The sequence below is a fragment of the Ochrobactrum sp. 19YEA23 genome, from assembly GCF_029909865.1.
GTDB classification, from domain to species: domain Bacteria; phylum Pseudomonadota; class Alphaproteobacteria; order Rhizobiales; family Rhizobiaceae; genus Brucella; species Brucella gambitense.
Genome location: NZ_JASAMQ010000002.1, coordinates 401,859 through 458,695, shown reverse-complemented (window position 1 = coordinate 458,695; position 56,837 = coordinate 401,859). Strand labels below are relative to the sequence as shown.

Genomic DNA, 56,837 nt, shown 5'->3' with positions numbered 1-56,837 from the left:
TTTCAGCATTGCCGGAGCATTCCTGACAAAGGCCGCGTGGCGCGCATCTTCCTTGTCGCCCCAGTCGGCGGGCTGGACGGCACGCAGGTAGGCCAGCGCTTCTTCCTGACTGTCCGCCACACCTTCAGCCGCCGCTATGTGGTTCGCCGGAATCCACACGCCAGAACCGGACATGGCTGACGTACCGCCAAGTTTGGGGGTCTTTTCTATCGCCAGGACTTTAAGACCACCCTTGGCGGCTCGCAAAGCGGCGGAACAGGCCGCCGATCCCGTGCCAATGACAATGACATCGTAGTTCTTCATAGCAATCCCCTGCTTTCGTATGTCAGTTATAAACCAAGAAAATTTTATCTGTCTACTATTGTGTCTACACTTTTTGCAGATTACCATTTGTTCCTATAATACCCAGGCAAACCAATCGGGAATTGAGTGATGGAAGACAGTATCCAATCTGCATCGGCACCCATCGGGGTCTATGTTTCAAATCCGCAGGATCGCGAAAGCTATTGGCAACCGGTACCGGCGAACGGGTATGTCAGCGTCGCGCTGGCTCCCCACCTTGTAGACATGGAAAACCCTTTTGGAATGGGCACTCAATCCCTTGCACCGGGTGGGTATGTTCGGGAACACACGCACGAAGAGCATGAGGAAGCCGTTTTCGTTATCGAGGGCAAAGGACGCACGGTCATCGCCGGCAAGGAATACGAACTGGGGCCGGACAGCGCCGTCTTCATTCCAAAATCAACACGACATATGTTTATCAACGATGGCGAAGCGCCCATGCGTTGGGTCTGGCTGATTGTTCCAAACGGTCTGGAACATTTCTTCCGCATGATCGGTAAACCGCGCAAGCCCGGTGATCTCGTCCCGTCCAATTTCCCACGTCCTGAAAACGTGCTGGAAATCGAGCGCCAGACCGTGTTCGGCGCAGATCTTGACGACAAGTTCGATCCGGTAAACCAAAGCAAGTCATAAAGACATGGCACAGCAGTTTCAGTCAGGGCCGATTTCATCGGAATTCTCGCAATCGTTTACAATCGGCCTTATCGGATTCGGAGCGATTGCACGCGAACTTCTAGTCAATTTTGCACATGAAGGGGTGGCATGGGTCGTCTATACCCGCGCATCGAGCCGCGTTCACGATGCCGCCCAGAACATTACATTTGTTCACCACCTCCATGAACTCATCAATTCCAAACCCTGTGTCGTGATTGAAGCTGCTGGCCAAACCGCTCTGACCGATTATGTGCCCGTAATTTTCGAAGCGGGCATTCCCGTCATTGCGGCCTCGGTCGGCGCCCTTGCCGATGAAAAATTTCTCCTCACGCTCACGCAAGCCCACCGCAACACCGCAGCGTCGCTGATATTTCCGTCAGGCGCTGTCGGCGGACTGGATTACCTGTCGGCAATTGCACCGCTTGAGGACGCCCGCATCCGCTATACGTCCAGAAAGCCGCCAGCGGCATGGAAGGCCGAGCTGCAGGAAAGAGAACTTGTTTGCGAGACCGATCCGGTGGTACTCTTCGAGGGCTCTCCGGCGGAAGCGGCGCGTCTTTATCCGCAAAACCTCAATGCAGCCCTCGCCCTTTCTCTGGCGATACGACCACGTGCACTGGCCGTTCGCGTTCTGGCCGATCCGAAGGCAAAGGGCAATACGCATGAAATCGAAGCGGAGAGCGCCGCAGGCACCGCGTTCATGCGTTTTGAAAACGTACCATCGCCGTTCAATCCAAAAACATCGGCGATAACCGCGCTAAGCCTCGCATCTACATTGCGTAAGTTCCTGCACCTGGATGGAATGAGCTGATGCCATATTACATCGCCCAAGACGGATGTCGCATTCACTACCGGTTGTTCGGTCAAAATGGCCCTTCCATTGTCCTTATCCCTGGTTTGGGCGGCGATGGCCGGTTCTGGAATGGCGTCGTTAAGCGACTGGAAGACAATTTTCAGTTGATCGTACCGGACCACCGGGGCGCCGGGCAAAGCGACCGGCCAGATAAACCATACTCAATACCGCTTATTGCAAGTGACATCGCCGGTATCCTACGTGAACTCGACCGGCCCGTTCACATCGTCGGTCACTCGACAGGTGGCGCAGTTACGCAGGTCATTGCGCTTGATCACCCTGAGGTGGGCCTAAGCTATACGATCAGCAGCTCTTGGGCTCAATCAGACGAACGATTTCAAATGCTCTTTAATGCCCGTGCGGAATTATTGGATGCGGGTCTGGCAGAGACATACCAGCGCTTGACCTGTATATTTGGGTACACCACCGAGTGGATTGCCCAAAACCGAGATATATGCAGCACGGGAATCGCCGAGGCCCGACAAAGTCTTGCACCTTTTCCGGTAACAGCAGCGCGTATTCGCATGCTGCTCGACCATGATCGGCTGGCGGACCTACCCAATATCCGGCGGCCCGTGCAGGTCATATCCTCGACGGACGATATTCTGACGCCTCCGGCCCTTTCGGAAAAGATTGCAACTGCCATACCGGATGCGACCTTGATTTGCGTGCCAGGAGCGCATTTTCATCCGCTCGCTAATCCAGATAAATTTGCGTCTGTCATTCGACAGTTCATATCCCGAACGGTTAGATAAAATGAACAATCCCGAACCGATCATCAATCTGACGGATACGCGTTTGACGCCAGGCGCCGATCTGCTCGCGAATGGCCGTGCCATGGCGCGTGACTGGCGCGTCGGCCCGTGTCTTTTCCTTTCCGAAAAGAACGTTTCCTCGGAACTGGCATGGAAGCGAAAATCAATTGCCGAAAATCGTGTGATGCAACACGCGCATATCGGCTTTCGTGACGTCAACCGGACGATTGAAGCCATCGCCGAAGTTCACGGCACATGTCTGAAGAGCGGCATAACCGTCGACCGTTTCGGCATAACGCTCGACTGGTCGATGGGGTACCCGGAAGCCATGCGCGCGAAAGCATCGCGCGGCACTGGCATTGTCCTGTCGGGACCGGAAGATTTCGCCCGGATCACAAATGCGGCGCCAGCGGCAGCACATTTCGGCGACTTCATGCTCGGCCTGCCCGGCGCTGTTGAGAATACCCGCGCGGCCCTGGCCGCCGGTGCGACCGCCGTTGGAAATCTCGGTCAGTATTTCACCTTTCGTCTTCCTTACTGGGACGACGATGTCGCGACAACCGAAGCAACTGTCACTGCGTTGGGACTGATCGCAGCGCAGGATGCCGAGGTTCTGGTCCACTCCAATCTGGATGATGGTTTCGCCGGGCTTTTCATCGACATGGCCTGCGCACTCGGTATGGTACTGATTGAAAAATACATCATTGAGGATCTGATCGACGCAAAACTTGCGCATTGCTACGGTCATCATTTCAGCGATCCCTTGTCGCGGACAGCGTTCCATGCCGCCTTGACGCGGATCAGCGATACGCCGGGCACCATGATCTTCGGCAATACGGTTGCCTATCAGTCGACCCCCGCCGGGAACTATGCGAGCCTGTCCAGCTATCTTCTCGCAGACATACTGGCCCTTGGCCGCTGGCCGAGCGGACACGCGGTCAACCCGGTTCCCGTGACCGAAAACCAACGCATACCGGATGTCGACGAAATCATAGATGCGCAAACCTTTGCGCATCGTCTGACCTTGCATGCTCCCTATTACAATCCGGTCTATGATTGGTCCAAACCCGAGGCCATGGCCGACACCCTCGTCGATGGGGGCAGACAGTTCGCCGATTCCGTGCTCAAGGGTATGGAGGAGCGGGGCGTCGACGTGAAGGATCCGGCCGCGCTTTTGTTGGCGATACGCCGCATGGGGCCAAAGCGTATGGAAGCTCTTTTCGGTCCCGGTATCGAAACGGCACGCGGTCGTAAACCACTCATCCATGCCGAATGGGCCCGTGAACTCAACGAGAAAGCTGATCATTGGGTGGCGACGCAGAGCCCATTTGTCGAGGCGCGGTCGGTTACCTTGTGTATCGGAACCACCGACGTCCACGAGCACGGTAAATATCTCGTCGAGCAGGCACTGGAAGGAATGGAAATCAATATCGTCGACGCCGGCGTTGCTGTCGATCCTGAAGTGCTTGTGACCGCTGCCATTGCAAGTGGTGCAAATGTCATCGCGATCAGCACCTATAACGGTGTTGCATTGACCTATGCGAAGGCCGTCAAGGCCGTACTGGACGAACGCAATCTTGACCTTCCAGTTTTGATGGGCGGTCGGCTGAACGAAGTCCCGAAAGATTCAAACTCCGGTCTGCCCGTTGAAGTGTCGCAGGAGATTTCAGAACTCGGCTATTTTCCTTGCGGCGATCTTGACGATATGCTTGCAACCCTCAGACGGATGGCCGCGTCAGCCTGAGGGTTGTGGATGTTACCAGGCCGTCATCCCACCGTCGACGGTGAGAATGGACCCGGTCGCATAAGATGAGTCGTCCGAGGCAAGCCATAGAATGGCATGTGCTATTTCTCTTGGCTGGGCCATGCGGTTCATCGGAGCGCGAGCATTGAGGGCGGCGACAAAGCCGTCCGGATCATCGTGCTTGGCAACGATCTCGTCAAAGTAACTGGACCAGGTCGTGCCCGGCGCAACCGCATTGACCCGAATATTCTGGGCCACGTGATCCAGCGCCATCGCGCGCGTCAGGGCGGCAACACCGCCCTTAGACGCAACATAGGCCGCGCGGTCTGCAATGCCGACCTGCGCAATGTTTGAAGCCGTGTTCACAATGGCACCACCACCCGATGCTGCCATCAGCGGGATGATGTGTTTCGCGCAGAGAAATACGCCCTTGAGATTGACCGCCATCAAGGCATCCCAATCATTCGCTTGCGTTGTCACCACCGAACCGCGAATCCCGTAGCCGGCATTGTTGACCAGAATATCCACGCGGCCGAAAAGCCGCTGCGCGGCTTCCGTCATGGCTGCAACCTGCGTCTCATCCGATATGTCGGCGCCAAAACTTTCTGCGCCCACACGTTGCGCCGTCTCGCGTGCCTGATCGGCATTGCGATCGACGGCCAGCACCTGCGCGCCTTCCTCGACAAAAAGTTCGACCGCTGCCGCCCCGATGCCGGCACCACCCCCGGTGATCACTGCAACCTTGTCTCGCAAACGCATCGGCTTCTCCTTTGTTGAATGTGTTCCTAATCTTGCACACCCTCTTGCAAAGTGTCGACACTTTTGTATTTAATATGGCAACTCAATTGGAGGCATTCGTGAAAAACACTCCCTCGACCGAGGAACACCTCGAAATTTATCGGAAGATGCTGCTTGTCCGGCATCTCGAAGAAGGCTTGGGCGCCTTGCATAAGGAAGGTCGCACGCGCGGCCCGATTCATCGCTGCGATGGTCAGGAAGCCGTTGGCGTTGCAGCAACGGCAACACTCGAAATCAGCGACAAGGTCGCCACAACCCATCGCGGGCATTCGGTCTATCTCGGCAAGGGAATGGAGCCTCACCCTGTCATCGCCGAGATTCTCGGACGTGCAACAGGTGCATGTGCCGGTCGCGCGGGTCACATGCTCATTGCCGATGCAGACAAGGGCGTCATCGGTGGCAATGCGATTGTCGGTGCCGGTATTCCGGCAGCAACCGGCATGGCGCTTTCAATGCAGGTACTCGGTCAAAAGGGCGTCGCCATGTGCGTCTTCGGCGATGGCGCGGCCCAAACCGGTATCTGCCATGAAGCGATGAACATGGCGGGTCTCTGGAAACTCCCGGTGGTCTTCGTGCTCGAACATAATCAGTTCGGCCTGACGGTCCCAACGGAAGTTCAATCGCCGGTGCAGGATCTCTCCATCCGCGCCGCCGGTTACGACATTCCGGCAGAGATCGTTGACGGCAACGATGCTGTCGCGGTTTACCGCGCCGTTTCGACCATGGTCGAGCGCGCCCGCCGGGGTGAAGGTCCAGGCATGGTCGAATGCAAAACCTATCGCATTGAAGGTTTCTCGACCTCGGATATGGGCGGCTATCAAAAGCCCGAGGACATCGCGCATTGGAAAGAACGCGATCCGCTGATCGTCTCCCGAAAAGCCTTGTTGTCTGAAGTCGATGAAATAAGGCTGGTGGAAATCGAAACGGCTGCACGCGCTCAAATCGACACCGCATTTGCAGCTGCGCTGGCAGACCCGCTGCCCGAATTCAGCATCGATGACAAATGCAATCCTTATAGTGAGGCGCACTGAACATGGCCCTTATGCGTTATGCCGAAGCCCTGAATGCTGCTCTTCGGGAAGAAATGCTCGCAGACCCTTCAGTCTTTTTGTTTGGTGAAGATATCGGCCGCTATGGCGGTGTCTTTAAAGTGAGCAAAGGCTTGATGGACGAGTTTGGCGAAAGCCGGGTTCGCGACACGCCCATTTCCGAGCAGGCACTGACCGCCATGGCCGTCACCGCCGCAATGACCGGAACCCGCCCTATCCTGGAAATCATGTATGCGGATTTCATACCGCTTACATTGGATGCGCTCGTTAACCAGGCCTCCATCTATAATTACATCTGGAATGATCAGGTCAAAATGCCGTTCGTGCTACGTACGCAGGGTGGCGGCGGGGCTGGAGCCGGCGCGCAGCATTCCAAGGCGCTCGATTCCATGCTCGCACATATTCCCGGTATCAAGGTCGTGGCCCCATCCACCCCGGCAGACGCGAAAGGCCTGTTGAAGGCAGCAATTCGTGATGACCAGCCGGTCGTATTCCTCGAACACAAGCTTCTCTACAACATTCGTGGCGATGTTCCCGACGGCGATATCGTCGTACCGCTGGGCAAGGCTGCCATTACCCGTGACGGCAATGATATTTCGATCTTTGCCACGTCCAAAATGGTCATAGAAGCGAACAAGGCCGCAGAACTGCTTGCCAAAGACGGCGTATCGGTGGAAGTCATCGATTTGCGTTCCCTGCGTCCGCTCGATCTCGACACGATCAAGGCAACCATTGCCAAGACGCATCATGCCGTGGTGGTGAACGAGGGCTGGCGTTTCTGTGGCTATGCGGCAGAGTTGTCCGCGACGATCATGGATCACGCATTTGACGATCTCGATGCGCCCGTCGCTCGCGTCACCCTGCCGGATATGCCCATTCCATATTCAGAACCGCTGGAAATTGCGATGTTGCCCAATGCGGAAAAAATCCGCTCCGCTGCTCTCGCAACGCTGAAATAATCGGGGGCTTTGATGGCGAACCACCCAATCAGTATTGAAAGCGCTGGCGGCGAATATATGGAAACCGTCGTGATCCTGAGCTGGTCTGTCCAGCCCGGTGACGCGGTCAAGTCCGGCCAGCTCATTGTCACCGTCGAAACAGCCAAGGCAGCGACCGAGATCGAAGCCGACCGCGATGGCTGGCTTGCCGAGATTTTCTTCGCTGAAGGACAAGAAGCCCCCCTTGGTGTCGTCCTTGGCACCATCTCGGATACAGAGCCGTCTGTGAAAGCCGCAGTGGAACATGCCGTCGCAACTGCTGCGACGGAGACAAAACAGGCTCAATCATCCGGAGAGCCAGCTCCGGCACAGGCCGGTCGCCGGATTATCGCCAGCCCGCTTGCTCGACGTGTAGCGCGCAACGCTGGACTTGATCTCTCCGGCATCGAAGGATCGGGGCCCCGCGGGCGGGTCAAGCAACGCGATGTTCTGGCTGCTTTAACTGCCCGGTCCAATGCGACAATACCGGCTCCTGCCGTTCCAGCACAGGCGCGACAGTCCGCAGTGGCAGCAGCCGTTCCCAAAGGCAATTCCGACCCCATTGTCTTCCTGCACGGTTTCGGTGCCGACCGGGCATCCTGGCGGCAGGTCACGGCGCTGCTGCCTTCTGGATTTGATGTCGTTGCGCTGGATCTGCCTGGACATGGCGCAGAAACAAACCGGATTGTGTCCTGCCTGGACGATATGGTCTTCGACGTTTCTGACCGGCTTGAAACAATGGGAATCGATCGTGCCCACATCGTTGGTCATTCCCTTGGGGGTGCGGTTGCACTGGGGCTGGTCTCGCTTGGCAAAGTTTCAGTTCGCTCCGCGACCTTGCTCGCACCGGGCGGGCTGGGACCGGAGATCAATATTGGTTTCATCAACGGTCTGGCCCGCTCCACGACCGAACAGGCGCTCGAACGTTGGCTGAACGTTATGGTGGGCGATGCTGCAAGCCTGCCAAAGGGATATGCGCGTGCTGCATTGCGGCAGATGCAGGCCTCGGGCATGCAGACCGGGCTCGGCACGCTGGCACAACATCTATTCCCGGACGAGACGCAGGCTTTCGATCAGCTGCAAATCTTGCGGGACCTGCAGGTTCCGGCGCGTATCATCTGGGGACGTGCCGACCGGGTAATTCCCCCATCCCATGTCCACCGTGTGCCGGGACATATAGCGACGCATCTTCTGGAGAACATCGGCCATGTACCGCAGCTTGAAGCGTCGGAGCTGACAGCGCGTCTGATAGTGCAAACAGTGAACAGCACGCGTTAGCCTGCCCGGCTGGCGCATAGCCTGCTTCCAACCATCATTTCAACCAGTACATCCGTCATCTTGGAGCAAGACATATGATTTTCGATCATCGCACCTATACCGCGCGTCCCAATATGCTACCTAAGTTTCTCAAGCTTTACGAAGATATCGGCTTGCCAATGCAGCGCCATTATCTCGGGGAGCCGTTCGGCTTCTTTCAGACCCATATCGGCGACCTTTCGAGAACGGTTCATCTCTGGAAATATGATAGCCTGGCTGATCGCGAGGCACGTCGCGACCAGATGGAAGCAGACCCCGAATGGCAGGAATATCGCCGCAAGGTGATTGAAACCGATTACCTCATGGATATGCGGAACCAAATTCTCAAGCCGGTTTCATTCTTCAATACAGAGAAATAAAATGAACCTCATTTTTTCCGCACAGGGCCAGAGCTGGCCTGTGCGACTGAATAATAAAGCCGAGCGCACACAAAAAGCTCTTCTGGAGGCGCTTCCCATGCCTCTGCAATTGCATACGCCAAAGATCGCCGGGAGCCATATTTACTGGCATGCGCCCTTTGTCGAAGATGTTGAAGGCGCGATGCATGTGCTAGATGCGAAACCGGGAGCCTTTATCTATTGGCCGGTGCGGCAGTTCCTCGAGATTACCTTTGCACCACTACAGGCAGAAACAGCCCACATTACCGTTCTCGGCCATCTCGATGCCTCGATTGAAGGCATTGCCGCTCTGGCACAGTCCCTCAAACTGGAACAGGGCAAGAAAATCTTCGATGGCTCGCTCCGGCACGCCGGCGAGGAAGTCGCCTCTCCGGAGGCCCGACCCTCACTGCCCGACGATCTTGTCAGTGCGCGCAAAGCATTGTGGTTGTCCTGTCCTGCCGAAATAACCCAATTGGCAGAGTCACGCGCAATCATGCATCCGGCTGGCCCCGTTTTTGCCGCTGAATCCGAAGCCCGTGTCCTACACGAGCTTCTATGGTGGGTTCGTTCCGAGATCGGGCGGACGGACCAAACGACCCTGCGCAAAACCGCAGCACTGGTCATCAACAAAACAGCCACGCGTTTGCGGGATTTCTGCCACCTGAATGAAACCTCAGCGACACTGTTCCGGGTGGAACAGGCAATGGCGGAAGATCTGCCCTTCAATGCGTTGATTGATGAAGCAATTCTGATTGCCGGTCGCGTTGGCGCGTGGCTGGATCTGCTCATTCCCTGGAACACCGTCAACGAAGCATTCCGCTCGGCAAGCCCCGAAAGGTCAATCAATCATGTCTAAACTGACTATCGGCGTTATCGGCTTCGGCGTTATCGGCCAGCGCTGGGCTGCGGCTTTCGCCCATGCAGGACACGACGTGCGCGTTTACGATCCTATCGATAGCGGCAATCTTTACCACAACGATATCCTGCCGCCTCTGTTGGACGATCTGGACAGGCTCAAGGGACAACAACCGGAACCCGGCACGATCAAACTCTTCCCGACCTTGGCAGATGCACTGTCAGGCGTGCATTTCGTTCAGGAGAACGGTCCGGAAAAGATCGACCTCAAACGGGAGCTTCTCGCCGAAATTGAACGCCATGTCGCAGACGATATCATTATTGCATCTTCTTCGTCGGCGTTGCTGGTCACCGAAATGCAGCGCGATTGCCGCAGGCCGGATCGAGTGGTCTTGGGACACCCGTTCAACCCCGTGCACCTGATGCCTTTGGTGGAGGTCGTCGGCGGCAAGGAGACCGTCGCAGAAAGTCTGAACAAGGCCAAGACGATCTATGAGAACATAGGCAAAAAAGTCGTTATTCTCAATCAAGAAGTGACGGGTCACCTGGCGCTGCGCCTGATGGGCGCTATGTGGCGCGAAGCGATCGCACTGGTGCGTGAGGGAGTGGCTTCCGTGGAAGATGTCGACCGCGCCTTTATTTATGGTCCCGGACCAAAATGGACCTTGCAGGGATCGTTCATTTCGAACGGCCTCAACGCCAACAATATCGAGGATTTTCTGGTCAAATACGGCCCAACCTATCAAGCCATATGGGATACGTTGCTTGACGCCAGACTGGATGACGAGACGATCAGGATCGTTGCTTCATCCACCGATGACGCAGTGAAAGCACGCACACCGGCCCAACTCAAGGAACAGCGCGATGCCGGTCTGATCGATATACTGAAGACAGTCGCCAATAGCGGTGCCCTATAATCCAGCCGGAGGTTCACCATGCATTATAGAACTGCTCTCGTTACTGGCGCCTCAAAAGGTATTGGCGCTGCAATCACTGCTAAGCTGATTGAGGAGGGGCTGACTGTCTACGGATTGGCGCGCAATCTATCAGCTCTCGACAAGCAGGCCAGCGAATTTGGCGAATGTTTCAAGCCCGTCGTCGCTGATGTGCGCGACCACGCAACCATTGCCGCAGCGCTCGGCGAAACGCAGATCGATATACTGGTAAACAACGCAGGCGGACTGGCAACCGTCCGCCCCCTGCATGAACAAAGTGCTGAAGAAACTGTTGAAACAGTTGAGCTGAACCTGATTGCACCGTTGCTGTTAATCCGCCTCTTGTTGCCGCAGATGATCCAGCGCAAATGCGGCCATATCTTCAATCTCACGAGTACAGCCGCCAGTGCTGTGTTCACCGGCACCACCGCCTACGGCGCAGCAAAAGCGGGGCTCTCACAGGCCGGCGATATTCTGCGCTACGACCTTGCGGGCACAGGTGTCAGGTTGACGGAAATTGCGCCGGGCCGGGTTGAAACGGAGTTTTACGTCCAGGCCTTCGGCGGTGACAAGGAAAGACTGCGCGATCAGATGTACACCTGTCAAAGACCGCTCCGCCCCGAAGATATTGCCACCGTGCTTGTCGATGCACTTCGGCTTCCGGCACATGTCGATATCGGAAAGATGCTGGTCACGCCAACCGAACAGGCGGCAGGCGGCTCCATTTACCCCACTGCCCCTCACTCCTGATAGCGAGTGCATGGGTACCTCAAGCATTTCCAGCAAAAGTGCGAAGCGATTTTGCTGGAAATGTTCTAACCGTACCCATGCAATTCAGTACAGGTTCATTTGCCGACCAGTCTCGTCAGGACAGCCTCTGATGCCTCACGCCAGATCGCCTGATGCCCGCCTTCGGACAGGATTTTCATACCCAGCTCCGTGATACCGCCCGGAGTTACAAGATCGGAAAGCAACTGTGACATCGGCTCAGGTTTTTCCGCAATTATACGACCGGCAGCAACAAATGTATTGGCAATCAGTTGCCGTGCACTGCGATCATCTAGGCCTTTTTCCGAACACCATTCCGCGGTCTGACGAACGAGGTCCTGAACCCAGCCATAAACCGCCGCGTTGACTGTCGCGATCTCGAAATCCGCTTCGCTTTCCAGCGGGATTACCGGTCCCAGATGTTTCAGAATTGCAGTCGCTTCCGGCAGAGCAGGAAAACACACCGTCGGACTTGCGTTGATTTCTGCTGCGGTCAGCGGCATCGCGCGGACGACACGCGTAGGCGCCACCTGCAAGCGATCTATCGTAACCCCGGCGCATACACTGATGATCACCTGGCCTTCGCGCCACGGAAGGCCATTTACCGATTCCGGCGCATCGGCTGGACGAACAGCAACGAGTACGACATCTGCCCGATCAACGACATCCTTATTGTCGGAGGCAAGTTCTATACTGTACAACGCCGATAGCTCTTGCGCTTTTCCACGCGGAGATAGAAGTATATTTTCTGCTTTGAACCCACTTCGCAACAGCCCGGCCACAATACCGGTCGCGAGATGTCCGACACCTAATATACCGAAAATCATTTGATCGCCTTAATGAACACCGTGACTTTTGCCGTGTCTTGCAGTAAACGTCCACAGTGTATTATGAACTGTCGACACTGATATAAGAGCTATAGGCTTGAAATTTTATGAAAGAAATACCGAATATGGCCGATACACTGGAACTTTCAGCAAGTACCGAAACTCGCAGGTCGGCCGATAGCAGTGAGAAGGCCTATCAAGCCATTCGCCAGATGCTCGTAGAGTTCATCCTCAAACCGGAAGAACGCCTGAACGAGGTGCAATTGTCGCGACATCTTGGCGTTTCGCGAACTCCCATTCGTGAGGCCCTAAATCGCCTTGCATCCGAAGGCTTCGTATCCACAGTCCCAAATCGTGGTTTTTTTGTCCGCAGTTTGAATATTGAAGGTTTGCTAGGCCTCTACGAATTGCGTTCCATTGTTGAGTGCGCAGCCTTCAAGCTTATGTGTCAACGCGCCGACGATACACAGCTTTTGCGATTAAAAACTTACTGGGATTCACAGGTCGAGGGATATCAAGACTTACCGCCAGATGCAATTTTATCAATTGACGAAGGTTTTCATCTACTCATCGCTGAATTGTCAGGCAACCCCGAAATCGTGAATACGTTAGAATCAATCAATGCTAGAATCCGTTTCATTCGACGAATTCAAATCGAACACGCCACACATGACATGAAATTGATCTCGGCTCACTCGAATATTGTTGCAGCCGCAATGGAGCGCGATATTGATAACGGCATCAATATTCTGCACAAACATATAGAGATAACTGTTTCAGCAACACGAGAGGCGTTAAAAGACGCCCTATTGAAATCCTACTCCAATCCGAAGGGAATACTGTAAAGTAATTTTGGTTAAATATCTCAAGTCATATATATATTCATAAGAATTCGATATATTCAATCGAAATCTATTTTAATATATATGTCGTCACTTGGTAATTTATCTATGAACAATTCATCAGAATCCTGGATATTGTCGAATTATTACTATAATACCCTTTATGATCTACAACCGTAAACTAAATATAGAGCACTTGCTCAATCGGTCGCCTTGAACGGATATTATCCGCTGACGGTGGCGTCGCCTTAACGGATCTTCGAAATATTGCTTGCGTTTAGGCGGAATTTTCAGGCGCTGCCGTACAATGCGATATCGCGCCATATCGCTGCGGCTTGGGAACGGAGTTTACGGTGATCGGCGGCAGTGAGATGTTTGCGATGGAGAAGAAAGAGATTGGCGATCTGGCCGTGGATTGAAACGAAACGCTGGCATTGTCGCGCCGACTTAAAGCGCATCATACGCCGCTCTCGCCTTCGCACGGGAAGGCGCGAATTCTCCGCCCGATTATTCAGCCCCCTGTGCGAACGATGCTCGACACCCGGCATCAGTTCCGCCCGGGCTGCAGCGTAGGAACGCAATTTGTCAGTGATCATGACGCGCGGGGCTGTCCCCTGGACTTTCAACAGCTTTCTCATCAGCCGTAGAGCTGCACGCTTGTTTCTTCGGCTTTGTAGCAGCGCATCAAGGACGTAGCCATTGGCATCGACAGCCCGCCAGAGCCAATATTTCTTACCCTTGATGGAGACCACCATCTCATTAAGCTGCCATTTGTCGGCAAAGTGGCCTCGCGAGCGGCGGCGCAGTTGATTGGCAAATTTAAGACCGAACTTTCCAACCCATTCCGAGACGGTCTGAAACGGGACCTCAATGCCGCGCTCGGCAAGTAGGTCTTCAACGTCGCGAAAACTGAGCGGAAATCGATAGTAGAGCCAGACTGCATGCGCGATGATTTCGGCTGGAAAACGGTGGCGGCGATAGTGAAGCTGCTGTTCTTCGGTCATGCACCGTGCGTATCGTGCAATTCCGCACATTTCCGTTAAGGCGACGCCATCATCCTGACGGATAATGGCGTGCAATTTGTCCAACGGGAGCAAAGGACAGGCCTCACTTTCCCACACATCTTTGGGCGGGGCGCTCTTGAAAACGACATTGAGCACCGGCTGACAAAACAATATCATCCGAGGACCAATGGGCAGGCCGAGCGGATGGTGCGGACGATCGAGAAAGCGACCGTCAAATCCTTTCACTGCAGCTCAATCAACGAAATGCGCCGGCATGTGCGTGATTGGCTGACTGTGTACAACTTTGCCAAACAACTCAAAGCCTTGAAGTTCAAGACACCCTATGAAGCCATTCAGGAACTTTGGAAATCAAAGCCAGAGGCTTTTATCGGCAAACTACACCATCACATGCTGGGACCAAACACCTAGCTAGCACTGCCGGTTCCGGGAATTTCGGGGATCATCTGGCGAAGCAGGTTCCGCAGGATCGAGCGCACGGCGACAGTAGCCGCAGATTGTTCGCGGTCACGGGGCGTAATGAGGCGAACCTCGCGCACAATGGCCGGGTCCGTCAGCGGGCGGGCCACGATGCCTCGGCCGCGCAGAGCGGTGAAAGCGTAGGCGGGTAGAACAGAGATACCGGCATTGACCTCGACCAGCGACAGCACTGTATGGATCTGGTTGACTTCCATGTGCGGTCGAAGTGCCAGTTTTGCCTGTTCGAAGCCGATTTCGGTTAAAAGCCGAATATTGCTCTTCTGTGTGAGCGTGATGATCGGCTGATTGTCGAGTTCAGCCCAGCCGACCTGCTCATATCCTGCGAAATCATGATGAGGCGACACGAAAATCATCAGCTGATCGCGCAGCGCCGTCTGGCTTTCAACGTCCGAGTCTTCGCCGGAAAAGGTGCCGACGCCCAGATCGCAGCGCCCGTTGCGAACCTGTTCTATGACGATTTCAGGCCCGACATCCTCAATCTTGATGACGAGGTTGGGATGTTCATCGGCCACGCGGCGAACCAGATGCGGAAGCACGGTGGTGCACAGCAATGGCGGGGCGGCGATGCTGACCTGACCGCGCCGCAGCTTCCCCAGATCGCGCACCACTTCGGCGGCGCGATCAATTTCGGCAAGGCCGGCAAGCGCGCCTTCGGCAAAGGCACGTCCTGCATCGGTCAGGCTGACGCGCCGTGTCGTCCGGTCGAACAGCCGCGCATCCAGCACCGTCTCGAGATCGCGGATTGTATGGGAAAGATTGGCCTGGGTCGTCCTGACCCGCTCGGCTGCGCGGGAAAAATTTCCCAGTTCAACCACGGCCTGAAAACATTCGATCTGGCGGAGAGTGGGGCGCATCGGCTCACTTATGAGTTTTTGTTTATGAATATATTCTACTTACAAGACTTCCCGAATGAAAGAAAGTCAGGCTCGATCAGGAAGACGCGGGTTTTGAGTGACCCGCCCCCGAAGCGAGGATTCCGATGAAGTATGACCGTCAGAACGCCAAGGCCCATTCGCGCGCTACGATGCGCGGTATCTGGGCTGCGGCAAACACGCCCTTCAATCAGGACGGATCGATCGATGAAGGCGGCTTTCGCAAGAATGTCGACCACTGGATCAACGATCTGGGCATTGACGGACTTTTCGTCGCGGGAAAGCAGGGCGAATTCTTCTCGATGTCGGTTGACGAGCGCAAGCGCATGTTCGATCTGGCTGTCTCGGCAGTAGCCGACAAGGCACAGACGATCATGTCCTGCTCGGACCAGAACATGGACGTGGTTATCGATCTGGCCAGGCATGCGCAGGCCTGCGGCGCGGACTATATCGTCGTCCATGCACCTGTTCTGCATTTCCTGCGTGCGCAGGACGAAACGCTGCTGCGCTACTATGAAACGATTGCCTCGAAGGTGGATATCGGCCTTGCACTCTGGTCGCATCCCGACAGCGGCTATCTCATGAGCCCGGAGCTTTGCAATCGTCTGGCCGACATCGAAACGGTCGTCGCGATCAAATATTCGGTCCCGCGCGACATGTATCGCAAGCTCACGGAACTTGCAGGCGACCGCATTCTCGTCTCGACCGCGTCGGAAGACGAATGGCTGGACAATATTCTCGAACTGGGCTGGCAGCTTTATCTCTGCTCTTCGCCGCCCTATACGCTGCAGACCAAGTTTGATCGCCGCATGCGCGATTATACCGATCTGGCCTTTGCGGGCAAAGAGGCCGAGGCGCGGGTCGTCTGGCAGAGCCTTGAGCCTGTCCGCCATGCCTTCAAGTCGACGCGACCAGCTGAAAAGCCCACTTCGCATCAAAAATACTGGCAGGAGCTGCTCGGCCAGGTTGGTGGACCTGTTCGTGCGCCGATGCTTGAGCTGACCGATGCCGAAAAACGCGCAATCCGGGAGGCGCTTGACGGCTGCGGTCTCAAACTGTCCTGATCGAACCGAAAAGGGGAACAAGAATGACAAAACTCAGCGCCTTTAATTTTCAAAAATGGATCGATGAACACAAGCACCTGCTGAAGCCGCCCGTCGGCAATCAGCTGGTGTTCAAGGATGCGGACCTGATGGTCACGGTCGTCGGTGGCCCGAACAAGCGCACCGATTACCACGACGATCCGGTCGAAGAGTTCTTCTACCAGCTCAAGGGCGACATGCTGCTGAAGCTGCATGACACGTCGACGGGCGAATTTTACGATGTGCCGATCCGCGAGGGCGATATCTTCCTTCTGCCAGCGCATATCCGTCATTCGCCGCAGCGCCCGCAGGAAGGCTCCATCGGTCTCGTGATCGAACCGGCCCGTCCTGAAGGCGCACTCGATGCCGTCGAATGGTACTGCTTCGAATGCAGCGGCCTCGTCCATCGCGCCGAAGTGGATCTGGAATCCATCGTCGACGATCTGCCGCCGCTCTATGCTGCTTTCTACAATGACGAGAAACTGCGGACCTGCCCACATTGCAACACCGTCCACCCCGGCAAGAACCCGCCGGAAGGTTGGGTTGCGCTCTGATGAGGCATGCCCGGTGAAACTGCCGGGCGCCCATCCATAAAAAGACACGGGGAAATGAAATGAAAAACAAACTCCTGATGATCGGCCTGCTGGCGGGGCTGACGACTGGTGCTGCCGCTGCCGAACCGGTCAAGATTGGCGTGATTACGACCTTGTCAGGTCCGGGAGGTTATCTCGGTCAGGACGTGCGCGATGGCATGAAGCTCGCCATCGATGCCGAAGGCGGCAAACTCGGCGGTGTGCCGGTTGAACTAAAGGTCGAGGACGACGCCGCCAAGCCTGGCAATGGGCGTCAGATCGCTGAGCGGTTCATGTCAGAAGACGGCGTCAAGCTTTTTACCGGCATCATCTTCTCGAATGTAGCCGGCGCGACGGTGCCGGATATCATCGATAATGACGGTATTTATATCAGCGCCAATGCAGCGCCGTCGAACATGGCGGGCAAGGGCTGCGATGCGAATTACTTCGTGGTTTCATGGCAAAATGACTCGCTCCATGAGGCATCGGGCATTGCTGCGGAACAGGAAGGCTTCAAGCGCGCCTTCATTCTTGCGCCGAACTATCAGGCGGGCAAGGATGCGCTGGCAGGCTTCAAGCGCCGGTTCAAGGGCGAAGTTGTCGGCGAAATCTATACCCAGCTCGACCAGACCGACTATTCGGCTGAGATGGCGCAGATTCGCGCCGCAAACCCCGATGTGGTGTTCCAGTTTCATCCGGGCGGCATGGGCATTGCGTTCATGCGCCAGTACCAGCAAGCCGGTCTTCTCGGCAAGATTCCGATGGTTCTTTCCGAGCCGTCCAGCGATGCTGTGATCCTCAAATCACTGGGTGACGCTTCGGTCGGAATCATGGCCACCAGCCACTGGAGCCCGGATATGGACAATGCGGCGAGCAAGGAACTCGTGGCAAAGTGGAAGGCCGCTTATCCTGACCGGCCTCTGACCTATTACGGCACGCAAGGCTACGACGTGGCTCGTCTGATTGCTTCTGCCTTGAAGCAGACCGGCGGCGTTGACGATATGGATGCGGTGCGGGAAGCGCTGCGGAAGGCTGACTTCCAGTCGGTACGCGGCAATTTTGCCTTCGGTCCGAACCAGCATCCGTTGCAGGACTGGTATCTCCTTGATGTCGTCAAGGGCGAGGATGGCAATCCGACTACCAGGATCAAGAAGAAGCTGATCGAAAATTACGGTGATTCCTATTCTGCAGAGTGCAAACTCTGACAGCCACCGTCCGGCGCGCGCGAAAGCGCGCGCCACGCTTCTTTTCATTTCTCATGAAGGTCGTTTTCTCCAATGACACTCATCTTCGAGCAGCTTTTGAATGGCCTTCTCTACGGCGTCATGTTGTTCCTCCTGGCGGCAGGGCTGACGCTGATCTTCGGGATCATGGGCGTCATCAACCTCGCTCATGGTTCGCTCTACATGATCGGTGCGTTCATCGGCACCTGGGTGGCGGTGCAGACCGCAAATTTCTGGTTGGGCCTGCCCGCAGCCATTCTGGCTGCGACGATTGCCGGTATCGTGATCGAGCTTGGCATGATGCGAAAGCTCTATCAGCGCGATCATCTGGATCAGGTGCTGGCGACTTTCTCGCTCATTCTGATCTTCAATGAGCTGACCGTGCTGATCTTTGGCCGCCAGCCGATTTTCACGCAGCTGCCCGCATCCCTGTCCCAGCCGATCGAGCTTTTTTCAGGTCTCAGCTATCCGCCATTCCGGCTGCTCATCATTGTGGCTGGCCTGCTGGTCGCTGGCGGTCTTTATCTGCTCATCAACCGCACCCGCATCGGCATGCTGGTCCGTGCAGGGTCGACCAACCGCGATATGGTGCGCGCGCTCGGCGTGGATATCCGCCTGCTCTATACGCTGGTGTTTGCGCTCGGCGCGGCCTTCGCAGGCCTTGCAGGTTTCATGACGGGGCCGATCCTTGCCGTTCAGGTCGGTATGGGCGAGCAGATTCTGCTTGCCACCTTCGTGGTCGTGGTTATCGGCGGGGTCGGCTCGATCAAAGGAGCCTTCATTGCCGGCATTTCGCTCGGCATCATCGATACCTGCCTGCGCGCATTTCTGCCTTCCATTCTGCGTCAATTCATGGCCGGGGCTGAGGCTGACGCTCTGGGTGTCGGGATTGCCTCCATGGGCATTTATCTGCTGATGGCCATTGTTCTTCTGTTCCGCCCGAGAGGCCTCTTTCCGGTGGGAGCCTGAATCATGTCATATCGCTTTTTGTTCGTTCTTCTCGGCTGCGTGGTGCTTGCACTTTTTCCCTTCGGCGCTGAAGCGCTGGGGCAGACGGCTGCATCCAGCCTTGTTGCCCGGATCATGATCTATGCCATCGCCGCGGCCAGCCTTAATCTCATCCTCGGCTATGGCGGGATGGTTTCCTTCGGTCATGCCGCCTTCTTCGGCATTGGCTCCTATGTCGTGGGTATCCTTTATTTTCACCACGCCGAGGAGACTATGCTTTTTGGCTTCATTCCGGGCTCCGACCAGTTTCTGATTACCGTTCCGGCGGCGATGCTGGTGGCGGGTCTTGCCGCGCTGGTCATCGGTGCGCTGGCGCTGCGTACTTCCGGCGTGCAGTTCATCATGATTACGCTCGCCTTTGCCCAGATGTTGTTCTTCCTCTTCGTTTCGCTCAAAACCTATGGCGGCGAAGATGGTATCATCGTGCGGCGGGCAAATGATCTTTTCGGGCTCAGCCTGCGTGACAAGACGACGATGTATTATGTCATCCTTGTTTCGATGATCCTGTATTTCGGTTTCCTCTGGCGGGTTGTGCATTCGTCCTATGGCGCGGTGCTTTCCGGCATTCGCCAGAGCGAGCGGCGCATGACAGCCATGGGGATCGAAACCTATCGCTACAAGCTTTACGGCTTTGTCCTTGCCGGAATGGGCGCTGGTCTGGCTGGGGCGCTTCTCACCATCTTCATGCGTTTTGCAAGCCCGGATACGCTGCACTGGACCAAATCGGGTGAGTTGATGGTGATGGTCATTCTGGGTGGGGTCGGCACGTTCTTCGGGCCGATCTGGGGAGCAGCCGCCTTCCTGATCCTGCAGACCTATCTCGCCTCCTGGACGGAACATTGGCAGCTTGCCATGGGTATCATTCTGCTCGTCGTTGTTTTGGGAACCAAGGGCGGCATTGTCGGCGGCTGGCGCGCGCTTTGCCGTCCGTTTCGCAAAGACCGCAAGGTGGAGGTGCCCGCATGACTGCGATATTGCAGGTCCGCGATCTGGTGAAGCGCTTTGCTGGTCTGGTCGCGACGGATCATGTGACACTTGACGTTACAGAAGGGCATATTCATGCCCTGATAGGCCCGAACGGAGCGGGCAAGTCCACACTCATCAACCAGCTTTGCGGTGAGCTGACGCCCACATCGGGGACGATCAGCCTGATGGGAGAGGATATTACCAAACTGCCTGCCGCCACACGTGTCGGACGCGGATTGGGACGCACATTCCAGATATCGACGCTTTTGAACGATATGAGCGTGCGCCAGAACATCGCGATGGCGGTGCAGGCGCGCGAGGGGCACAATTTCCGGATTCTCGACAGTCTGAAAGGCCGCAGCGCCATCTGGCGTGAAGTTGATGCAATCCTTGCCGGAAGCCGTCTAGCCAATCACCCGGAGAAGCTTGCAGGCGATCTGTCGAGTGGTGGGCGCAAGCAGCTGGAACTGCTGATGGCGCTGGCCGGAAAGCCGAAGCTTCTACTCCTCGATGAACCGATGGCTGGTCTCGGCCATGTCGAAAGCCAGGAAATGATTGAGCTTTTGCAGGGGCTGCGCGGCAAGGTTTCGATGCTGCTTGTCGAGCACGATATGGAGGCGGTGTTTGCGCTTGCTGACCGCATATCGGTGCTGGTCTATGGCCATGTCATCCTCACAGGTACGGTGGAAGACATAAGGGCGAGCGAAGCTGTGCGGGAAGCCTATCTCGGCGGGGAGGAGGAACTGTGCTGAAAATCGAAGGACTTCAGGCCGCCTATGGCCATTCTCAGGTATTGTTCGACGTCTCGCTGGAAGTGAATGAGGGAGAACTGGTCACGCTCATGGGCCGCAATGGCATGGGCAAGACCACCACCATACGCACATTGATGGGTCTCCTCGCCCCCAAAGGGGGGCAGGTCCAGATCGCAGGGCGCGACACGACCAGCTATAGCCCGGAAAAAGTGGCACGCCTTGGCGTCGGTCTTGTGCCGGAGGGACGGCAGATTTTCCCGACATTAACCGTGCGTGAAAATCTGGTCGCAACCGCATCGAACCGCTGCAAGCGGCAGTCACCGTGGGATCTCGGCAAGATATATGCGCTTTTCCCGCGTATGCAGGAGCGGGCGGATCAGACGGCGGGCACGCTTTCAGGTGGCGAACAGCAGATGCTGGCCATCGGTCGCGCATTGATGACCAACCCACATCTTCTGATCCTCGATGAAGCGACGGAAGGGCTTGCTCCGGTCATTCGCACGGAAATCTGGCACTGCATCATGCAATTGCGCGAAATGGGCCAGTCGATCCTTCTGATCGACAAGAATATAGCGGTTTTGAAGAAGTTGGCGGATCGGCATTATATTGTCGAGAAAGGCCGAACGGTCTGGCGTGGAACGAGTGCCGATCTCGAACGCGACCGTGAGCAGGTGCATGCTTATGTCGGTATCTGAGACAATCGTCCTCGTTGGATGGGGCGCTATCGGCAAGCGGGTCGCAGAACTTCTCGCTGAGCGAAAAAGTGCCGTAAGGATCGGCGCGGTGGCGGTGCGTGACCGGGCGGCATCCCGTGACGGACTGCCTGCCGGTGCCGTGCTCATCGAAAATCCTGCCGAGCTTGCTGCCACCGGCGCAAGTCTCGTGGTGGAGGCGGCAGGTCGCCCCAGTGTCTTGCCGTGGGGCGAGGCGGCGCTTTCCGCTGGAATGGATTTTGCCGTTTCATCAACATCGGCTTTCGTTGACGATGCCCTGTTTCAAAGGCTGAAGGATGCGGCTGCGGCCAGCGGCGCGAAGCTTATTATTCCACCCGGTGCGCTCGGCGGCATCGACGCGCTTTCGGCTGCAAGCCGGCTTTCGATTGAAAATGTCGAGCATCGCATCATCAAGCCCGCAAAAGCATGGGCAGGCACGCAGGCCGCCCAACTGGTGCGGCTTGACGAAATCAGTGAGGCCACGGTCTTCTTCACGGATACGGCCCGCAAAGCTGCGGATGCCTTTCCGCAAAATGCCAATGTTGCGGTGATTACGTCACTCGCGGGGATTGGTCTTGATCGTACCCGCGTCACATTGGTTGCGGACCCGGCAGCGCGCCTCAACACGCATGAGATCATTGCCGAAGGTGATTTCGGTTGGATGCATCTGCGCTTTGAAAACGGCCCGCTGGCGACCAATCCTAAATCGTCCGAAATGACCGCGCTTAACCTTGTGCGCGCGATTGAGAACCGTGTCGCCACGACGGTTATCTGATACACTCGCTTAACGAAAAGCCCCGCAGTAGCGGGGCTTCTTCTTCTATTTGGAAGCTTTATTCCGCATCCATCTTGCATTGTGCGGCATAGATATCGCCATGCGCGGTCAGGACTTTCTTCTCGGTCTTCAGATAGGGCTTGCCGTTGGCACCTTCGGCCACGCCGAGCGCATACCAATCCTGAACGGGATGCTGGTTCGGCCCGAGTTTGAATTCTCCGCGCACTGAAGGAATTTGTGCGGAAAGCAATGCCTTGCGGAATGTCTTGGCATCGATGTCGTCACCCGAGACGCCAGCAAGTCCGGCCCCCATCATCAGCGCAGCATCATAGCCTTGTGCGGCATAATAGGTGATCGGGCGATCTCCGAATTTCGCTTTCCAGGCGGCAACGAATTTTTTGTTTTCCGCATTTTCGAAATCGTCGTTCCAGTGGCTTGTCACCCGCACGCCATCGGCTGCCTTTCCTACAACATTCACGATCACCTGATCGAGCGATGCAGGATGAACGACCATCGGGATTTCTTTCAGCAGACCTGACTGCTGATATTGCTGCAGAAACGCAATGCCCATGCCGCCCGGTTCGAATTCATAGACCATCGCTGGCTTTGCGGCACGGATCTGTGCGATTTCAGCGGCAAAATCGGTCTGGTCCAACTGGGTATAGACTTCGCCGACGATCTTGCCCTTGTAGAAGCGTTTGAACGCATCCATCGTCTCGCGCCCGGCCTGATAGTTTGGCGCGATCAGGAATGCCGAAGGATAATCCATTGATTGCGCCAGCGCGCCAGCGCTTTCTCCCTGGCTGTCATCCTGCCAGGAGCTGACGAAATAGTTCGGGTGGCATTCCTTGCCTGCAAATTCGGCAGAGGCGGTGTTGGGGCTGATATAGATGCCGCCTTCGTCGAGAATATCAGGCAGAGCCGCACCGGCGACATTGGCGAAGACCATGCCGGTAAAGAGCTTGACGCCCTGTTCGGACAGCATGGCTTCGGCAATCTGCTTGGCATTGCCCGGCTTGAGGCCGTCATCCTCGACCTTGAGCGCAACCGGCTTGCCGCCCAGTTCGCCGCCATTCTGATCGATTGCGAGCTGGAAACCGTCCCGGATGTCCTGCCCGAGATAACCGGCAGGGCCGGACAAGGTGGTGATCATGCCGATGGTGACAGGTTCCTTGGCGAAGGCCGCGACAGTCCCGGTCAGAGATAGACAGAGTGCCGAAGCACCAAGCAGTGAAAGCTTGAGCATGAAAGTTCCTCTCTTGATTGCCCTTCACGACCTTTTCTCTGTCCCGCGCTTGAAAACGCTGTTTCGGACAGGAGGTCTTGCTGGTCATTTCATGCTGAAACTTGAAGTCCGTAAACTGAACACTCTTCGCACTGCTATGAGGCTCAGGAATATCAGAAGGGTGTGTTGAGGATGGGAGAGCCTGTCTTAACCCGCCTGGACAATTTCCCGAAGTACCTGAATGAACAGGTCTGCCGTGGCCGACCGGTTGCTCTCAGGAAGCATGGTGATCCCCAGAAAGCCGGAGGTTGCGCCAAGCTGAACCGGCAGGATGGCAAGCTGTCCCGACGCTTCTTCAATCCGCGCCACCTGCGCGGGCATAACGCAAATATAGTCTGCCTGCAAAAGCAGTCCCTTGTTGATGAGCGGCGAGACGGATTCAACGGATTGTGCAGGCGGCGGAACGCCTTCCTCGCGGAATGTGCGGTCAATCTGAAGGCGGAGATTGGTTTCCTTGGGCGGCAAGATCCAGTCCCATTCAATCAGATCATGAAGGCGAAGTGCGGGGCGCAGCGTCAATGGATGGTCGCGGCGCACCACGACAACGGCATTATCCGGAATCAGGACCTCTTGTACGAGATTGACCGGTTCGTGCCGCTCGGAAAGGCGGCCTATCACCATGTCGAGCTCCCCCGCCCGCAATGCTGGCATCAGGACATCATCCGTTCCCGTCACGACCTTGACCACGATGCGGCGATTGTCACGCCGGATTTTGGCGATGGCCCTGCGAAGCAAATCGGCAGACGCCGAAAGCAAGGTTCCGATGGCCAGCCGTCCGCCTGTCCCGTCACGCAGATCGGCAAGATTTTGCTCGGCCACCATCAGATGGGCAAGGAGACGTCTTGCATCCGTGGTCAGTTGCATGCCCGCATGGGTCGGGACAACGCCCCTGTTAGTGCGTGTGAAAAGCCGCAATCCGGTCAGGGCTTCGATTTCCTGCAACGCCTTGGTGACTGCGGATTGGGTAACGTTCAACCGGTCGGCAGCGCGCGCGATGCTGCGCTCCTCCTCGATCGCATCGATGATGCGAATATACCGGATCGTCAGATGATTGGTGAGCAATGCCATATCGCCTCCTCAAGGATATGTCTGCCCACAGATATTCTATTTCCTCATATCTGTCGCGGTCAGAATTCACTTTCCTTTGTCGGCAGGACTTGGAAATCTCTTTCCGAAATGGGTTGAGGAGAATTGGAATGACGAAACGTCACGCGGAGATCGCTGGCGCAGGTATTGCGGGGCTGGCTTCTGCTACAGCGCTCGCCCAACGCGGATGGAGCGTAAGGGTGCATGAGCGCTCGTCCAATCTGCGCACTTTCGGCGCCGGGATTTATATCTGGAGCAATGGCCTGCATGTACTCAAGGCCCTCGGCGCTTATGATGAGGCCGTGATCGGCGCTCATGAAGGACCGGAGTTCCATACGCGCGATCACCGCAATGAAACGATGGAAGAGATTCCAATCAACGGCAACGGACCAGCGCGCCTCATAACAATCCTGCGTGAAACATTGCTGACGGCATTGCTCAATGCTGCGCGTCGCGCGGGCGTTGAGGTCGTCACCGGCACGGAAGCTGTCGGCGCAACGCCCGAGGGTGAGTTGCTGCTGGCCGATGGCAAGCGTCTTGCTGCCGATCTGGTCATCGGGGCGGATGGCATCAATTCCAAGGTCAGGGATTCGCTTGATCTCATGATGTACCGAAAGCCGCTTGGCTACGGTGCCGTGCGCATGATGATAAAGCGTGACAGCGCAGACGCTCCCGTTGAAGATCTGCCACGCTATATCGAGCATTTCTCCGGCTCGCGCCGTATTCTTTATACGCCCGCCAGCGAGACTGATCTCTATATAGCGCTCTGTGCATCCGTTGAAGACGAGGCGGCCTATCGCACACCGGTTGATACCGCGCTCTGGACCGAAAGTTTCCCGCATCTTGCATCTTTGATCGCTCGTTTCGGTGATGCGGGGCGGTGGGACGCATTCGAAGTCCTGAAGCTGAAATCATGGAGCAAGAGCCGGGTGGCAATCCTCGGCGATGGTGCCCATGCGATGCCACCTTATCTCGGACAAGGCGGTGGTTGCGCTCTGATGAATGCGCTCGGACTGGCGGTTGCGCTGGACGAACATGCGGATGTGAGCGAAGCGCTGGCAGCCTGGGAGGCGCGTGAACGCCCGCTGACCGAACACACGCAGGATACTGCGGAGCGACTGGGCGACATGAATTACTGGCCCGACGATGTGCGCTCGCAAGTGCTGAAAATTACCGGAAAATGTGCTCCGCTTGGTGCGGAACGCATGAAGACCGCTTTGCATATTCCAACAGGCGCAGCCTGAAACGCCGGATGATGGAGATTTCCATGAACTCGATGAAAATTGGCAACAATGTATTTTCCTGGGATGAATCCGGAAGCGGCCCGGCCATTGTGCTACTATCTGGATGGTGCCAGGATCACCGCCTGTTCAAGACACTCATGCCGGAACTGGCGAAAGATCATCGCGTCATCCGCTTCGATTGGCGCGGTCACGGCGACCATCGCGAGCATGACGGCGATTTCGACATCAACCAGCAAGCCGACGATCTTGTCGCTTTCGTTGACGCGCTAGGGCTTGAAACCTTCCTTCCCGTTTCGACCTCTCATGGCGGTTGGGCCAATATCGAAGTCACGGATCGGCTTGGGACAAGCCGTATACCGAAATCGGTCGTTATCGACTGGATCATGAACCTGCCGAACGAAAACTTCTTCGAATTGATCGATGGTATTCAGGACCGGCAGGTCTGGGAGGATGGCCGTGCCGGTTTCTTCGATTACTGGATCGGCGATACGAAGAACGCCGATATCGTCAATCACGTGAATAACGAGATGGCGGGCTATTCCTACGAAATGTGGGCGCGCTCGGGACGGGAAATCGGCAGAGCCTATCGCAAATGGGGCAGCCCCATGCAGCGCATGGCGGCCATGGCCGAAAACCGTCTGATCACCCATATCTATTCGCAGCCATTTGAGCCGGAATACACGCAGGCACAGGTGGATTTTGCGGCCCGCAATCCGTGGTTCCAGCCTAAGAAGCTGCCCGGTACGACCCATTTCCCGACGCTTGAGCAGCCTGCGAATGTGGCGAACGTCATCAGCGTGTTCAACGCATGATAAAGCTGGCTGAAGAAGCGGGCTTCGATCCTGCCCGACTTGACCGCGATTACAATGCCAAGGCTACCGTTTCGCCGGAAGCTTTTGCCGCCGAAATGGTGTGCTATCGCGAGGCAAGTGTGGCACCGCGAGCCGATTGGGGCCGACATTTCGACGTGATCTATGACGAAGCAAGCGGACAACGGATCGATATTTTTGGCCCATCTTCCCGAAGCGGGCTAAGTCCGGTTTTCGTGTTCATTCACGGCGGTTACTGGCGGGCTCTGTCAAAGGAAGATTCCGCCATGATGGCGGGAATGCTCGCAGTGGAAGGTATTGCGACTGTCGCTGTCGACTATCGTCTGGCGCCGGAAGTATCGCTCGCGGAAATTACGCGAGAGGTGCGCGCCGCCCTGGCATTCATCTGGCATCATGGTCGGGAGTACGGCCTTGACCCGGACCGGATATCGGTCGGGGGGAGTTCCGCCGGTGGCCATCTTGCCGGTGCACTTCTTGCAGACGGCTGGCATGAAGAATTCGGTTTGCCGAAGGATATTGTTAAGTTTGCCATGCCGGTCAGCGGGCTTTTCGAGCTTGCGCCACTGGCGGTAACTTTCCCGCAGGAATGGCTGAAACTCGGCTCCGCCGATGTCGATCAGCTCAGCCCGATGCGGCACATTCCGGAGCGGGGTTGTCCGATTACGGTGGCATGGGCAGAGCATGAAGCGGACGGCTTCAAGCGCCAGTCGCGAGCCTTTGCCGACGGCTGGGCTGCGGCAGGCGGAGAAGCGAAAGCCATCGAGGTCGCAAACCGAAACCATTACAATATTCTGATTGACTGGTGCTCGCCCGAAACCGTGATGTCGCAGGCTCTGCTCGCCGGTATTCGCAACATCGGTTAAAGCGCATCCCGAAAAGTGTGAAACGGTTTTCGGAACGAGATGCGCGTTGAAACAAGCAGCTAGAGCGCCGATCTGATTCGAGCAGATCGAAACGCGCTCTAATCGACTTCCAAAAGGAAATTGTGCAGCCGCGTGGCAATGCGCGGCTGACGGTTTCGCGCAGGCACAACTTGCCAGTGCATATGTTACTCATGCGATAATATTCATGGATATATGGTTTTAAGATGAATTGTCGCATGAATTAAAACATCGCATTCTGACCGTAACGATGATCTGGGCGTGGCCCGAATTTCTAGATTGCAGAGGCTTTCTGATGCAAAAATCCGACGTGCAGCTTTTCATAGGCGGTGAATGGCGCAAGACTGCCAATACGCTTCCCATTATCAATCCTGCGGATGAGACCGAAATCGGGCAGGTTGCGGTCGCGGAGCGCGAGGATCTGGAGGCGGCACTTCAGGCGGCGTGGAACGGATATCAGGTCTGGCGCAATACTGCGCCTGCGGCCCGGGCTGCGATCATCATGAAGGCGTCGGCGCTCATGCGCGAGCGGCAGGAAGAAATCGCACGTGCGATCACGCTGGAGAACGGGAAACCGATCACCGAAGCCCGGCTTGAGGTTATTCGAGGCTGCGAATTCTTCGAATGGGATGCCGGCGAGTGCATTCGCTTCTATGGCCGTGTCATTCCGAGCGCGCCCGGTATTCGTTATATCGTCGTACATGAGCCAATCGGTCCGGTAGCAGCGTTTGCGCCCTGGAATTTCCCGATGAGCCAGCCAGCGCGCAAGATTGCCGGGGCTTTGGCTGCCGGTTGCTCCATCATCCTGAAAGCTTCTGAGGAAACACCGACGGCTGTGACGCATATTGCACGCGCATTCGGAGATGCGGGCCTGCCGGCCGGTGTGCTGAATCTGGTCTTCGGTGTTCCAGCGGATATTTCACAATTCCTCATCCCGCGCCGCGAAATCCGGGCGATTGCATTCACCGGATCAACTGCCGTCGGCAAACATCTGACCGAGATTGCTGCGCGCCACATGAAACCGGCTCTGATGGAACTCGGCGGCCACGCCCCCGTCATCGTTTGCGAGGATGCCGATCCGGTCGTTGCGGGTATCGCTTCGGCGCGCCGTAAATACCGCAACTCCGGTCAGGTATGCACCTCGCCGACACGCTTTTTTGTTCATGACAGCCATTATGAGCGCTTCACCGCCGCCTTCATCGAGACGGCGCAATCAATCCGCGTCGGTAATGGCATGGATGAAGGGGTCCAGATGGGCCCTGTCGCCAATGACCGTCGCGTCACGGCGCTGGAAGAGTTGGTCAGCGATGCCGAGGCCAAGGGCGCAAAACTGCTGTTCGGTGGTCGGCGCCTGAAGAATAACGGCTATTTCTTCCCCCCAACGGCTCTGGCTGAGTTGCCGGATGATGCCCGTGTAATGTCGGAGGAGCCATTTGGCCCGCTGGCGCTGATCAATCCGGTTGCGTCTCTGGATGCGGCCATTGAAAAGGCGAATGCGCTTCCGTTCGGTCTGGCGGCATATGGTTTCGCGAACTCAGCGGAAAATGTGGATCGTCTGATGTCGGGTCTGGAGGCTGGAAACGTCTCGATCAATACGCTCGAAGCTTCCGTTGCCGAAACCCCGTTCGGCGGCGTCAAGGATAGCGGACTTGGTCGCGAAGGCGGAGCCGAAGGGCTGCATCATTACACTGTCGTTAAAAACGTATCGCACCGTCTTTTGAACTGTCTCTAGAGCAGATTCATTTTATGTTGGGTCATAACCGCATGCGGCGAAGTAGTTTGCGCACTCAGCAGGTTCGAACAGTGTAATGACTTTGCCTGGACATCTCATAGAGCTTCAATTGAGCGTTTTGCTTTCGCCCGCAGATGGGCTTTGAGCTTCGAAAGTGCCATTTCAATTGGATTGAAATCGGGACTATAAGGCGGCAGATACCGCAGTTTAGCACCTGCCGCTTCGATTGCTTCCTTGGTGCCCACAACCTTATGAACGGGGAGATTATCCATGATGACGATACCACCAGGCGTCAGGGTTGGTATGAGAATCTGATCGACGTAAGCACGAAATGCATCAGCGTTCATCGCGCCAGGTGCCGTCATACTCGACAGGTGAATGTGGTTGTTTTCCAGTGTCCATGTGGAGGTGGCCTCGTTTGACGCTCGATCTGATTGCGCCATTTGTATTTGGCTTTGTCGTGCGGGATTGGTTGGCGTCTGTTGCTTTTTGTCGGGATGACGGCCTCGATATTGGCGCTTGAGATCTCTTCACGAATGGCGTCAGCGTCGTACCCCTTGTCGGCGAGGAACGCATCGATCCGGTCAGAAATCATCCGGAACAACGGCGCAAAGCCCTGGTTGTCATGCGTTTGTCCGGGCGTCAGGACGAAGCCGAGCGGTCAGCCCTTCGATCCCGCTCCACCAGTTCGGCCAGTTTCTCAAACATTGCCTCGAAAACGCCGGTCTCGATCCAGCGCCGATATCGGCGGAAGACGCTGTACCACTTGCCGTATTCATCAGGCAGATGCCGCCATTGCGCTCCTGTGCGCGCCATCCACATCATGCCTTCGAAATACGCCGATCGTCCTGAGCAGGGCGGCATCCACGCCCGCTTTCAGCAAGTAGAAAAGGATTGATTACCGACCATTCCTCGTCTGTCAGACCTATCCGTTCGCCCAAAGCAGCCTTCAAATGGCAGCCTTGGATCAAAAATCAATTCCGCAGTCAACCCTTGTCCACGAGCGTTAGTGAGCCCTTAGTCGGGCAAACTACACGGTCTTCTTTACGATTGAGTTAGTTCTTGAAGCCCTCTATAGAGTTTCGTTAGAATATTTCTTTGGCAGCGAAATAGTATCCGTAAAATTGAGCTAGATGAATGGTGCTTTCCCATGTCTATGATCATAACAGATTTTGACACAAAGTATCCTCATAACAATGATACTAGAGTGGCGGCAGCTAATCTTGAGGACGTGCCAGAACACTGGAACCTCCCCTTTCACCAGCACGACAAAGGACAGCTCATTTTCGTAACTCGCGGTATGGTTAAACTCGAGACGCAGCATGATGGTATTTGAGTAGCACCTTCGCAAAGTGGCATATGGGTTCCTGGTGGTGTCGTGCACCGGTTTCGTAGTGTTGGCGACGCCAAAGGATTTGTTATCTTCCTGCAGCCTTCCATTGCGATGCGTATGCAATCGGTCTGTTTCGCAATCAGCATTTCCCCCTTTCTCAAAGCGCTCATCTTGAGAACGGCCCAATTACCAAACAACTATGAAACAGACGGACCAGAGGACCGTATCATTGAGGTATTGATTGACGAGCTGCTTACGGCAGAGCCAGGGTTTCTTAACTTGCCATTGCCATCCGATCCACGCTTGCGCTCCTATTGCGATGCGCTGCTGGCCAACCCGTATCAAAAGAAAACCGTTTCGGCATGGGCGAAAAGCGTCGGAATGAGTGAGCGCAATATGGCACGTTTGTTCAAAGTCGAAACCGGAGTTAGTTTGGATAAGTGGCGTCGTCATTCCCACGTTGTCACAGCCGCCACACTGATGATGTGTTTGATCCCAGACTTTGATGGTGCAATTTTCTCGTACGAATGGAGGGAAGCACTATGGTCCAGGTTTTACATGGAAGCGCCACGACGACAGAGGCAGTCCGTCGAGCAATACAAAATAGTGAAGAGAGCCTGAGGGCGCTCTCGCGACGATACGGGATCAATCAGAAGACAGTTGCCAAATGGAAGAAGAGAACTTCCTCGGCTGATCTGCCGACGGGACCGAAAGATCCGCACTCGACAGTTCTGTCACTGGAAGAGGAAGCTGTCGTTGTCGCCTTCCGCAGACATACATTACTACCTCTTGGTGATTGCCTGTATGCGCTTCAGCCCACAATTCCGCACCTGACACGCTCGTCGTTGCATCGATGCTTGCAGCGTCACGGCATTTCGCGCTTGCCCGATGTTGAAGGCGATAAGGAACCGAAAAAGAAGTTCAAAAATTATCCAATCGGCTATTTTCACATCGACATTGCCGAGGTGCATACAGCAGAAGGCAGGCTTTATCTCTTTGTGGCCATTGATCGAACATCCAAATTCGCCTTCGCCCAACTGGTTGAAAAGGCAACCCGGCGTGTTGCTGGGAACTTCCTCCGTGCCCTGGCTATGGCTATACCATACAAAATCCATACTGTGTTGACCGACAATGGAACCCACTTCACCGATCCAACCGGCGATGGCTGGACACCTGAAGATATCAAGGCCATGCGCAGAGATAACGTGCCCTTTCGCTGCCATTCATTCGAGATGGCTTGTGCTGATCTCGACATCGAACATCGCCTGACCAAACCCCGCCATCCATGGACCAATGGCCAGGTCGAACGGATGAACCGCACTATCAAGGATGCAACGGTAAAGCGGTTCCACTATGACAATCATGAGCAACTACGCAGGCACATGATCGACTTTATCAATGCCTACAATTTTGGTCGGCGGTTGAAGAGGCTTCGAGGTCTCACACCATACGAGTTCGTCTGCAAAATCTGGACAACAGAGCCGGAAAGATTCATGATAAATCCGATCCATCAAATGCCGGGACTAAACATCTAGTGTAGCGATGGAATTCACAGATGCATTAAACCGATGCATAAGGTTGGAATCACAATTAGCTTCGTGTTGAGGTGCGAGTAGCCCCGAGATGACCCGAGCGATCATGATAGGCGGCTTGACGATCAGGCGGCGATAATGATGGAGCATTGGCCCGCCGGATAGAAACGATGGCGGACCCCACTCCCATCAATCGTTTGGCCGACATCCGCCCTCGCCCCTAATCTCAAGGCAACAGAGCGCAAGGATCTTAGATTTGAGACACCAGCTGAGATCTTTGCCTATTTTTCAAAGAAAAGCTGATTAATCAGATAATTACACCAAGAGCAGTTTACAAATGCTACGCAAGTGCAAGTTAGAGACTCAACGGATTTTGCTCCTCATGTCCTGTTCAAATTAAACAAGGAAAGGAAGACTGGATTTCCGGATGCAAGCAGCAGATGGGAGCAGCCATGTCTTGTTTGATCACGATATTGCAAAAAGAACTCAACCGGCTGAAGATCGTCCAGTAAATCAGAGACAACCATCTTGCCCCGGCGCAGGTACAGCGCAGCTTGATCTCAGTCGCAGCCAGGTTCATGGACCTTAACAGGACTTCGTAAAGCGAAGCTAACCGTAAGGAGAGACTGGATTCCTATGAATGTAATGAGGCACGTAGCCTCCACTCGAACGTGAATGCCATCCGCGACGGGCCGCAGAAACGCGTAACCATCGCCGAAACTGATAACACTATTCCGGCCAATGATTTCGACAGACACCAAACATGCGCTGAACTCAATGCATAGAAATTTGCCTGCCTCCTCCGGGTTGGAATGAGGTACGAACGCTTCGGTACTGTACGTGTTTGTGATATTTTTCATCATGGAAGCCGTAAGTTCCTTACGTCGCAACGTGCAGAGTGCATTTCTCCCATTACGGTCGCGAAACTGATTGCACCGTCGTCGTTGTTCTCAGACGGGAAATCTATTATCGTTTAACTACTGCTGGTCGTCACGAAGGTGAGGTGTCACGGAGCAGACCGGTTCTCGATAACATGATGACTATAGAAATCTGTTTCCCTGATCGAGCCAGTTGGGGCTAGCCATTATCGATCAGGAGCTCTTTGACAGCGCTGCAAAAACTCTCAATCTCATTCGCCTGATGGCTGGCGGTAATGGAAACCCGTAGTCCTGCTTCGCCCCTGGCTACGGTTGGAAAGAAGATAGCTGAGGCGTAGAAATTGTTCTTCAAAAGCTCCTGGGCACACCCAATAGATGTCATTTCATCGCCGATGCGGATAATGCGGATCGGCAGCGCGGAGCCCGATTGAGCTGTGGGGATCAGTCTGTCGAAAAGTGCGATATTGTCCTGCAATGCGGCCTGTCGTTGCCCTAGCTCTGAAGACTGATGGATTTCAGCTGAAGCCAGCCCAGCACCAATAGCGGCAGTATTGAGTGACGCTGAGAATGCGTGCGCAATAGCATAACGACGAAACAAACTTTCCTGGTGGGCGGTTCCAAGCATCAGCAGCCCCCCAGATGCTCCAAATCCCTTGCCTAACGATGTGACAATTATGGTTCGACCTCCAAGGTTATCGAACTGGGATCTCGCATAACCTTGCCCTTTCCTTCCGACAATGGATACACCGTGTGCATCGTCAATGTAGAGAAACAACCCGTATTTTTCTTGCAAACGTTTCAATTCATCGATGTGCGCGCTGCCCCCCATGGAGTAAACGCCATCGCAAATGTAAGCTACGCTTCGGTTTTTTTTACAGATGTCCTCAAGCATTTCATAGTCGTTGTGAGGAATCGTTTGAACGGCGGTTTCATCGGCCACTGTTTTCTTATGGTAGGCAAGGGTCGCGTGAGCAAAGCGATCGAAAACCATCGTCGGCTTTATACCGTCTGTCAGATGACCAGAAGCAACCAGTGGGAGTGCGCTCATGTTGGCGGCCAGAACGCTCGTATAAGTAATAGAGCGGGCTTCGAAGAGCGTTGAAAGCACCTCTTCGAGTTCGACAAGCTGCGCGAAGTTCAGCCTTGTCCGCGCGCACGACCAGTGCAAACTACCGTTTTGTCGAACTGCCTCAATGGCTCCCGCGACAATACGTGGGTGGTTGTCCAACCCTAGATAGGAACACCGGACGAAATCAACGATGGTCTCGTTGCGACCACGTAGCTGGACCTGGCGTCCTTCTCTCGGGTCGGCATAAAGTGCCATAACACCTTGAAGATGGGCAGCGTCAAAATGGGAGTCTGCAATACCGATCAACTTGGCCGTGTTGCGGACACCCGTTCCAGATAGAGCTTGAGACGATTCAAACGAAGTCTTTGGCATCACATCCTCCATTGTGGTGCCAGTATGAAAACTTCCCAAATGCTTTCTCGCAACAAAGCATTTAATAAGAATTCTCAGATATATTATTCAAAAAATTTATATTCCTATCCTTTGTGAGTTTATTGTGAAAATTCGAACGCATATCCGGTCGTATAAACTGTTCGGATAAGGTTCTTTCCGGTTAATTTCCATAGCTGACGCCTCAGATTACCGACGTGGACGTCTACGGTTCGCGGTTGGACATAGTGATGCGGCGGCCAACCGATTTTGATCAGTTGCTCTCGCTTCATGACTTGGCCCGGTGCGGCAATGAACCCTCGCAAAATTCGAAACTCGGTGGGTGTCAACCGAATTTCCATTTCCCCAAATCTCAGGGTCCTTTCGCTTGTCAGGATATTCAGTTCGCCAACATGGATACTGCTATGGCGATCGGACGCTAATGTTGTGCGCTCCAAAGTTGCGGTTTGCCGGTCGTGTAAAAATGACAGCACTCGCTCGGGCACGAAAGGATGAGGGAAAAATTCGTCGAATCCAGCCTGCAAAAAATCAAGAAAATTCAGTGAATTGCAAGATTGAGCCAACGCTACGAGAATTATAGCTCTGGTGGTGGAATTTTGTTTAATTGCAACACAAAGCTCAAGAATGGGTTCTGTGTTCTCGCTTGTATCAAACAGTATCGCATATGGTATTGCTTCCGTTGCCAAGTTTGATGGAGCCTGCAGGCTCATGAGGCTCGGCTTATAGCCGGCAACACTGAGAATGTGACTAAGTATGAGGTAGTTCTGCGGGTTTTGTGTGCAGATCTTTACGCTAAGATTCACGGCCAGCATTCTCCGTCGATATCAATGTTGCGACATAAATTATCAAAATTATGAAGAATTTTAATAAGAATTCTTTTCAGGTCAATATTTATGTAAATATTTATACAATAATAGAAATTTTGTTCACTTTTTTGTTATACCAAATCGATGCATAAATATTTAACATGACGTACGGTGGATAATGACCACACCGGGATTTCACATCCTTGAACCTTCGAGCTTGTCCTTCAGGGCTGCGTTCATTCGTGCGTTGTTCCCACACCGCAGGCTGACTGCTTTCGCTTGTGCGGGTAAAATTTACAGTTCAGCGCGCTCCGAAGATATCAAGGCGCCGGCACTGAAACGGTCCGGCGTATCCTTGCGTACTATCGCGATGTTCAACCTCGAACCCACATATTCCAACTCTGCAGCAACTTCCTGGCATTCTCGTTGATCCATTTGGCATCTGGAACCACGACGATATCTCGAACTTGTGTTGCTGTTGGCATGAAGCGCTTGGTTTCCTCGGACATCATTGCAATTGCCTCGGTGCTCGGCGGCGTACAGGCCAAGACATCGCACGCTTTGGCCTGCGCGGCCGGATTATCAAGCCAAAAAGCTATAAGTTTGAGGGCATTTTCGCGATTTGGCGCTCCTCGCACGAGCGCAATGCGATCGCCAACCAAGAACGATGCTTCATAGGACCAACCAATCGGGAGGCCTTCAGTTTGCAGTGCACGTGCACGGGTAAGCCAGATTTGACCGAGCGCGTATTCGTTGTTTCGAAATCCTTGTACACTTTGATCGCCACTCTTCCACCATAACGAGACGGCGGGACGGATTTCATCCAGCTTTTTGAATGCTCGGTCGATATCGAGTGGGAAAAGTTCGTCACGTGTCACACCGTCAGCAAGCAAGGCGGCAGCCAATACGCGCCAGGGATCATCAAAATTCGGGAATGCTCGACCTCCGGGAAACTCGGCTGTATTCCACATATCAGCCCATGTCCGCGGTTCCCGCTGGTCTTCCTTTTCTTTTCGGTAGACGAGCAACGTTGCAGTTGACTGGAGCAAAGCACCGCCTGGCGCACAAGCGTTCGCCGCCAAATCGGGTCGTTTGGCGAATGCCTTACAAAACTCGCTGAGATCTTCGGTTACGTGTCGGTGAGCTTCCGATTCCGATTGGATTTCTCCATCGAGATAAAGATCCCATGAAACGTTTCCTGCTTTGACCATTGCTGAGGCTTTCGCCCGCATCTCCGAATTGGTTGCGGACACAATTTTTACGCGGATCCCCGTCTGCGCTGTAAATGGATCAAACCAGGCTTCCTTTAGTGCGCGATCATACGCCCCTCCCGTCGATGCGATCACGACCTCGCTGGCCGATGTCGTGCTAGCATACCCGCTTATCGCAAGCATTATCGTCGCGACGGCCGTGGATCGACGGGCGAATTCGGCCACTTTATGAAGTGTCATAATTATCTCCCCTTTTCTCAGTTTTGCTTGGAACGTGACAGTACGAACGACAGTGCAATAAGGCACATTGACACCAGGACAACCATGGTGGAGGCGGCTGCAATGGTAGGTGTCAGATTAAAGTCTATGTCTTCAAACATCTTTCTGCCGATCGTCTTGCCGCTGATGTCCGAAATGAAGAACGCGACAGTGGCCTCATCAAATGAGGCCAGAAAGGCGAAGACGAATCCGGCCCCGATACTTGGTGCGATTATCGGCAAAGTGATGTGGAAAAACGCTCTGCCACGCCCTGCTCCGCAGTTCAGGGCGGCAAGCTCCAATGCTGGATCAAAACGCTGCAGAGCCGCGACTACGGTAATCATCACGAATGGAACCGACAGGACCGTGTGACTAACCAGAAATCCTGAAAAGGTTCCGGTCAATTGATGCGGTGCAAAAACCAGATAGAGGGCGACACCCAGTACAATATGCGGAACGATCATCGGGCCGATCGTCAGTACCTGGAACACCCCTTTGAAGGGTAGCTCGCCTCTGACAAAGGCGAGAGCCGCCATGGTTCCCACAACGGTGGAAGTCACGGCTGTCGCCAAGGCGATTTTCAGGCTGAACCATGTTGACGCCATCCAGTCAGGATCGCCGAAATAAGCAGCGTACCATCTCAACGACAAACCTTGCGGCGGGAATTGCAGATAATCCGTCTGGCTGAACGACATTGGAACTATGATCAACGTGGGTAGAATGAGAAACAACAATACGATGCTCACGAAGAAGGCCGCGAACAGTTTCCAGGCGAGATTACCCATGCGCCCTCCCTTCAGTGACATTCTTGAAGTCCCGATCTCCGGCCTCGAACTGATTGTAGAGAACTGATTAATGGACACTTGCGAACCCCTTATTGAGTGCCAGTACTCGCCGGAAGCATGCGACAAAAATAATTGTCATGCCGAGCAACACGGTAGAAAGAGCAGCAGCAAAGGGCCAATCGAGTGTCACAGTGGTCTCCTGACCGATCAGCGTTGCCATCAACATCGAATCCGGCCCTCCAACCAGAGCGGGCGTTATGTAAAAACCGAGCGCCAAAACAAAGCACAATGTGGCGCCGGCAAATATCCCGGGAAGACACAAAGGAAACGTGACGACGAAGAAAGCCTTCCACGGACTTGCGCCAAGGTTAAGAGCAGCTCGATCGAGGTCCTTGGGTATAGCTTTGAGCGCCGCATAAATGGGCAACACAACGAAAGGCATCAGAACATGTGCCATCGCCAGCGTCACCGCTCCTTGCGTGTAAAGAAGCTTGAGGGGCTGCTCGGTCAAACCGAAAGCGCTGAGAACCCCATTCACAATCCCGTTTCGCTGCAACAGGACAATCCAGGCATAGGAGCGAACTAGAACCGAAGTCCAGAGCGGAATGAACACACAAATCGCCGCTATAATCCCGGCAAGCTTTCCCGCTCTTGCCATGACCAAAGCGACAGGAAAACCGAGCACGCAGCCAATGGCGGTTACAGCGACCGCAACGCCTACTGTGGAAACCAGGACATCGAGATAAAGACTTCCCTCTACGATGCGTCCATAGCTTATTGCGTCGTCCGAAAAACTGAGCGCGATGAGTCGACTGATCGGATACATAAAGCCAACGACCAATAGAAATAACAATGGTAACACCAGAAGCCAGGATGTTAGCGGAGGATATTGGTGTGCGGATCTTCCCCGAAGGAATGTGCCCAGACTGGAAAACGAGGAACTCATGCCGCCAACCTCGTCTCAAGGTCGAAAGTCAGGAGTGAGAGGGTATCAAAGCTTACACCGACGCGGCTATTCCTTTGAAACGCCGGTGAAGATGCCATTGCAGGTAATTGGACACGAAGGTCGATATTTGGAAAAGCGTCAAGTCGGACAAAGACGACAGTGCTCGAACCGATGAAGACGGACGCCTCGATCGTACCGGACAGTTGTCCCCTACTCTGATCGGAAGAGATACGAACATGTTCCGGCCTCATTGCCATCCTGATATCGGAACCGATAGATTTGTGTGCCAGTTGGGGATGAAGTTGTGGATCCACTTCCACAGCAACACCCTCTGAGATATCAAGAATGCACTTGCCGTTTTCATTGCCGCGATAAGTTGCCGGAATAAAATTGATAGACCCAATGAAGTCAGCAACGAAGGTGCCGTTCGGTTCATTATAGAGTTCTGACGGAGTACCAACCTGCTGGACGCAGCCATCATGCATTACCACGATGCGGTCGGACATGGTCAACGCCTCTTCCTGGTCGTGAGTGACGTAGATTACTGTTGCAGCGAGATCTTCCTGAATGCGCTTGATCTCAAACTGCATTGCCTCTCGCAATTTCTTGTCGAGGGCACCGAGCGGTTCATCCATCAAGATGACGGGAGGAGAAAAAACTAACGCACGGGCGACGGCCACACGCTGTTGTTGTCCACCGGACAACTGGTTCGGATAACGGTCCGCGAAGTCATTGAGACGGATCAGTTCAAGCATCTCATCGACGCGTGTCTGGATCTCTTTCTTCGAACCCAGCCGACGCATTTTCAGTGGAAACGCAATGTTCTGCCGAACCGTCAGATGGGGGAACAGCGCATATTTCTGGAACACCATACCGATATTACGTCGATTGGGCGGGAGCGTGGTTATATCTATGCCGCCCACCAGAATCCTGCCGTTCGTCGGTTGTTCGAAGCCGGCGATCATGGTGAGCAAGGTCGTTTTGCCGGAACCAGACGGTCCAATTATGGAAACGAATTCGCCTGCCCGGATGTCAAGCGTGGTTTCATGGACAGCCCAGGTTTCGCCAAATCTTTTCTGAACGCCAGCAAGCATTAATTTCTGACCGATCAATCTTTCCTCCTCCGTAAACCACGTTGGTATCTGTGCACGTTCATTCGGTCTCGACGCAAAAAGCATCGTTGACGTTCCTGACGCATCGGCGTGCCTATCCAACAACCGCGTGACTCCATGAGTACGCGCTGCTAAAACCTAGAATGACGCGACAAAATCTTTGCAAAAACTTTACATGGTCATTTTGTTGCATCATAAATTTGGTATGTCAACAGGGATTGCGACTTAAATGAGTACAACAAAATTGCCGGACCTCACCAATGAGGGGCAGGCACCCAGTCTTGGCGACGTGGCGTACCGCGAAATGAAAGAGCGGCTGATACGAGGTGAATACAAGCCTGGCAAGAAGCTTACAGTCCGAGCCGTAGCCGAGGATCTCGGATTCAGCTCAACTCCTGCGCGGGACGCGATCAACCGTCTCACCGGTGAAGGCGCATTGGTCTATTCGGGACCAAAAACCGTAATCGTGCCGGTTTTAAACGAAGACAGCCTGCGCGAGATCACGCTCATTCGGCTTGCCTTGGAAGGGCTGGCAGCACAGCTTGCAGTAAACTCGGTTACCGATGAAGATATTGAAAAACTTAAGGATATTCAGAGCTATATAAACGACGCGCTGGACCGGCGCGCTTACGATACGGTTTTGCGGCACAACAAGGATTTCCATTTTCATGTTTATGGAATGGCCGGAATGCCTCGGCTTTTATCCATGATCGAAGGGACCTGGCTCAGGGTTGGCCCATCTCTTTACGATCTCTATCCGGAGTTTGCCGAAGAAAAATACGGGGTACGAAACCACCAGATAGCCATTGAATCGCTGGAGGACAAGGATGGTGCATCCTTGCGCGCCGCCTTCGAGAACGATATTCGGGATGGCTATCGGCGCTTGCGGCAGGCGGCGCGAGCACGCTCCACGATAAGATAGATTTTTGTTGTATGGGCTTGACCTTTCACATTTTTGTTGCAACAAAATTGTGTAGGCAACGCAATAGCGTTAGCTGAAGTGCGTTTAAAAGGCCCAATCAATGATACCCAATCCGAAAATACACCGTGACGTTCCGGTGCAGAGAACGGAATCGTCACACCTTTATGCCCGCGGTCTGCGGGCTTTGCCGCAGGGTGTGTCACGCGTCACGATCGATATTGATCCAATACCGATTTACATTGAACGTGGCCATGGCGCCTATCTCGTTGATGTGGATGGGAACCGCCTTCTGGATCTGAACAACAACTTTACCACCCTTATTCACGGACACGGCTTCGAGCCAATTGCGGAAGTTGTTGCGCGGCTTTTGCGGAACGGGACCTGTTTTTCCAATCCGACGGAACACGAGGTCGCACTGGCTGAATTGTTGATCTCGCGTATTCCCGCAATGGAAAAGGTTCGCTTCGTCAATAGCGGGACCGAAGCGGTCATGTTTGCAATCAAGGCCGCACGAGCATTCACAGGCCGCTCTGCGATTGTTCGCTTTGAGGGAGCTTATCACGGAGGTTACGATTGGGCTGAAACGGGGCAAACCGGTACCTATCCCACCGACGAGTCGGGTCGAAGCGTTGCGCGGCCCGGATATCGTGGTGCGCCGACCAGCCTTGGCGACGATGTCATTGTCCTCCAGTTCAATGACAAGGAGGAGATCAGTTCGAAACTCGAGAGCCATGTGCATCGGATCGCCGGTATTTTGATTGATCCTATGCCAAGCCGGGCCGGGCTATTTGCGCCAGACGAGGGGTTTATTGGGGCACTGACGACTTTCGCGCAAAAGCATGGCATTCTGCTGATCGCCGATGAGGTGTTGAATATCAGGCAAGGTTATACGGGTGCTTCGGACCGCTACGGTCTTGGTCCCGATCTGATAGCAACCGGCAAGATCATCGGGGGCGGTTTTCCAATTGGAGCCATCGGCGGGCGCGCCGAAGTCATGTCGGTCTTCGAAAAACGGGACGGCAAGCTGCCTGTTCCGCAAGGTGGGACATTCTCCGCTAACCCGGTCTCCATGGCGGCAGGTCTTGCTGCCATGAATGCATTGACACCCGATGCCTTCGTACGACTCGAAGAATTGGGAGATACCTTGCGTGCGCGTCTGTCGCAAACCGCTCAGTCGCGACAGGCTCCCTATTCGATCACTGGAGCCGCGTCCCTCTTCCGCATTCATCCAAAACGTGAAGCGCCGACTGATTACCGCGCTTCGATCATGTCGGCTGATCAGGCCTTACGCATGCGAGAGCTCACACGGCATTTCGCCCGGAATGGCGTGCTGTTGCCCTTTGGAGCGGCAGCCAGCCTATCGACCCCGATGGGCGACACAGAAGTCGAGCTCATTGCCTCGCTTTTTGATAATTTCCTTGCACAAAGCCCCGTTCGGGAGGACCACCCATGAAACATGCCGCAATTACAGACAGCGTTGCTGATCGTATCGCTCAAGCACTTGTCCGCCATGGCGTCGAGGTGATCTTCGCACAAAGTCTCCCCTCCGCTGTTATTCTTGCGGCCGAAGCCTGCGGAATTCGCCAGATCGCCTATCGGCAGGAAAATATGGGCGGAGCGATGGCGGACGGTTATGCCCGTGTTTCCGGCAAGGTGGGGGTCGTCGCGGCGCAGAACGGTCCTGCGGCTACGCTGCTGGTTCCACCACTAGCCGAAGCCCTGAAAGCGAGCATCCCAGTTGTCGCGCTTGTGCAGGATGTCGAGCGGAACCAAACGGACAAGAACGCCTTTCAGGATATCGATCAAATCGCCCTCTTCCAGTCCTGCACGAAATGGGTCCGTCGACTTAATGTGGCCGAGCGCGTCGATGACTACATCGATGCAGCTTTTACCGCCGCGACAAGTGGACGAGCGGGACCGGTCGCGCTTTTGTTGCCGGCGGACCTGCTGCGCAGCCCGGCTCCGAAGATCGATAAGCCGAGAACTGCTTGTCTTGGCTACTGGCCGCTTGACAGGTTTCGTCCATCGGACGATCTCATTCAGACTGCGGCGGATACTATTGCTGACGCGCACAACCCCGTTGTGCTGGCTGGCGGTGGTATTCACGCCGGTGGCGCAGCGGCAGCATTGGCTCGCCTTCAGGAAATAGCCTCCCTTCCCGTGTTCACGACCAATATGGGCAAAGGGGCAGTTGACGAATTCCATCCTCTGTCTGCTGGCGTTCTGGGAGCGCTGACTGGCCCAAGATCGTTGGGTTTCTACAGTCGCCAACTGATGAAGGAAGCCGATCTGGTTATCCTTGCCGGAACACGCACCAATCAGAACGGAACCGACAATTGGCAGCAGTTTCCTCCTTCAGCGAAAATCATACACATTGACATTGACCCCGCTGAAATCGGGCGCAATTACGAAGCGTTGCGTTTGCATGGCGATGCGCACGAAACGCTCACGGCTTTGTGCGCAGCGTTATCGAAAAGAGACTTCCTTCGGCGCAGTATGCCGCGCCTCGCTTACGAAAAAAGAATTGCGGGTTTCTGGGCGGAATATGACGAAGCTCGCCGATCGGTTCTTGAGGATCGATCAGTCACGATGAGGCCTGAGCGCGTTATGCAGGAATTGCAGCCCTGGCTCGATCAAAACGTAACGGTCGTGGCGGATGCGAGCTATTCGTCTATGTGGGTCGTGGGTCAGCTTCGCTGTCGCAAGGTAGGCACAAGATTCATTACGCCGCGCGGGCTTGCTGGCCTTGGATGGGGCTTACCGCTTGCGATGGGGGTAAAAGTTGCCCGTCCTGACAACCCGGTGGTAGCCATCGTAGGAGACGGTGGATTTGCGCATAGTTGGGCCGAACTGGAAACGATGATACGTATGCAGTTACCTGTCACCGTTGTCCTTCTGAACAATGGCGTGTTGGGCTTCCAGAAAGATGCGGAAACCGTAAAATTCGACCGATACACAACCGCGTGCCATTTTGCTCCGGTCGATCACGCGGCGATCGCTTCAGCATGCGGATGTCGATCTGCCACTGTCGCTAATGCTGCTGACTTCTCGCAGCAGCTGCGTCTGAGCATTGAAAGTGGCAAACCATCGCTCATTGAAGTGATTACCGATCCCGACGCTCATCCTCCGCTTTCTCTTTTTGCGGCAATGGATCAGGCAGCATGACGGCTGGAGTATGCGAGCGTATAGCCGTTGTTACCGGGGGCAGCTCAGGCATTGGGCTGTCAACGGTCAGACAATTGGCCAGTGAAGGCTACAAAGTAGCGTTTTTCGGGCAGACGCGGCAACGAGTCTCGGCGGCTGGAGAGTTGCTCATTTCGCAATTCGGTAAAGATGCCATCTTGTATCGGTGTGTAGACATAAGTGAACCGACAGCAATTGTCGGCTTTTTCGATACCGTGCGAGACCATTGGGGTTCGCCAGACACTCTGATCTGTAATGCTGGCGTATCGCCTAAAGCAAAAGATGGCAAAGCTGCAGCGTTTGTCGAGACAACGATTGAGGAATGGAACGCAGTCCTTTCAACCAATTTGATCGGACCCGTCCTTTGTTGCCAATGTATTTTGCCGGATCTGATTAAACGGCGCTTCGGTAGAATCGTTTTGGTTGGTTCTATTGCTAGCAGGGCGGTACCCAGACTCGCTGGCAGCGCTTATACCGCATCAAAAGATGCACTATCGGGTTGCCTTCGTTCTCTCGTGTCCACGCTTGGCGGGACAGGAATTACGGCCAATATTGTTGCGCCGGGACATATCGTAACGGGAATGACTAGCCCAGTTGATTCCGATTCAAATCGAGATGCCCTTTCGCGTATTCCGGTCGGCCGCTTGGGAAGCCCTGACGATGTAACAGCTCTGATCGCTTTCCTCGCTTCGGAAAATGCTGGCTTCGTCAATGGTGCCACGATCGATGTAAACGGGGGAGAATACGTTTCGCCTTAATAGTGCTTCAACGGGACAATGAATGTTATGTCGAAGGTTCTGATAAAAACATCTGACGCGCAATTGTTTTTGATGCTTCGTCATCTGCTCTCGGTTGAAGGGTTCGATGCGGAACTCGCATCACAGCTCAAAGATTTGACGACTGCCAAGATAGGCGCCGAACGGGATCCGAGTGTCTTGATATGGGACGGCGAGGCTGAGCTTTCCGAGTTTCTTCACCTTGGGGAACGGCTTCCAGGTCTCGCGTTGGTTTTACTGAACAGGAGTGGTTTCGATACTGGACATCAGATCAAAGAACGTTTGGATCTGGTCCTGAACCCTCCGTTCGATCCCCTTGTTTTGCTGGGATTTCTCCAAAAATACCGAGGCAGTATCGCGGCTACGGATGCCACGAGAGTTGTTTTGACCTATTGCGACCTGCTGCTGAACCGTTCGCAGGTTCGGGTGTTTCGCAACGGGCATCGCGTCAAACTCACGCCGTTGCAGTTCCGTTTGCTTGAAGCGCTCATGCAAAAGCCTGAAATTGTTTGGAGCAGGCAGGACCTCATCGACGCAGTGTGGGGCCAGGGAGCTATCGTCGAGCCACGCACGGTCGACATTCATATCGGCCATATACGGCGTGCATTGGCGCGGCATGGTCAAAATTTGGTCAGAACTGCGCAGGGCCGCGGCTATGCTCTCGATCAGTGGGCAGACCCGTTGCAATAAGTTTCAATTCATGAGGCGCTGAAAAATCCGCGTCCAGAACTGAAAATTACGTTGATCATTTTCGAACCAGGCGTCGAGTGCAAAAAGCGCAGCAGCTGTCGGCGCTGTATCCGCATAGATTCGCCTCGTGGCATCGACGACCAGACTGTCTTCCGTGCCATGACGGATAGCGTCCTGCTGCAAAAGTTCGCGGGCAGCTTTTACATTCGAAATTTGCAACACAACTATTCCTCCTGCGTCCGGCGGAGGGGAAAATAGATTGGAGCCGGACGTTAGAGAGACCGCATGGCGGATTTTTTAACAGCAGACGCTGTATCGTCGTCCCTGGCATGTGTTGCTCAAATATGCACTGTCTTGTAACAGAATCAAATAGTTGTGGCAATAATTGGATATAGGGTTTAGATGAAATTCAAGATATTTTCAGGAACGCAACAACAAAGGGAATATGCGCTGGACATAAAGGCCGAGGCAGTTGCCATCTCGTAATTTTAAATCTGTTACGGCACCATATAGGAGTAAAACCGCACGATCTTTGCAAAGGCTTTGTTGATCGGCGTCGTTGAATTTTGCAATTTAAGCCGACACACGAAATAGTTCGTCGCCCTTTCTTTTGACCCACAGGTGCACCCGTGCTGATGAAAGACCGTATCGATCACCTGCCTCACGTAAAACAGCGTGAGTTGCAGCGCGTGCTGGAAATAATATTCGAGGAATTCGAGGATGCGCTCAAGGAGGGGGCGGCGGAATTCAAGAAGCGGGGTCGTATCGTCAAGGTAATTCTCTTTGGATCCTATGCGCGCGGCACACAGGTGGATGAGCCGCATACTGGCAAAGGTTACCGCTCTGATTTTGATCTGCTGATTATCGTCAACAACCGGAAATTGGCGGACTTTGAGTTCTGGCGCAAAACCGAAGACCGGCTTATGCGCCTGCGAGATGTGCAGACGCCGGTAAACTTCATCGTCCATTCGCTTCGCGAGGTGAACACGCGAATTAAGGAAGGACGATATTTCTTCACTGACATTCGCAAAGAAGGCATCGTCCTTTACGAACTCGACCCCGAGTCGCTCGCCCAGCCCGGGATTCTCAATCCGGAAGATGCCTATCGTATCGCGAAGGAATATTTTGACGACCGGCTACCGCATGCACGCAATTTTGTATTGACTGCGAATTTTTGCGTCGAGAAGGGAATTTTCAAAGAGGCTGCTTTCCTGCTCCATCAAGCGATAGAACAGGCTTATTCCACCTTCCTATTGGTAACGACAAACTACTCGCCGTCTTCACACAACCTAAAATTCTTGCGCCGGCTTGCAGAAGGGCAACACAATGAACTCGCCAAGGCGTGGCCGCAAGATCAACAGCGCTACAAGGCATGGTTCAATATCGTCAACGAGGCCTATGTGAAGGCGCGCTATTCTCCCCATTTCGACATTACTGAAGAAGCACTCCGCTGGCTTTTGAAACAAACGAGCCTCCTCATCGCTGAGATCGAGAAACTATGTGCCGTTCACCTGACGAAGAGGAGTGAGGCCCAATAAATGCACATCCCTCTTCGAGTTAGACAGTCATGAACCGTCAATCTACGGTTCTTCTATGGCCGACATGGGACCGTTGAACGAACGCGTTTGGCGGGAGGGTGCCAGCGGTTGGTGTAGAAGATACGAACGGGCCGTACTCCGCCATTGAACATCAGACGGGAGCCGCAGAACATGACGGGCTTCTTTGGCAAGAAGGCTGACCATGTTGAACTTCCTTTCGGTTTTCTCAAGCACCTATCGGACGACACCTCGTCCGCGATCGATGCGACGTTGCTGGTGTTCGGCAACAATCTCCTGGCTGCTTTCTGCCCGCACCGTCTTCTGTATTATCTGCAACCGCAGTCGCATCGCCGCGAAGGCTTGGTGTTGTGCCGGTGAGACACGGTTGGTTACGTCGTTTTCACCTCGCAAAATTGCACTTCGACCGAAACGCTCATCAAGAGCCCGACTGACAGCAGCAAACTCCCGGGCTATGCGTGGCTCGAGCGAATTTACTCTAACCTCGCGCTTATTACCCCACTCCCTTCGCTCGTTCTGCTTATTAACCAATTGCGAGAGCGCATCTTCGGCCGCTCGTGACAGGCCGGGAATGGCAACTGTCATGCTCCGCCGCTCTTCGATGACCGCTTGTGTCTCCGCGTCCAGGGCAGATGCCCACGACGCACCAAGTGAATGCACCCGGCTCGCCACTTCCAGCACAGCCTGAACCGCTTCTTTCCGTTCACGTCCGGTAGCAAGTAGCCTGTCCATCAAGCGATCGGAGCCACGCAATGCACCATAGGCCGATGGATCGTTGCTAAGCGCTGCAGCAATTCGCTCACCCGCAAACCCCTTCATGACAAGTTCTTCGACCTTTGTTACTGCCCCCGCAGGATCCCGCCAGATAAGTGTCGCTGTCTCGGTGAGTGCCGCGCGATGATGCCGATAAAGTGCGACATCGATCGCACGCCTTCGCGCTTCCTCGCCCACAGATGTTTTGAACTCCGTCACGGCAGCAAGCATCGGTAGCATCGGCGTGATCTCCTTATGATTTTGGATGCTCGCACCAGCAACGGTCTTTGAACGATCCTGGTTCTCGGTTAGGTACTGTTCTTCAGAAAAACGCCTGACCACGTTGAACAGACGCATGAGTTTTTCGCGGCGCTCGGGTGAGATATTCTCCGGCATGCGATCAGTCACGTGACGCTCGGCAACCGCGTCGGCCTTCTTGGTAAAGGCACTCCAGCCGAACCGAGCCGTCAAGGCATCATTAAGGCATTTTACCTCCTGAACCAGTTGGCGATCCTCCACGACGTAGCGGAAAGCGGTCTTGTAAGCATCGGTCCCACCCCGTTCACGGATAATCTCGAGTTCGACGAGACGCGCCATCGCCGGCTTCGACAGCATTGGGATCGACAGGGACATATGTGCACGCCGTTGCTGCTCACGGATACCGAAGCGTGCGGCCTGACGTCGGAATTCGGTGGCATGGGCGCGCGCCAGCGGCACGAGTTCCGACAGCGCACCCAGCGCCGCATTTTGATCATCACGCGCAGCCCGCCCATCGACAAAGCGATCCGAACCATGCAGACGGCCGAGGCGCTGCGGCCTGGTCAGGAGATTATCGGCAAGCTGGCGCGGCTCGGTTCGTGCATCGGAAGCGAGAACGTTCAGTCTGGCGAGCGCACCGTCTGCATCACGATAGATCCTTTCCAGCACCGGTCGGAGAATTTCGTTCCGCTCCTTCCAACGATCCGAGCGAAGCTGTGCACGACGGGCGTCTTCTTCGATACTGCGGGCAAAAATCGAAGTCGGCGCGATCAGATATTTTCCGGCTGTGGCAATTTCCACTGCGTAGGTTTTATTGCCTGTCTCACTATACGTCATGCCACGTTCGCGTTCGATTGCAAAGCCGAGCGCAACGCTCGCTCGTTCCCAGAGTTTTGCGACCTGCGTTCGCTTATTCACAATCCACGCTAGTCGTCCCGAAACGCTTTCCTGTATTTCAGCCGCGATCCCGGAGAGTGTATCGATGCCACGTCGCCTGGCAAAATCTTGGGCCTGTGCCCGGTAACCCTCTTCACTCTCAAAATCGAGCGTTGTCGTCTTGGCGCCTGACCGCGACAATCGTTCCACCAGTTGCGTGAATAACTCTGGCCGATGGCACTCACGATCGAGGCGTTGCTCGCGCGCATGGGCCGTTTCCTGCAATTCCGCCACCCAGACGTTTCGCTCAACCTCTCGCTCCTCGGTTCGCTTTTGACCAGTCTGCTCGTCGACGACGGTCATTTCCACCTTAACCTGTTCAACGCCATCTTTGCGCAATGTGACAGTATCGCCCTTGCCGACACCACTCTCTTCCAATGCCTTTGGAAGGCTGACGCCCCAAAGGCGGTGAACAGCACCGTCATCGGTTTTTACATCGGCATAAGGGCTTTGCTTGGCGTCTTCGTCCTCAGGCCGAAATTTAGCCTCGCCGGTCTCCACCAGTTCGCCAGTAGCGCCAGTGGCATGATCGACACGTGGCTTTCGTCCCCACTCCGGTCTAGGTTCAAAATCCTCGCGTGCTGCATAAAGATCGGCGCGATCGCGGTGACGGGTCATCGAGACATAGGTCAAATGCTGATCCATCATGCCTGTGGCAAGCACAAAGGTCCTGTCCACGGTGACCCCTTGAGATTTATGAATTGTGGCGGCGTAACCATGATCGATATTGCGATAGCTGTCCTCGCTGATCACGACCTCTCGGCCATTATCGAGACGAACTCTTAACAGCGTTCCACCCCGCTTATCGCCGGTTGATATGACCGTACCGAGCATTCCGTTCTTCACATATTGCGGACCGAAATGGCGCGCACGTTGTTCAACAAAACGGGCGTTCTCCAGGAAAATAATCCGATCGCTGACAGCAAATTCACGTGCCCCCCGCTCCGTCTGGAATTCGCACGCGCCGGTCAGTGCCCCTTCCTCCGCCATCACGTGGCGCAGAGATGCATTGAGACGCTTCACGTCCTCATTGGTATGCGCCAAGACGAGCAACTCGTCACCGCGAAGCTGCCGCGCGGTTTCCTCATTCTCGGCTTTGTGCAACAGGTCGCGCCGTGCATCGGTCCAATCCTCGACGATACGATTGATGATTTCGGTCCGTGTTTCTGCCTCGGCGAGGCGCCCCTTCTGCGCATAGGTATCGAGACCTTTTTCCACATCGCCGTGCGCGAACAGACGAGAAGCCTCACGTGCCCATCCGTCCCGCTGGCGCCGCACACCGGCAAGTTCGGCAAATCCAATACGGTCACTGATCGCCCGAAACGCGGCACCTGCCTGTATTGGCTGAAGCTGCATGGCGTCACCAACCAGAACGACCTTCGCGCCGGCATCCTCAGCCACCTTCAGCACACGTGCCATCTGTTGCGAGGAGATCATGCCAGCTTCATCGATGACAAGCACGTCGCCGCTTTCAAGCAGGTCCCGACCGCCAGCCCATGCCATTTCCAGTGATGCAAGGGTTCGGGACTTGATGCCTGAACTTTCCTCCAGCCCCTCTGCTGCCTTACCAGCAAGTGCCGCCCCGATTACGCGACAACCTCGGCTTTCCCAGGCAAGGCGTGCTGCATCAAGCAGCGTCGACTTGCCCGCACCAGCCAGACCTACAACGGCAGCAATGCCATTGTCCCCTGTGACATAACGGACCGCATCAATCTGTTCGGGATCAAGCTGGAAGGGCCTTCGTGGATCCTGTGTCTCTATTTGACGGATTGCAGCAGCGGTGGCTTTCTCCGATATAGCGAAGCCCGAACGCTTGGACAGAGCATTCGCCGACTGCGCCATGTCATATTCGATGCGAAGAATCTCACGCGTGGTGAAAACGGCAGGCTCTGCCATCTTGCCCGTTTCCGTGTCGACCCGCTGCGCCTTCAATAGTACGAGATCATCCGAGGCCATTAACTGTGACCGTATGTTGGTGAAATCGACATGGTCATCAACATAACGATGTAGCGCCCTGGCGATATCCTTCTCATCGAAAGTGGAGCGTTCGTTGGCGAGTTGCTTCAGCAAAAGTTGCGGCTCCGCCAACAGCCGGTCTGCCATTTCCTGACGACGCGCAAGGTCGCCGGGCGCAAAAAACATCTCGATCCCCTTACGCGCGAGCGCCGCCTTTTCTGGCCCGAGGTGCTTTTGCGCGATGCCGTCAAGGCCTTGCTCGGCATAGGAGCGACCGTCGAGGCGGATCTCGTGGCCAGCAAGTGCCAGATGCCGATTGGCTGTATCCGCCCAGGCAATCTTCCACGCCTTCATGGTCTCCTTGTCGCCTGCCCAAAGCCTGTAGACGATCTTGCCGATTGGCCGATCCGGCGTAACGACGCGCAGCTGCTCACCATCCTCTCCAAGAACAGGCACCTTTTTCGGCCCGAACCCTTCTGCCGTCAGGGGCCTGAGTGCCGTCATCAGATGGATATGCGGATTGCCATCCTTATCGTGATAGACCCAGTCCGCGATCATGCCTTTTGCGGTCAAATTGTCCCGGACGAATTCCCGGACCACGGCGATATTCTCGGCACGCGTCAGCTCCTCTGGCAAAGCGATGATCAATTCACGCGCAAGCTGTGCGTCTGCCCGCTTCTCAGACGCATCAACCGCGTTCCAAAATACCTCGCTCGCTTCCGCGACGGATTTCCCCTTGATAGCTGACTTCAACCATGCCGGAATCTCATTCGGAAGCGCCAGTTCCTCATGCACCAGTTCGGACGCGCCACCGCGATAGCTAAATGAAGTACCGACCTGTTCGTCCATCATACGAGCGCGATGGCGATAGGCCGCAGCCGAGACGATACTGCGTCCCGCTCCCCTTCCAATCACCTGCGCTCTGACGAACATAATCGCCACGTCTGGTTTCCTCTTCTTTCAAGCACGTCGCTCCAGCGACGTATATTGCGCCCTCAAACCGATCGGGCCGCAGGCCAGATTCCGCTTCACCAGAAGACAATCAGACTAAAAATTCCGGCATCGGCGTTTGGGGACTTGTGCAAGATAGCTTATTTTACTATCTTATTCCAGATAGTTAAAAGCGAAATCGAAACTTTGTTGCATGAAAAGGAAACGACAGATGGCCGCAAAATCGTCAATTCTGGATATCGATGCCCAGATCGAGAAGCTGCGTGAACGCAGACGTGCCGCAATCGTTAAATCAGCCGAGCGCTTCGCCAAGGCCGCCACCAAGTCGGGATTAGCGGAGTTGGAAATTGCAGACGAGGACATCGATCGCATCTTCGAAGAGATCACCGCACGATTTCAAAAAGAGAAGAAAGAGACCTCTGGCTCAACTGCTCCGGCACGTCGATCAACGGATCGTGACACTGGAACGTCGGAGGCGATTTCAAATGACGTCTGACCGCAAACAAGAAGCCCGCGAAAAATTCCTGCTTGGTGGCATCGTGGTCAAGGCAGGACTGTCGAGGGCTGACCGGGCGTTCTTGCTCGGCGGCCTGCTTGAACTGGCACGCGTGACAATGAACTCTCCCGAATATCGGCGGCTACGCGATAATGGCGAAGAGGCATTCAAGTCCCAGGTACAGAAGGTTGAGGCCGTGCGTGACCGGGAGATGCGCGAATGGCATTGAAGGGAAAACTGAGCCCGAGCCTGTTGCTCGTCCTCGTACCGGTCGTTGTCACGGCAATCACCGTCTATATTATCGGCTGGCGGTGGGCGGAATTGGCGACCGGCATGTCGGGCAAAACAGCATATTGGTTTCTGCGCGCCGCTCCGTTACCCGCACTTCTGCTCGGACCGCTCGCCGGACTGTTGACGGTCTGGTCTTTGCCCATGCATCATCGGCGACCGTTAGCCATGATGAGCCTCCTGTGCTTTCTCGGCGTCGTTGGCTTCTATGCCTTGCGAGAATACGCGCGTCTGGCTCCATCTGTTGATCGCGGTCTTGTCAGCTGGGACACCGCACTTTCCTATCTCGATATGGTTGTCGTGGTCGGTGCGTTGTGTGGCTTCACGGCAGTCGCTGCATCGGCACGCATCGCCACTGTCGTTCCCGGACAGGTCAAGCGTGCCCGACGCGCAGCCTTCGGCGACGCCGACTGGCTATCGATGTCGGCTGCGGGGACACTCTTCCCATCTGATGGCGAGATCGTTGTCGGGGAGCGTTACCGCGTAGACAAGGAAATCGTACACGAGTTGCCCTTCGATCCAGATGATCGTGCCACTTGGGGACAAGGCGGCAAAGCACCTCTCCTCACCTATCGGCAGGATTTCGATTCCACGCATATACTCTTCTTTGCCGGATCGGGAGGTTACAAAACCACCAGCAATGTCGTGCCGACGGCGTTACGCTATACCGGACCGCTGATCTGCCTCGACCCCTCAACCGAGGTTGCGCCAATGGTCGTAGAGCATCGCACAGCCAAGCTCGACCGGGAGGTCATGGTGCTCGATCCGACAAACCCACTCATCGGCTTCAACGTACTTGACGGGATCGAAACCTCAAGCAAACGAGAAGAAGACATCGTCGGCGTTGCCCACATGCTCCTGTCGGACACAGCACGCTTCGAAAGTTCGACCGGCTCCTACTTTCAAAGCCAGGCGCATAATCTCCTGACAGGACTGCTCGCACATGTGATGCTATCGTCAGAATATGAAGGTCGGCGAAATCTGCGCAGCCTGAGACAGATCGTTTCCGAACCTGAGCCATCGGTGCTCGCCATGCTGCGCGACATTCAGGAGAATTCGGGTTCGGCGTTCATCCGGGAAACCTTGGGCGTCTTTACCAACATGACCGAGCAGACATTCTCCGGCGTTTATTCGACCGCTTCGAAGGACACGCAATGGCTCTCGCTCGACAATTATGCAGCACTTGTCTGCGGTAATACCTTCAAACCGAGCGACATCGTCACTGGCAAGAACGATGTGTTTCTTAACATCCCTGCGTTAATCCTGCGCTCCTATCCGGGCATAGGTCGAGTGATCATCGGGGCGCTGATCAACGCCATGATACAGGCCGACGGCCACTTCAAACGACGGGCACTCTTCATGCTCGATGAGGTCGACCTTCTCGGCTACATGCGCGTTCTGGAAGAAGCACGCGATCGGGGTCGCAAATACGGCATATCCATGATGCTGATGTACCAATCCGTTGGACAACTGGAACGACACTTCGGAAAGGACGGAGCGATCTCATGGATCGATGGCTGCGCCTTCACGTCCTATGCGGCAATCAAAGCGCTTGATACAGCGCGCAATGTCTCGGCCCAATGTGGCGAGATGACAGTCGAGGTGAAGGGAAGTTCCCGCAACATCGGCTGGGATATGAAGAACGGCGCATCGCGCAAATCAGAAAACGTCAATTTCCAACGCCGCCCCTTGATCATGCCACACGAAATCACGCAATCGATGCGGAAAGACGAGCAGATTATAATCGTGCAAGGACACAGTCCGATCCGCTGCGGCAGGGCGATCTACTTCCGACGGAAGGATATGGATGCCGCAGCAAGCGCCAATCGGTTCGTGAAGCCACATTTTTGATCTGTGATTTGCTGTGAACACAGGCGTCTTGATTACCGTCATTCCCGCCAACGATCGGAGCGACGATAACGTTCGAACGGATCTTCGGCCCCCGGTGGCGTGATCCAGTCGACAAAAAGCGTGTAGCCGAGCGCAAAGGCGACCAAGACAAGTCCCATCAGGCCGAACGCCCAGAACGGCATGCCGTGAGCAGCATCGGGATGGGCAAAAACGACGATCGACATCGGCAGCATGACCAGTGCGGCCAATACCAACATACCGGTGAACGGCCGCAACATGCACAAGAGATAAAAGGCCAAATACCACGCGCTGTAGAATATCGAACGGGCGAAAACACCGAGAATGGCAAATGGCAGCCTCGCCACAAACAGAAGGAGGCGCCAAAAAGCGTTTCTGGACGCGTCAACTGAAGCCGGATTGGTTGAGCGAGGTTTGGCAGTTACCAACTTGATCTCCTGCTATGTGCCGCAGGCAAACGTTCACCTGACTTTGCCGGCGCGATTTACTCGCTTATATGCACGAGTCTATCTACGGCAAAAGTACATTGCAAGCGTTGGCGTTGCGTCCCTCGTGTTGTGCATGCATGGAAACAGAAGCGAGAGTTTAGCGCCGCGTCGAGGTAGCCTGAAAGCGACCCCCGGTAAAATCCGCGATTTCCGGTGGATTGACCGCGCCGCAGCAGTATCTGTCCCTATCATCGCGGCACACCGATTGTCATACTGATGAGACCTTAACCTGGGAGGTTATTTTCCATGACGACAGCAACCGCGATGGCGGACAAGATCGCCGCCGAGCAGAGCCTGACCAAGGCTCAGGCGAAGGCCATTGTGGACAGCGTGTTCCGGCAGATCGCCGAAGCGGCGAAGACCGGCGCCGAGACGAATGTGCCAGGCTCCGGCAAATTCAAGGTGAAAGAGACGCCGGCACGCGAAGGCCGCAATCCGGCGACGGGAGAAACAATCAAGATCGCGGCGTCGAAGAAGCTGACTTTTACGCCGGCGAAAGCGGTGAAGGACGCGCTCAACGGCTGAGGCCGCACAGCACGCCCGAGACGCGAAACCGCCCTCAATAGGGCGGTTCGTTCTTGAGGAAAGCCGCCTGCTCGGCCCAGAGCGCCTCGCGCTCTGCCAGCGCCTTCGCCAGTTCCTTCTCGATCCAGCGGCGCTCGTTGCGATAGACTGCGTTCCGCAGCTCGGCGCGTAGCTCCTCGATGTGCTGATCGATCGACATTGATTGTCTCCTTGATGTTTGTGAAAGACGCTGCCCGCAGTCATGGCAGGCCGGAGGGGTCAAGGAGCGCGGAACGCGATCGCCGGAGGCGGCGAGTGGGGGAGCCGATTTTGTTGGCGAGCGCGCAAGCGATCGGCGGCAAAATTGGGGGAACCGCTCGTCCTGGAGGCATTCTGGCTGGCATGGCACACTTGGACGGTCTGAGCAGACAAAGTTTGGTTGCGTTTGGCACCCGGAAGGAGTGACAGCGGGCTCGATGCCCGCTTTCACTCCCATGTTCACACGGATCAATCAGTGCAAAATGCCGGAGCCGGCCCCGATCGCTCGAAGCCGGCTGCCTGCCGCTCAGTTCGGGTTGTTCCAGAGGATCACCTTCTTTGCCGGATCCCCGCCGGGAGCTGGGGCGACGTTGCCGAAGATCACACCGATTTCGGGAGCCTCAAGCTTCACCGAGAGGTATTCCTCTCCGGTCTGGCGGGCGACGCGGTTCCATCCCGCGCCGATCTCGAAGCCGGTCAGACGATGGATGACGCGGAAATCGGGGGCTTCGTCGCTTGACTTGCTCGCGTTCGGGACGATTGCGATCGGCGCGTTGACCCGGATGGTGGCGAAAATGCCTTCGAGGCTGCCGTCGGTCTTCTGCATCAAGGTTGCGATCGTGGTGGCCATGGTAGTGTCTCCTTCGGTTGCTCGGGACCATTCCCGATGGCGCACGAAGAGACGGCCGACTTGCTGCGGTCAGCTCGGCTGAAAATTTTGCAAAATTCTATTTCCCGTCAAGGCAAGGGAACCGAAATCGAATTTTGCAAAATTTTCGGGCGGGTCTTACCCCGTCAGGGGTTGACCGCAAAAGCAGGCGGTCGTCTATACGAGCGACATACAACGGGAATGGTTCGGGGCAATCGAGGGGAGCGAAACCATCATGCCTGCCTGATCCACCATTGAGCGGAACCGGGCACAGGCTTGCGCGTGCACCTTCGCCGCCATCCGCGCCAACGCGCCATCTCCAGCGCCCGCTCCACCCGTGCGGGCGGGATGCGATGAATTCCCTC

Annotated in this window: 55 protein-coding genes and 3 pseudogenes (1 of these 58 only partly in view); 37 read left to right on the top strand and 21 right to left on the bottom strand. The window is 55.1% G+C overall.

The window, feature by feature from the left end:
• Positions 1-303: the 5' portion of an FAD-dependent oxidoreductase gene (locus tag QBD01_RS08730; protein WP_280992469.1), read on the bottom strand. Its footprint begins 1,311 nt before the window's first position; 303 of the gene's 1,614 nt are visible here — the first part of the coding sequence; the start codon lies at positions 301-303; its stop codon lies beyond the left edge, outside the window.
• A gap of 129 nt (positions 304-432) precedes the next feature.
• Between QBD01_RS08730 and QBD01_RS08725 the strand changes: the two genes are divergently transcribed.
• From QBD01_RS08725 to QBD01_RS08710, 4 genes are read left to right on the top strand one after another with little or no spacing between them, the layout of a single operon-like run.
• A complete protein-coding gene (locus QBD01_RS08725; RefSeq protein ID WP_280992514.1) occupies positions 433-975 on the top strand; it encodes a cupin domain-containing protein in 543 nt (180 codons plus the stop codon).
• 4 nt (positions 976-979) lie between these two features.
• A complete protein-coding gene (locus QBD01_RS08720; RefSeq protein ID WP_280992468.1) occupies positions 980-1,807 on the top strand; it encodes an aspartate dehydrogenase domain-containing protein in 828 nt (275 codons plus the stop codon).
• Entirely contained in the window at positions 1,807-2,604 is a 798-nt protein-coding gene (locus tag QBD01_RS08715; RefSeq protein WP_280992467.1) for an alpha/beta hydrolase, read from the top strand. The genes QBD01_RS08720 and QBD01_RS08715 overlap by 1 nt, the downstream gene beginning before the upstream one ends.
• A gap of 1 nt (position 2,605) precedes the next feature.
• Complete coding sequence (locus tag QBD01_RS08710; protein ID WP_280992466.1) at positions 2,606-4,348, top strand: cobalamin-dependent protein; 1,743 nt, start codon at positions 2,606-2,608, stop codon at positions 4,346-4,348.
• Positions 4,349-4,360: 12 nt separating this feature from the next.
• Here QBD01_RS08710 and QBD01_RS08705 read toward each other — a convergent pair whose 3' ends face one another.
• Positions 4,361-5,107, bottom strand: coding sequence for an SDR family oxidoreductase (locus tag QBD01_RS08705; protein ID WP_280992465.1), 747 nt, complete (start codon positions 5,105-5,107; stop codon positions 4,361-4,363).
• Between the two features lie 98 nt (positions 5,108-5,205).
• Here QBD01_RS08705 and QBD01_RS08700 point away from each other — a divergent pair, with 98 nt between their 5' ends.
• The 7 genes from QBD01_RS08700 to QBD01_RS08670 all read left to right on the top strand — a co-directional run bounded on the left by QBD01_RS08700 (position 5,206) and on the right by QBD01_RS08670 (position 11,409).
• Entirely contained in the window at positions 5,206-6,177 is a 972-nt protein-coding gene (locus QBD01_RS08700) for a thiamine pyrophosphate-dependent dehydrogenase E1 component subunit alpha (RefSeq protein WP_280992464.1), read from the top strand.
• Between the two features lie 2 nt (positions 6,178-6,179).
• On the top strand, positions 6,180-7,154 hold the full coding sequence (locus tag QBD01_RS08695; protein WP_280992463.1) for an alpha-ketoacid dehydrogenase subunit beta: 975 nt from the start codon (positions 6,180-6,182) through the stop codon (positions 7,152-7,154).
• A 12-nt stretch (positions 7,155-7,166) separates the two neighbouring features.
• A complete protein-coding gene (locus tag QBD01_RS08690) occupies positions 7,167-8,450 on the top strand; it encodes an acetoin dehydrogenase dihydrolipoyllysine-residue acetyltransferase subunit (RefSeq protein WP_280992462.1) in 1,284 nt (427 codons plus the stop codon).
• Between the two features lie 74 nt (positions 8,451-8,524).
• Positions 8,525-8,848, top strand: coding sequence for an NIPSNAP family protein (locus QBD01_RS08685; protein ID WP_280992461.1), 324 nt, complete (start codon positions 8,525-8,527; stop codon positions 8,846-8,848).
• 1 nt (position 8,849) lies between these two features.
• On the top strand, positions 8,850-9,725 hold the full coding sequence (locus tag QBD01_RS08680; RefSeq protein ID WP_280992460.1) for a hypothetical protein: 876 nt from the start codon (positions 8,850-8,852) through the stop codon (positions 9,723-9,725).
• The gene (locus tag QBD01_RS08675) at positions 9,718-10,641 is read left to right on the top strand and encodes a 3-hydroxyacyl-CoA dehydrogenase NAD-binding domain-containing protein (RefSeq protein ID WP_280992459.1); all 924 of its coding nucleotides are present in this window, start codon (positions 9,718-9,720) and stop codon (positions 10,639-10,641) included. The genes QBD01_RS08680 and QBD01_RS08675 overlap by 8 nt, the downstream gene beginning before the upstream one ends.
• A gap of 18 nt (positions 10,642-10,659) precedes the next feature.
• A complete protein-coding gene (locus QBD01_RS08670; RefSeq protein WP_280992458.1) occupies positions 10,660-11,409 on the top strand; it encodes an SDR family oxidoreductase in 750 nt (249 codons plus the stop codon).
• A gap of 95 nt (positions 11,410-11,504) precedes the next feature.
• Here the strand turns inward: QBD01_RS08670 and QBD01_RS08665 are convergent, their stop codons facing one another.
• Positions 11,505-12,254: an NAD(P)-binding domain-containing protein gene (locus QBD01_RS08665; RefSeq protein ID WP_280992457.1), complete on the bottom strand. Its 750-nt coding sequence runs from the start codon at positions 12,252-12,254 to the stop codon at positions 11,505-11,507.
• A gap of 125 nt (positions 12,255-12,379) precedes the next feature.
• On the opposite strand from QBD01_RS08665, the gene QBD01_RS08660 reads away from it, so the two are divergent.
• Positions 12,380-13,099 carry a GntR family transcriptional regulator gene (locus tag QBD01_RS08660; RefSeq protein ID WP_280992456.1) on the top strand — a complete coding sequence of 240 codons (720 nt, stop codon included), beginning with the start codon at positions 12,380-12,382 and terminating at the stop codon, positions 13,097-13,099.
• Positions 13,100-13,386: 287 nt separating this feature from the next.
• On the opposite strand, the gene QBD01_RS08655 is transcribed toward QBD01_RS08660, so the two are convergent.
• Positions 13,387-14,100, bottom strand: coding sequence for an IS6 family transposase (locus QBD01_RS08655; RefSeq protein ID WP_280992455.1), 714 nt, complete (start codon positions 14,098-14,100; stop codon positions 13,387-13,389).
• Between the two features lie 51 nt (positions 14,101-14,151).
• Between QBD01_RS08655 and QBD01_RS08650 the strand changes: the two are divergent.
• Positions 14,152-14,529: pseudogene (locus tag QBD01_RS08650) on the top strand (integrase core domain-containing protein); the annotation flags it as partial.
• On the opposite strand, the gene QBD01_RS08645 reads toward QBD01_RS08650, so the two are convergent.
• Positions 14,526-15,452, bottom strand: coding sequence for a LysR family transcriptional regulator (locus tag QBD01_RS08645; protein WP_280992454.1), 927 nt, complete (start codon positions 15,450-15,452; stop codon positions 14,526-14,528). The pseudogene QBD01_RS08650 and the gene QBD01_RS08645 sit on opposite strands and share 4 nt — an antisense overlap.
• 125 nt (positions 15,453-15,577) lie before the next feature.
• Here QBD01_RS08645 and QBD01_RS08640 point away from each other — a divergent pair, with 125 nt between their 5' ends.
• From QBD01_RS08640 to QBD01_RS08605, 8 genes are all read left to right on the top strand, one after another.
• Entirely contained in the window at positions 15,578-16,534 is a 957-nt protein-coding gene (locus tag QBD01_RS08640; protein WP_280992453.1) for a dihydrodipicolinate synthase family protein, read from the top strand.
• Between the two features lie 23 nt (positions 16,535-16,557).
• Positions 16,558-17,106, top strand: coding sequence for a 3-hydroxyanthranilate 3,4-dioxygenase (locus QBD01_RS08635; RefSeq protein WP_185919357.1), 549 nt, complete (start codon positions 16,558-16,560; stop codon positions 17,104-17,106).
• A gap of 59 nt (positions 17,107-17,165) precedes the next feature.
• Complete coding sequence (locus tag QBD01_RS08630; RefSeq protein ID WP_104755347.1) at positions 17,166-18,329, top strand: ABC transporter substrate-binding protein; 1,164 nt, start codon at positions 17,166-17,168, stop codon at positions 18,327-18,329.
• A 72-nt stretch (positions 18,330-18,401) separates the two neighbouring features.
• Positions 18,402-19,316, top strand: a complete 915-nt coding sequence (locus QBD01_RS08625; RefSeq protein WP_280992452.1) for a branched-chain amino acid ABC transporter permease — start codon at positions 18,402-18,404, stop codon at positions 19,314-19,316.
• A gap of 3 nt (positions 19,317-19,319) precedes the next feature.
• The gene (locus tag QBD01_RS08620) at positions 19,320-20,321 is read left to right on the top strand and encodes a branched-chain amino acid ABC transporter permease (RefSeq protein WP_151644358.1); all 1,002 of its coding nucleotides are present in this window, start codon (positions 19,320-19,322) and stop codon (positions 20,319-20,321) included.
• The gene (locus QBD01_RS08615; RefSeq protein WP_280992451.1) at positions 20,318-21,073 is read left to right on the top strand and encodes an ABC transporter ATP-binding protein; all 756 of its coding nucleotides are present in this window, start codon (positions 20,318-20,320) and stop codon (positions 21,071-21,073) included. The genes QBD01_RS08620 and QBD01_RS08615 overlap by 4 nt, the downstream gene beginning before the upstream one ends.
• Positions 21,067-21,768: an ABC transporter ATP-binding protein gene (locus QBD01_RS08610; RefSeq protein WP_151557434.1), complete on the top strand. Its 702-nt coding sequence runs from the start codon at positions 21,067-21,069 to the stop codon at positions 21,766-21,768. Before QBD01_RS08615 ends, QBD01_RS08610 begins: the two co-directional genes overlap by 7 nt.
• On the top strand, positions 21,755-22,561 hold the full coding sequence (locus QBD01_RS08605; protein WP_280992450.1) for an aspartate dehydrogenase: 807 nt from the start codon (positions 21,755-21,757) through the stop codon (positions 22,559-22,561). Before QBD01_RS08610 ends, QBD01_RS08605 begins: the two co-directional genes overlap by 14 nt.
• Before the next feature lie 58 nt (positions 22,562-22,619).
• Here the strand turns inward: QBD01_RS08605 and QBD01_RS08600 are convergent, their stop codons facing one another.
• Both QBD01_RS08600 and QBD01_RS08595 read right to left on the bottom strand, forming a co-directional pair.
• Positions 22,620-23,807, bottom strand: coding sequence for an ABC transporter substrate-binding protein (locus tag QBD01_RS08600; protein WP_280992449.1), 1,188 nt, complete (start codon positions 23,805-23,807; stop codon positions 22,620-22,622).
• A 186-nt stretch (positions 23,808-23,993) separates the two neighbouring features.
• Positions 23,994-24,914 (bottom strand): LysR substrate-binding domain-containing protein, encoded by a 921-nt coding sequence (locus QBD01_RS08595; RefSeq protein WP_280992448.1) that lies wholly within the window; start codon positions 24,912-24,914, stop codon positions 23,994-23,996.
• A gap of 128 nt (positions 24,915-25,042) precedes the next feature.
• Between QBD01_RS08595 and QBD01_RS08590 the strand changes: the two genes are divergently transcribed.
• From QBD01_RS08590 to QBD01_RS08575, 4 genes are all read left to right on the top strand, one after another.
• Positions 25,043-26,176, top strand: coding sequence for an NAD(P)/FAD-dependent oxidoreductase (locus tag QBD01_RS08590; protein WP_280992447.1), 1,134 nt, complete (start codon positions 25,043-25,045; stop codon positions 26,174-26,176).
• 23 nt (positions 26,177-26,199) lie between these two features.
• Positions 26,200-26,988: an alpha/beta hydrolase gene (locus tag QBD01_RS08585; RefSeq protein ID WP_280992446.1), complete on the top strand. Its 789-nt coding sequence runs from the start codon at positions 26,200-26,202 to the stop codon at positions 26,986-26,988.
• Positions 26,985-27,869: an alpha/beta hydrolase gene (locus QBD01_RS08580; RefSeq protein WP_280992445.1), complete on the top strand. Its 885-nt coding sequence runs from the start codon at positions 26,985-26,987 to the stop codon at positions 27,867-27,869. The genes QBD01_RS08585 and QBD01_RS08580 overlap by 4 nt, the downstream gene beginning before the upstream one ends.
• Positions 27,870-28,182: 313 nt before the next feature.
• Positions 28,183-29,619 carry an NAD-dependent succinate-semialdehyde dehydrogenase gene (locus tag QBD01_RS08575; RefSeq protein ID WP_280992444.1) on the top strand — a complete coding sequence of 479 codons (1,437 nt, stop codon included), beginning with the start codon at positions 28,183-28,185 and terminating at the stop codon, positions 29,617-29,619.
• Positions 29,620-29,631: 12 nt separating this feature from the next.
• Here QBD01_RS08575 and QBD01_RS08570 read toward each other — a convergent pair.
• The 3 genes and pseudogenes from QBD01_RS08570 to QBD01_RS08565 form a co-directional block, all read right to left on the bottom strand.
• A pseudogene (locus tag QBD01_RS08570) lies at positions 29,632-30,046 on the bottom strand (transposase); the annotation flags it as partial.
• A 63-nt stretch (positions 30,047-30,109) separates the two neighbouring features.
• A pseudogene (locus QBD01_RS25435) lies at positions 30,110-30,223 on the bottom strand (hypothetical protein); the annotation flags it as partial.
• 38 nt (positions 30,224-30,261) lie between these two features.
• A complete protein-coding gene (locus tag QBD01_RS08565) occupies positions 30,262-30,435 on the bottom strand; it encodes a transposase (RefSeq protein ID WP_280992443.1) in 174 nt (57 codons plus the stop codon).
• A gap of 562 nt (positions 30,436-30,997) precedes the next feature.
• On the opposite strand from QBD01_RS08565, the gene QBD01_RS08560 reads away from it, so the two are divergent.
• The gene (locus tag QBD01_RS08560; RefSeq protein WP_280992442.1) at positions 30,998-31,573 is read left to right on the top strand and encodes an AraC family transcriptional regulator; all 576 of its coding nucleotides are present in this window, start codon (positions 30,998-31,000) and stop codon (positions 31,571-31,573) included.
• Positions 31,495-32,487 (top strand): IS481 family transposase, encoded by a 993-nt coding sequence (locus QBD01_RS08555; protein ID WP_280992441.1) that lies wholly within the window; start codon positions 31,495-31,497, stop codon positions 32,485-32,487. The genes QBD01_RS08560 and QBD01_RS08555 overlap by 79 nt, the downstream gene beginning before the upstream one ends.
• A gap of 1,074 nt (positions 32,488-33,561) precedes the next feature.
• On the opposite strand, the gene QBD01_RS08550 is transcribed toward QBD01_RS08555, so the two are convergent.
• From QBD01_RS08550 to QBD01_RS08525, 6 genes are all read right to left on the bottom strand, one after another.
• Entirely contained in the window at positions 33,562-34,803 is a 1,242-nt protein-coding gene (locus QBD01_RS08550; protein ID WP_280992440.1) for an aminotransferase class I/II-fold pyridoxal phosphate-dependent enzyme, read from the bottom strand.
• A 119-nt stretch (positions 34,804-34,922) separates the two neighbouring features.
• Positions 34,923-35,531, bottom strand: a complete 609-nt coding sequence (locus tag QBD01_RS08545; RefSeq protein WP_280992439.1) for a response regulator transcription factor — start codon at positions 35,529-35,531, stop codon at positions 34,923-34,925.
• A gap of 470 nt (positions 35,532-36,001) precedes the next feature.
• On the bottom strand, positions 36,002-37,021 hold the full coding sequence (locus tag QBD01_RS08540) for an ABC transporter substrate-binding protein (RefSeq protein WP_392391351.1): 1,020 nt from the start codon (positions 37,019-37,021) through the stop codon (positions 36,002-36,004).
• 74 nt (positions 37,022-37,095) lie between these two features.
• Positions 37,096-37,881, bottom strand: coding sequence for an ABC transporter permease (locus QBD01_RS08535; protein WP_182522128.1), 786 nt, complete (start codon positions 37,879-37,881; stop codon positions 37,096-37,098).
• Positions 37,882-37,948: 67 nt separating this feature from the next.
• Positions 37,949-38,827, bottom strand: coding sequence for an ABC transporter permease (locus QBD01_RS08530; protein WP_280992437.1), 879 nt, complete (start codon positions 38,825-38,827; stop codon positions 37,949-37,951).
• Positions 38,824-39,939 (bottom strand): ABC transporter ATP-binding protein, encoded by a 1,116-nt coding sequence (locus QBD01_RS08525; protein WP_280992436.1) that lies wholly within the window; start codon positions 39,937-39,939, stop codon positions 38,824-38,826. The genes QBD01_RS08530 and QBD01_RS08525 overlap by 4 nt, the downstream gene beginning before the upstream one ends.
• Before the next feature lie 229 nt (positions 39,940-40,168).
• On the opposite strand from QBD01_RS08525, the gene QBD01_RS08520 reads away from it, so the two are divergent.
• The 5 genes from QBD01_RS08520 (at position 40,169) to QBD01_RS08500 (ending at position 45,510) form a co-directional block, all read left to right on the top strand.
• Positions 40,169-40,861 (top strand): GntR family transcriptional regulator, encoded by a 693-nt coding sequence (locus QBD01_RS08520; RefSeq protein WP_280992435.1) that lies wholly within the window; start codon positions 40,169-40,171, stop codon positions 40,859-40,861.
• A 100-nt stretch (positions 40,862-40,961) separates the two neighbouring features.
• On the top strand, positions 40,962-42,314 hold the full coding sequence (locus QBD01_RS08515; RefSeq protein ID WP_392391343.1) for an aspartate aminotransferase family protein: 1,353 nt from the start codon (positions 40,962-40,964) through the stop codon (positions 42,312-42,314).
• Positions 42,311-44,026, top strand: coding sequence for an acetolactate synthase catalytic subunit (locus QBD01_RS08510; protein ID WP_280992434.1), 1,716 nt, complete (start codon positions 42,311-42,313; stop codon positions 44,024-44,026). The genes QBD01_RS08515 and QBD01_RS08510 overlap by 4 nt, the downstream gene beginning before the upstream one ends.
• Entirely contained in the window at positions 44,023-44,802 is a 780-nt protein-coding gene (gene fabG, locus QBD01_RS08505) for a 3-oxoacyl-ACP reductase FabG (protein ID WP_280992433.1), read from the top strand. The genes QBD01_RS08510 and fabG overlap by 4 nt, the downstream gene beginning before the upstream one ends.
• A 27-nt stretch (positions 44,803-44,829) precedes the next feature.
• Positions 44,830-45,510, top strand: coding sequence for a response regulator transcription factor (locus QBD01_RS08500; protein ID WP_280992432.1), 681 nt, complete (start codon positions 44,830-44,832; stop codon positions 45,508-45,510).
• Positions 45,511-45,513: 3 nt separating this feature from the next.
• Here the strand turns inward: QBD01_RS08500 and QBD01_RS08495 are convergent, their stop codons facing one another.
• Positions 45,514-45,732, bottom strand: a complete 219-nt coding sequence (locus QBD01_RS08495; protein ID WP_280992431.1) for a hypothetical protein — start codon at positions 45,730-45,732, stop codon at positions 45,514-45,516.
• 413 nt (positions 45,733-46,145) lie between these two features.
• Between QBD01_RS08495 and QBD01_RS08490 the strand changes: the two genes are divergently transcribed.
• Positions 46,146-47,048 carry a nucleotidyltransferase and HEPN domain-containing protein gene (locus QBD01_RS08490; RefSeq protein WP_280992430.1) on the top strand — a complete coding sequence of 301 codons (903 nt, stop codon included), beginning with the start codon at positions 46,146-46,148 and terminating at the stop codon, positions 47,046-47,048.
• A gap of 234 nt (positions 47,049-47,282) precedes the next feature.
• Here the strand turns inward: QBD01_RS08490 and traA are convergent, their stop codons facing one another.
• A complete protein-coding gene (gene traA, locus QBD01_RS08485) occupies positions 47,283-51,911 on the bottom strand; it encodes a Ti-type conjugative transfer relaxase TraA (RefSeq protein WP_280992429.1) in 4,629 nt (1,542 codons plus the stop codon).
• A gap of 220 nt (positions 51,912-52,131) precedes the next feature.
• Here traA and QBD01_RS08480 point away from each other — a divergent pair, with 220 nt between their 5' ends.
• From QBD01_RS08480 to traG, 3 genes are read left to right on the top strand one after another with little or no spacing between them, the layout of a single operon-like run.
• Positions 52,132-52,416 (top strand): TraC family protein, encoded by a 285-nt coding sequence (locus tag QBD01_RS08480; protein ID WP_280992428.1) that lies wholly within the window; start codon positions 52,132-52,134, stop codon positions 52,414-52,416.
• Positions 52,406-52,645, top strand: a complete 240-nt coding sequence (locus tag QBD01_RS08475; RefSeq protein ID WP_280992427.1) for a conjugal transfer protein TraD — start codon at positions 52,406-52,408, stop codon at positions 52,643-52,645. Before QBD01_RS08480 ends, QBD01_RS08475 begins: the two co-directional genes overlap by 11 nt.
• Positions 52,636-54,555: a Ti-type conjugative transfer system protein TraG gene (gene traG, locus QBD01_RS08470; RefSeq protein ID WP_280992426.1), complete on the top strand. Its 1,920-nt coding sequence runs from the start codon at positions 52,636-52,638 to the stop codon at positions 54,553-54,555. Before QBD01_RS08475 ends, traG begins: the two co-directional genes overlap by 10 nt.
• Before the next feature lie 38 nt (positions 54,556-54,593).
• Here the strand turns inward: traG and QBD01_RS08465 are convergent, their stop codons facing one another.
• Positions 54,594-55,001 carry a hypothetical protein gene (locus QBD01_RS08465; RefSeq protein WP_280992425.1) on the bottom strand — a complete coding sequence of 136 codons (408 nt, stop codon included), beginning with the start codon at positions 54,999-55,001 and terminating at the stop codon, positions 54,594-54,596.
• A 306-nt stretch (positions 55,002-55,307) separates the two neighbouring features.
• Here QBD01_RS08465 and QBD01_RS08460 point away from each other — a divergent pair, with 306 nt between their 5' ends.
• Positions 55,308-55,586: an HU family DNA-binding protein gene (locus QBD01_RS08460; protein WP_280992424.1), complete on the top strand. Its 279-nt coding sequence runs from the start codon at positions 55,308-55,310 to the stop codon at positions 55,584-55,586.
• A 34-nt stretch (positions 55,587-55,620) separates the two neighbouring features.
• Here QBD01_RS08460 and QBD01_RS08455 read toward each other — a convergent pair whose 3' ends face one another.
• Together QBD01_RS08455 and QBD01_RS08450 are read right to left on the bottom strand one after the other, a co-directional pair.
• Complete coding sequence (locus QBD01_RS08455; RefSeq protein WP_182522112.1) at positions 55,621-55,785, bottom strand: hypothetical protein; 165 nt, start codon at positions 55,783-55,785, stop codon at positions 55,621-55,623.
• Positions 55,786-56,130: 345 nt separating this feature from the next.
• Positions 56,131-56,454 (bottom strand): DUF736 family protein, encoded by a 324-nt coding sequence (locus QBD01_RS08450; RefSeq protein ID WP_280992423.1) that lies wholly within the window; start codon positions 56,452-56,454, stop codon positions 56,131-56,133.
• Positions 56,455-56,837: the final 383 nt, after the last annotated feature.

Excerpts from the sequence above, each read along its gene's own strand:
- QBD01_RS08725 (WP_280992514.1), top strand. The coding sequence starts at position 433 with ATGGAAGACAGTATCCAATCTGCATCGGCACCCATCGGGGTCTATGTT.
- QBD01_RS08720 (WP_280992468.1), top strand. The coding sequence starts at position 980 with ATGGCACAGCAGTTTCAGTCAGGGCCGATTTCATCGGAATTCTCGCAA.
- QBD01_RS08715 (WP_280992467.1), top strand. The coding sequence starts at position 1,807 with ATGCCATATTACATCGCCCAAGACGGATGTCGCATTCACTACCGGTTG.
- QBD01_RS08710 (WP_280992466.1), top strand. The coding sequence starts at position 2,606 with ATGAACAATCCCGAACCGATCATCAATCTGACGGATACGCGTTTGACG.
- QBD01_RS08705 (WP_280992465.1), bottom strand. The coding sequence starts at position 5,107 with ATGCGTTTGCGAGACAAGGTTGCAGTGATCACCGGGGGTGGTGCCGGC.
- QBD01_RS08695 (WP_280992463.1), top strand. The coding sequence starts at position 6,180 with ATGGCCCTTATGCGTTATGCCGAAGCCCTGAATGCTGCTCTTCGGGAA.
- QBD01_RS08690 (WP_280992462.1), top strand. The coding sequence starts at position 7,167 with ATGGCGAACCACCCAATCAGTATTGAAAGCGCTGGCGGCGAATATATG.
- QBD01_RS08685 (WP_280992461.1), top strand. The coding sequence starts at position 8,525 with ATGATTTTCGATCATCGCACCTATACCGCGCGTCCCAATATGCTACCT.
- QBD01_RS08680 (WP_280992460.1), top strand. The coding sequence starts at position 8,850 with ATGAACCTCATTTTTTCCGCACAGGGCCAGAGCTGGCCTGTGCGACTG.
- QBD01_RS08675 (WP_280992459.1), top strand. The coding sequence starts at position 9,718 with ATGTCTAAACTGACTATCGGCGTTATCGGCTTCGGCGTTATCGGCCAG.
- QBD01_RS08670 (WP_280992458.1), top strand. The coding sequence starts at position 10,660 with ATGCATTATAGAACTGCTCTCGTTACTGGCGCCTCAAAAGGTATTGGC.
- QBD01_RS08665 (WP_280992457.1), bottom strand. The coding sequence starts at position 12,254 with ATGATTTTCGGTATATTAGGTGTCGGACATCTCGCGACCGGTATTGTG.
- QBD01_RS08660 (WP_280992456.1), top strand. The coding sequence starts at position 12,380 with ATGGCCGATACACTGGAACTTTCAGCAAGTACCGAAACTCGCAGGTCG.
- QBD01_RS08655 (WP_280992455.1), bottom strand. The coding sequence starts at position 14,100 with ATGACCGAAGAACAGCAGCTTCACTATCGCCGCCACCGTTTTCCAGCC.
- QBD01_RS08645 (WP_280992454.1), bottom strand. The coding sequence starts at position 15,452 with ATGCGCCCCACTCTCCGCCAGATCGAATGTTTTCAGGCCGTGGTTGAA.
- QBD01_RS08640 (WP_280992453.1), top strand. The coding sequence starts at position 15,578 with ATGAAGTATGACCGTCAGAACGCCAAGGCCCATTCGCGCGCTACGATG.
- QBD01_RS08635 (WP_185919357.1), top strand. The coding sequence starts at position 16,558 with ATGACAAAACTCAGCGCCTTTAATTTTCAAAAATGGATCGATGAACAC.
- QBD01_RS08630 (WP_104755347.1), top strand. The coding sequence starts at position 17,166 with ATGAAAAACAAACTCCTGATGATCGGCCTGCTGGCGGGGCTGACGACT.
- QBD01_RS08625 (WP_280992452.1), top strand. The coding sequence starts at position 18,402 with ATGACACTCATCTTCGAGCAGCTTTTGAATGGCCTTCTCTACGGCGTC.
- QBD01_RS08620 (WP_151644358.1), top strand. The coding sequence starts at position 19,320 with ATGTCATATCGCTTTTTGTTCGTTCTTCTCGGCTGCGTGGTGCTTGCA.
- QBD01_RS08615 (WP_280992451.1), top strand. The coding sequence starts at position 20,318 with ATGACTGCGATATTGCAGGTCCGCGATCTGGTGAAGCGCTTTGCTGGT.
- QBD01_RS08605 (WP_280992450.1), top strand. The coding sequence starts at position 21,755 with ATGTCGGTATCTGAGACAATCGTCCTCGTTGGATGGGGCGCTATCGGC.
- QBD01_RS08600 (WP_280992449.1), bottom strand. The coding sequence starts at position 23,807 with ATGCTCAAGCTTTCACTGCTTGGTGCTTCGGCACTCTGTCTATCTCTG.
- QBD01_RS08595 (WP_280992448.1), bottom strand. The coding sequence starts at position 24,914 with ATGGCATTGCTCACCAATCATCTGACGATCCGGTATATTCGCATCATC.
- QBD01_RS08590 (WP_280992447.1), top strand. The coding sequence starts at position 25,043 with ATGACGAAACGTCACGCGGAGATCGCTGGCGCAGGTATTGCGGGGCTG.
- QBD01_RS08585 (WP_280992446.1), top strand. The coding sequence starts at position 26,200 with ATGAACTCGATGAAAATTGGCAACAATGTATTTTCCTGGGATGAATCC.
- QBD01_RS08580 (WP_280992445.1), top strand. The coding sequence starts at position 26,985 with ATGATAAAGCTGGCTGAAGAAGCGGGCTTCGATCCTGCCCGACTTGAC.
- QBD01_RS08575 (WP_280992444.1), top strand. The coding sequence starts at position 28,183 with ATGCAAAAATCCGACGTGCAGCTTTTCATAGGCGGTGAATGGCGCAAG.
- QBD01_RS08565 (WP_280992443.1), bottom strand. The coding sequence starts at position 30,435 with ATGGCGCGCACAGGAGCGCAATGGCGGCATCTGCCTGATGAATACGGC.
- QBD01_RS08555 (WP_280992441.1), top strand. The coding sequence starts at position 31,495 with ATGGTCCAGGTTTTACATGGAAGCGCCACGACGACAGAGGCAGTCCGT.
- QBD01_RS08550 (WP_280992440.1), bottom strand. The coding sequence starts at position 34,803 with ATGCCAAAGACTTCGTTTGAATCGTCTCAAGCTCTATCTGGAACGGGT.
- QBD01_RS08545 (WP_280992439.1), bottom strand. The coding sequence starts at position 35,531 with ATGAGCCTGCAGGCTCCATCAAACTTGGCAACGGAAGCAATACCATAT.
- QBD01_RS08540 (WP_392391351.1), bottom strand. The coding sequence starts at position 37,021 with ATGCTTGCGATAAGCGGGTATGCTAGCACGACATCGGCCAGCGAGGTC.
- QBD01_RS08535 (WP_182522128.1), bottom strand. The coding sequence starts at position 37,881 with ATGGGTAATCTCGCCTGGAAACTGTTCGCGGCCTTCTTCGTGAGCATC.
- QBD01_RS08530 (WP_280992437.1), bottom strand. The coding sequence starts at position 38,827 with ATGAGTTCCTCGTTTTCCAGTCTGGGCACATTCCTTCGGGGAAGATCC.
- QBD01_RS08520 (WP_280992435.1), top strand. The coding sequence starts at position 40,169 with ATGAGTACAACAAAATTGCCGGACCTCACCAATGAGGGGCAGGCACCC.
- QBD01_RS08515 (WP_392391343.1), top strand. The coding sequence starts at position 40,962 with ATGATACCCAATCCGAAAATACACCGTGACGTTCCGGTGCAGAGAACG.
- QBD01_RS08510 (WP_280992434.1), top strand. The coding sequence starts at position 42,311 with ATGAAACATGCCGCAATTACAGACAGCGTTGCTGATCGTATCGCTCAA.
- fabG (WP_280992433.1), top strand. The coding sequence starts at position 44,023 with ATGACGGCTGGAGTATGCGAGCGTATAGCCGTTGTTACCGGGGGCAGC.
- QBD01_RS08500 (WP_280992432.1), top strand. The coding sequence starts at position 44,830 with ATGTCGAAGGTTCTGATAAAAACATCTGACGCGCAATTGTTTTTGATG.
- QBD01_RS08490 (WP_280992430.1), top strand. The coding sequence starts at position 46,146 with ATGAAAGACCGTATCGATCACCTGCCTCACGTAAAACAGCGTGAGTTG.
- QBD01_RS08480 (WP_280992428.1), top strand. The coding sequence starts at position 52,132 with ATGGCCGCAAAATCGTCAATTCTGGATATCGATGCCCAGATCGAGAAG.
- QBD01_RS08475 (WP_280992427.1), top strand. The coding sequence starts at position 52,406 with ATGACGTCTGACCGCAAACAAGAAGCCCGCGAAAAATTCCTGCTTGGT.
- traG (WP_280992426.1), top strand. The coding sequence starts at position 52,636 with ATGGCATTGAAGGGAAAACTGAGCCCGAGCCTGTTGCTCGTCCTCGTA.
- QBD01_RS08460 (WP_280992424.1), top strand. The coding sequence starts at position 55,308 with ATGACGACAGCAACCGCGATGGCGGACAAGATCGCCGCCGAGCAGAGC.
- QBD01_RS08455 (WP_182522112.1), bottom strand. The coding sequence starts at position 55,785 with ATGTCGATCGATCAGCACATCGAGGAGCTACGCGCCGAGCTGCGGAAC.
- QBD01_RS08450 (WP_280992423.1), bottom strand. The coding sequence starts at position 56,454 with ATGGCCACCACGATCGCAACCTTGATGCAGAAGACCGACGGCAGCCTC.